40 protein-coding genes, 1 pseudogene and 1 CRISPR repeat array (2 of these 42 running past the window's edge) are annotated in these 57,671 nt (G+C 47.9%); of the genes and pseudogenes, 34 read left to right on the forward strand and 7 right to left on the reverse strand.

Going from position 1 to position 57,671, the window contains the following annotated elements:
* From DMN77_RS13230 to DMN77_RS13315, 18 genes and pseudogenes are all read left to right on the forward strand, one after another.
* On the forward strand, window positions 1-383 hold the 3' end of the coding sequence (locus tag DMN77_RS13230; RefSeq protein ID WP_179015374.1) for a DNA-binding transcriptional repressor DeoR. Its footprint begins 553 nt before the window's first position; only the last 383 of its 936 coding nucleotides appear in the window; the start codon falls outside the window, past its left edge; the stop codon is at window positions 381-383.
* Between the two features lie 239 nt (window positions 384-622).
* Entirely contained in the window at window positions 623-1,288 is a 666-nt protein-coding gene (deoC, locus tag DMN77_RS13235; protein ID WP_068782628.1) for a deoxyribose-phosphate aldolase, read from the forward strand.
* Between the two features lie 70 nt (window positions 1,289-1,358).
* Window positions 1,359-1,760, forward strand: coding sequence for a cytidine deaminase (locus DMN77_RS13240; protein ID WP_068782627.1), 402 nt, complete (start codon window positions 1,359-1,361; stop codon window positions 1,758-1,760).
* A gap of 432 nt (window positions 1,761-2,192) precedes the next feature.
* Window positions 2,193-3,371: a NupC/NupG family nucleoside CNT transporter gene (locus DMN77_RS13245; protein ID WP_068782626.1), complete on the forward strand. Its 1,179-nt coding sequence runs from the start codon at window positions 2,193-2,195 to the stop codon at window positions 3,369-3,371.
* Between the two features lie 252 nt (window positions 3,372-3,623).
* A complete protein-coding gene (deoB, locus tag DMN77_RS13250) occupies window positions 3,624-4,805 on the forward strand; it encodes a phosphopentomutase (RefSeq protein WP_179015375.1) in 1,182 nt (393 codons plus the stop codon).
* Between the two features lie 22 nt (window positions 4,806-4,827).
* The gene (gene deoD, locus DMN77_RS13255) at window positions 4,828-5,535 is read left to right on the forward strand and encodes a purine-nucleoside phosphorylase (RefSeq protein ID WP_179015377.1); all 708 of its coding nucleotides are present in this window, start codon (window positions 4,828-4,830) and stop codon (window positions 5,533-5,535) included.
* A gap of 175 nt (window positions 5,536-5,710) precedes the next feature.
* Window positions 5,711-7,012, forward strand: a complete 1,302-nt coding sequence (locus tag DMN77_RS13260; protein WP_068782623.1) for a pyrimidine-nucleoside phosphorylase — start codon at window positions 5,711-5,713, stop codon at window positions 7,010-7,012.
* Between the two features lie 908 nt (window positions 7,013-7,920).
* Window positions 7,921-10,374 carry a CRISPR-associated helicase Cas3' gene (gene cas3, locus DMN77_RS13265; RefSeq protein WP_179015378.1) on the forward strand — a complete coding sequence of 818 codons (2,454 nt, stop codon included), beginning with the start codon at window positions 7,921-7,923 and terminating at the stop codon, window positions 10,372-10,374.
* A 238-nt stretch (window positions 10,375-10,612) separates the two neighbouring features.
* On the forward strand, window positions 10,613-11,338 hold the full coding sequence (gene cas5c, locus DMN77_RS13270) for a type I-C CRISPR-associated protein Cas5c (protein WP_179015380.1): 726 nt from the start codon (window positions 10,613-10,615) through the stop codon (window positions 11,336-11,338).
* The gene (cas8c, locus tag DMN77_RS13275) at window positions 11,335-13,290 is read left to right on the forward strand and encodes a type I-C CRISPR-associated protein Cas8c/Csd1 (RefSeq protein WP_179015381.1); all 1,956 of its coding nucleotides are present in this window, start codon (window positions 11,335-11,337) and stop codon (window positions 13,288-13,290) included. The genes cas5c and cas8c overlap by 4 nt, the downstream gene beginning before the upstream one ends.
* 3 nt (window positions 13,291-13,293) lie before the next feature.
* Window positions 13,294-14,154 carry a type I-C CRISPR-associated protein Cas7/Csd2 gene (cas7c, locus tag DMN77_RS13280; protein WP_179015383.1) on the forward strand — a complete coding sequence of 287 codons (861 nt, stop codon included), beginning with the start codon at window positions 13,294-13,296 and terminating at the stop codon, window positions 14,152-14,154.
* Window positions 14,144-14,789, forward strand: a pseudogene (cas4, locus tag DMN77_RS13285) (CRISPR-associated protein Cas4). Before cas7c ends, cas4 begins: the two are co-directional and overlap by 11 nt.
* Window positions 14,786-15,817, forward strand: coding sequence for a type I-C CRISPR-associated endonuclease Cas1c (cas1c, locus tag DMN77_RS13290; protein ID WP_179015384.1), 1,032 nt, complete (start codon window positions 14,786-14,788; stop codon window positions 15,815-15,817). Before cas4 ends, cas1c begins: the two are co-directional and overlap by 4 nt.
* 9 nt (window positions 15,818-15,826) lie before the next feature.
* Window positions 15,827-16,117 (forward strand): CRISPR-associated endonuclease Cas2, encoded by a 291-nt coding sequence (gene cas2 / locus DMN77_RS13295; protein ID WP_068782616.1) that lies wholly within the window; start codon window positions 15,827-15,829, stop codon window positions 16,115-16,117.
* Between the two features lie 158 nt (window positions 16,118-16,275).
* Window positions 16,276-17,315: a CRISPR direct-repeat array (repeat unit 32 nt; unit sequence GTCGCATCCCTCGTGGATGCGTGGATTGAAAG).
* Window positions 17,316-18,413: 1,098 nt separating this feature from the next.
* The gene (locus DMN77_RS13300) at window positions 18,414-18,725 is read left to right on the forward strand and encodes a DUF1806 family protein (protein ID WP_068782615.1); all 312 of its coding nucleotides are present in this window, start codon (window positions 18,414-18,416) and stop codon (window positions 18,723-18,725) included.
* On the forward strand, window positions 18,722-19,444 hold the full coding sequence (locus DMN77_RS13305; protein ID WP_179015386.1) for a PIG-L family deacetylase: 723 nt from the start codon (window positions 18,722-18,724) through the stop codon (window positions 19,442-19,444). Before DMN77_RS13300 ends, DMN77_RS13305 begins: the two co-directional genes overlap by 4 nt.
* 168 nt (window positions 19,445-19,612) lie before the next feature.
* Complete coding sequence (locus tag DMN77_RS13310) at window positions 19,613-21,007, forward strand: MATE family efflux transporter (protein ID WP_179015388.1); 1,395 nt, start codon at window positions 19,613-19,615, stop codon at window positions 21,005-21,007.
* A 190-nt stretch (window positions 21,008-21,197) separates the two neighbouring features.
* Window positions 21,198-22,631, forward strand: a complete 1,434-nt coding sequence (locus tag DMN77_RS13315; protein ID WP_179015389.1) for an alpha/beta hydrolase family protein — start codon at window positions 21,198-21,200, stop codon at window positions 22,629-22,631.
* 47 nt (window positions 22,632-22,678) lie between these two features.
* Here DMN77_RS13315 and DMN77_RS13320 read toward each other — a convergent pair whose 3' ends face one another.
* Complete coding sequence (locus DMN77_RS13320) at window positions 22,679-23,635, reverse strand: MerR family transcriptional regulator (protein ID WP_256872378.1); 957 nt, start codon at window positions 23,633-23,635, stop codon at window positions 22,679-22,681.
* A 198-nt stretch (window positions 23,636-23,833) separates the two neighbouring features.
* Between DMN77_RS13320 and DMN77_RS13325 the strand changes: the two genes are divergently transcribed.
* On the forward strand, window positions 23,834-25,288 hold the full coding sequence (locus DMN77_RS13325; RefSeq protein WP_179015391.1) for an alpha/beta hydrolase: 1,455 nt from the start codon (window positions 23,834-23,836) through the stop codon (window positions 25,286-25,288).
* Between the two features lie 30 nt (window positions 25,289-25,318).
* On the opposite strand, the gene DMN77_RS13330 is transcribed toward DMN77_RS13325, so the two are convergent.
* Window positions 25,319-26,263, reverse strand: coding sequence for a MerR family transcriptional regulator (locus DMN77_RS13330; protein WP_229521105.1), 945 nt, complete (start codon window positions 26,261-26,263; stop codon window positions 25,319-25,321).
* Window positions 26,264-26,387: 124 nt separating this feature from the next.
* Between DMN77_RS13330 and DMN77_RS13335 the strand changes: the two genes are divergently transcribed.
* From DMN77_RS13335 to DMN77_RS13345, 3 genes are all read left to right on the forward strand, one after another.
* Window positions 26,388-28,652: a hypothetical protein gene (locus DMN77_RS13335; protein WP_179015392.1), complete on the forward strand. Its 2,265-nt coding sequence runs from the start codon at window positions 26,388-26,390 to the stop codon at window positions 28,650-28,652.
* Between the two features lie 32 nt (window positions 28,653-28,684).
* A complete protein-coding gene (locus DMN77_RS23640) occupies window positions 28,685-29,686 on the forward strand; it encodes an SMI1/KNR4 family protein (RefSeq protein ID WP_082790216.1) in 1,002 nt (333 codons plus the stop codon).
* 99 nt (window positions 29,687-29,785) lie between these two features.
* Window positions 29,786-30,556 carry a nucleotidyltransferase domain-containing protein gene (locus DMN77_RS13345; RefSeq protein ID WP_068782607.1) on the forward strand — a complete coding sequence of 257 codons (771 nt, stop codon included), beginning with the start codon at window positions 29,786-29,788 and terminating at the stop codon, window positions 30,554-30,556.
* Window positions 30,557-30,725: 169 nt separating this feature from the next.
* Here DMN77_RS13345 and DMN77_RS13350 read toward each other — a convergent pair whose 3' ends face one another.
* Window positions 30,726-31,673, reverse strand: a complete 948-nt coding sequence (locus tag DMN77_RS13350) for a helix-turn-helix transcriptional regulator (protein ID WP_068782606.1) — start codon at window positions 31,671-31,673, stop codon at window positions 30,726-30,728.
* A 110-nt stretch (window positions 31,674-31,783) separates the two neighbouring features.
* On the opposite strand from DMN77_RS13350, the gene DMN77_RS13355 reads away from it, so the two are divergent.
* From DMN77_RS13355 to DMN77_RS13365, 3 genes are all read left to right on the forward strand, one after another.
* The gene (locus DMN77_RS13355) at window positions 31,784-34,072 is read left to right on the forward strand and encodes an ATP-binding cassette domain-containing protein (RefSeq protein WP_256872379.1); all 2,289 of its coding nucleotides are present in this window, start codon (window positions 31,784-31,786) and stop codon (window positions 34,070-34,072) included.
* A 68-nt stretch (window positions 34,073-34,140) separates the two neighbouring features.
* Entirely contained in the window at window positions 34,141-34,488 is a 348-nt protein-coding gene (locus DMN77_RS13360; protein ID WP_068782605.1) for a hypothetical protein, read from the forward strand.
* 406 nt (window positions 34,489-34,894) lie between these two features.
* The gene (locus DMN77_RS13365; protein ID WP_179015393.1) at window positions 34,895-39,757 is read left to right on the forward strand and encodes a S8 family serine peptidase; all 4,863 of its coding nucleotides are present in this window, start codon (window positions 34,895-34,897) and stop codon (window positions 39,755-39,757) included.
* Between the two features lie 62 nt (window positions 39,758-39,819).
* On the opposite strand, the gene DMN77_RS13370 is transcribed toward DMN77_RS13365, so the two are convergent.
* Together DMN77_RS13370 and DMN77_RS13375 are read right to left on the reverse strand one after the other, a co-directional pair.
* Window positions 39,820-41,034, reverse strand: coding sequence for an amidohydrolase (locus DMN77_RS13370; RefSeq protein WP_068782603.1), 1,215 nt, complete (start codon window positions 41,032-41,034; stop codon window positions 39,820-39,822).
* Window positions 41,035-41,084: 50 nt separating this feature from the next.
* A complete protein-coding gene (locus DMN77_RS13375) occupies window positions 41,085-42,308 on the reverse strand; it encodes an amidohydrolase (protein WP_179015395.1) in 1,224 nt (407 codons plus the stop codon).
* Between the two features lie 130 nt (window positions 42,309-42,438).
* Between DMN77_RS13375 and DMN77_RS13380 the strand changes: the two genes are divergently transcribed.
* Entirely contained in the window at window positions 42,439-43,320 is an 882-nt protein-coding gene (locus DMN77_RS13380) for a LysR family transcriptional regulator (RefSeq protein ID WP_179015397.1), read from the forward strand.
* A 40-nt stretch (window positions 43,321-43,360) separates the two neighbouring features.
* Here the strand turns inward: DMN77_RS13380 and DMN77_RS13385 are convergent, their stop codons facing one another.
* On the reverse strand, window positions 43,361-45,682 hold the full coding sequence (locus DMN77_RS13385; protein ID WP_179015398.1) for a helix-turn-helix domain-containing protein: 2,322 nt from the start codon (window positions 45,680-45,682) through the stop codon (window positions 43,361-43,363).
* Between the two features lie 257 nt (window positions 45,683-45,939).
* On the opposite strand from DMN77_RS13385, the gene DMN77_RS13390 reads away from it, so the two are divergent.
* The 6 genes from DMN77_RS13390 to DMN77_RS13415 all read left to right on the forward strand — a co-directional run bounded on the left by DMN77_RS13390 (window position 45,940) and on the right by DMN77_RS13415 (window position 55,160).
* Window positions 45,940-46,878, forward strand: a complete 939-nt coding sequence (locus DMN77_RS13390; protein ID WP_068782598.1) for an ABC transporter permease — start codon at window positions 45,940-45,942, stop codon at window positions 46,876-46,878.
* Window positions 46,879-46,889: 11 nt separating this feature from the next.
* Entirely contained in the window at window positions 46,890-47,768 is an 879-nt protein-coding gene (locus tag DMN77_RS13395) for a carbohydrate ABC transporter permease (protein ID WP_068782597.1), read from the forward strand.
* Window positions 47,769-47,846: 78 nt separating this feature from the next.
* Window positions 47,847-49,397, forward strand: coding sequence for a DUF3502 domain-containing protein (locus tag DMN77_RS13400; protein WP_179015400.1), 1,551 nt, complete (start codon window positions 47,847-47,849; stop codon window positions 49,395-49,397).
* A gap of 30 nt (window positions 49,398-49,427) precedes the next feature.
* Window positions 49,428-50,474, forward strand: a complete 1,047-nt coding sequence (locus DMN77_RS13405; RefSeq protein WP_068782595.1) for a glycoside hydrolase family 130 protein — start codon at window positions 49,428-49,430, stop codon at window positions 50,472-50,474.
* Window positions 50,475-50,650: 176 nt separating this feature from the next.
* Window positions 50,651-50,872 (forward strand): hypothetical protein, encoded by a 222-nt coding sequence (locus DMN77_RS13410; RefSeq protein ID WP_179015401.1) that lies wholly within the window; start codon window positions 50,651-50,653, stop codon window positions 50,870-50,872.
* 307 nt (window positions 50,873-51,179) lie between these two features.
* On the forward strand, window positions 51,180-55,160 hold the full coding sequence (locus tag DMN77_RS13415; RefSeq protein ID WP_179015403.1) for a carbohydrate-binding protein: 3,981 nt from the start codon (window positions 51,180-51,182) through the stop codon (window positions 55,158-55,160).
* Between the two features lie 167 nt (window positions 55,161-55,327).
* Here the strand turns inward: DMN77_RS13415 and DMN77_RS13420 are convergent, their stop codons facing one another.
* The gene (locus tag DMN77_RS13420; RefSeq protein ID WP_068782592.1) at window positions 55,328-56,920 is read right to left on the reverse strand and encodes a sensor domain-containing diguanylate cyclase; all 1,593 of its coding nucleotides are present in this window, start codon (window positions 56,918-56,920) and stop codon (window positions 55,328-55,330) included.
* Window positions 56,921-57,066: 146 nt separating this feature from the next.
* On the opposite strand from DMN77_RS13420, the gene DMN77_RS13425 reads away from it, so the two are divergent.
* Together DMN77_RS13425 and DMN77_RS13430 are read left to right on the forward strand one after the other, a co-directional pair.
* Window positions 57,067-57,216, forward strand: a complete 150-nt coding sequence (locus DMN77_RS13425) for a hypothetical protein (protein WP_157259364.1) — start codon at window positions 57,067-57,069, stop codon at window positions 57,214-57,216.
* Between the two features lie 138 nt (window positions 57,217-57,354).
* Window positions 57,355-57,671, forward strand: partial view of a GNAT family N-acetyltransferase gene (locus tag DMN77_RS13430; protein WP_218652962.1) — the 5' portion only. Its footprint extends 127 nt past the window's final position; only the first 317 of its 444 coding nucleotides appear in the window; the start codon lies at window positions 57,355-57,357; its stop codon lies off the right edge, out of view.

A 57,671-nucleotide genomic window follows, 5' to 3' on the forward strand; every position in this document is an offset into this window, starting at 1 on the left:
TGGTGGAGAAGGATCGCCATATTCACCGTATTATTGAGCTTGGCAAGCAGGCAAATATAGCTGTATTTACAGTCGGGACCGTGAATGATGACGCGCTTTTGTTCCAGTTGGGGTATTTCAGTGAGGAAGAGAAGCAACTGCTGCAGACCAAGGGAATTGGCGATATTTGCTCGCGCTTCTTTGATGCCGAAGGCCATCTGTGCAGCGAAGAGATTAACAATCGAACAGTAGGTATTGATTTGTCGGACTTGAAAAATAAAGAGAAATCGATCCTTGTTGCCGGGGGACAGCGCAAGATCGACGCGATTCGCGGCGCACTTGTCGGCAAATACGCCAATATTCTGGTGACGGATCAATTTACTGCCCAGGCTTTGTTACAATAGAACGATCCTCGTTGGATGAAGGAGATGGAGCTTTTTCTTTTGCTCAATACCTTGTCTAACGGGGATTTTTTGTATGGGTTTTGTACAAAATACTGGGGCAGGGCTGTGTTCACAATATTGAGATGAACATAATTTCAATAGCATATTTACATTTGTTCAAGCTGCATGTTATGATACCCATGTAGTTAATTAAGGCAATTCAGTAATACATGAATTAAGAATAGAAGGGGTGTTACAGCATGAACATAGCACGTATGATTGACCATACGCTGTTGCGTGCAGATGCGACACAAGCAGAGATTTCTAAATTGGTAGAAGAGGCGAAGCAATATCAGTTTGCGTCTGTATGTGTAAATCCGACATGGGTATCTTATTGTGCTGAGCAGCTTGCCGACACAGAAGTAAAGGTATGTACTGTTATCGGGTTCCCGCTTGGCGCAACAACCTCCGAAGTGAAAGCATTCGAGTCGAAGAATGCGATCGACAATGGTGCGAAGGAAATTGACATGGTCATTAATATCGGCCAACTGAAGGCTGGCAACGATGCTTTTGTACAGCAAGATATTGAATCGGTTGTGCAAGCGGCTTCGGGCAAAGCGCTAGTGAAGGTCATCATTGAAACTTGCTTGTTAACGGATGAAGAGAAAGTGCGTGCCTGTGAATTGTCCGTGAAGGCAGGCGCTGATTTCGTGAAGACTTCGACTGGTTTCTCTACAGGCGGGGCGACACCTGCGGATGTTTCATTGATGCGCAAAACAGTTGGTCAAGAAGTAGGCGTGAAGGCCTCTGGCGGTGTTCGTAATCTCGAAGATGTGAACAAGATGATCGAAGCGGGCGCATCTCGTATCGGTGCCAGCTCTGGTGTAAGTATTGTGAATGGATTAACTTCATCATCTTCTTATTAAAATAGCGGCGTGCTTCATTGGAGGCCAGAGGTATTTCGATGAAGCACCTCTCAAAGAGGAGGAATGGCTTATGAAAGATAAATTGATTCAAGAGGCATTAGAGGCGCGTAAGACGGCATATACGCCATACTCTCATTTTCAAGTCGGGGCAGCGGTATTAGCAGATGGCGTTATCTATCGCGGCTGTAATATCGAGAATGCATCCTATGGTTTGACCAACTGTGCTGAACGGACCGCCATTTTCAAGGCTGTCTCGGAAGGCAAGAAGAAGATTGAGGCTGTTGCGGTGGTTGCAGATACGGAAGGTCCGGTATCTCCATGCGGAGCCTGTCGGCAAGTACTTGCTGAATTTTGTGATAGCGATACCAAGATCTATTTGACAAATCTTAAGGGGCATACGGAGGAATGGTCGATGTCCCGCTTGCTGCCTGGAGCTTTCTCGGCTGCGGATATGGATAAGGAGAATGATTAATTCATCTCCTATATGTATTTTGTAAGCGGTAACAGAAAAATACTAATTTTACATGTTCAAAAAGGATGCTTTTCAGCATCGGGGAGGTTGAATAGAGCTGGGGAAGAAAGGAGTTCCCGCAGGCCTTATCTGCGTTACAGCTGTAGTAAATATTATGTACCACAGGCGTGGGCAAAAACTGCGTGAGCATCGGAGGGCCCGGCTGAAATTCAAGCTCCATTGTCCAATAAGCATTCGGTGTTACTTCGTGTTAAATATAGAATTTATGGTTGTCAGCCAGGCTGATGAAATTCTATATCGCAAGAAAACCTGCCTTTGAATCGCGGTCGCTGATCCTTGAATGACTTCGATTGGTTTCTTATCAAAAGTAGACTTTTTGACCAACTATCTAATATACAACTAAATAACATGCTCAAGCGTAGGGGGAACATCATGAAATATGTTATTGCGATTATCGGTCTGCTTGCAGTCTTTGGACTCACTTACATCACGAGTAAAGATCGGCGTAACATACGCTATCGACCGCTTGTGCAAATGATCGTTCTACAGGTCATTCTTGCATTTTTGTTGCTTAATACCAGTATCGGCGAGTTTCTGATCAGAGGTTTTGCCTCGATCTTTGAATCTTTGCTGGCCTATGCGGCGGAAGGGATCAACTTTGTATTTGGCGGTATTGCTAATGAAGGACAAGCACCGTTCTTCCTGACTGTATTGCTGCCCATCGTGGTGATCTCCGCTTTAATCGGTATTTTGCAATATACGAAAATATTGCCTTTCGTGATTAAGTACATTGGTCTGGTGTTAAGCAAAGTTAACGGTATGGGTAAATTGGAGTCCTACAACGCGGTTGCCTCCGCGATTCTGGGCCAATCCGAGGTATTTATATCGGTGAAGAAGCAAATTGGCTTGCTGCCGGAACGGCGCTTGTATACATTGTGCGCCTCCGCGATGTCAACGGTATCCATGTCTATTGTCGGCGCATATATGACAATGATTGAGCCGAGATATGTGGTGACAGCGCTTGTCCTGAATCTGTTTGGCGGATTTATCATCGCATCGATTCTGAATCCGTACAGAGTGTCCAAGGAAGAGGACATCCTTGAAGTGCAGGAAGAAGGCAAGCAATCGTTCTTCGAAATGCTCGGCGAGTATATTATGGACGGATTCAAAGTGGCGATTGTTGTTGCCGCCATGCTGATCGGCTTTGTGGCCCTGATTGCCCTCGTAAACGGCATTTTCGGCAGCGTGTTCGGGATTACGTTCCAGGAGCTGCTTGGATACGTGTTTGCACCGTTTGCCTTCCTGATGGGAGTGCCTTGGAAAGAAACAGTCGATGCCGGAAGCATTATGGCGACGAAGATGGTAGCTAACGAATTCGTAGCGATGCTGGACTTAAGCAATATGACGACGCTGTCTCCGAAGACGGTCGGGATCGTCTCGATCTTCCTTGTCTCCTTCGCGAACTTTTCATCGATTGGTATCATCGCCGGCGCTGTCAAAGGGCTGCATGAGAAGCAGGGGAATGTGGTGGCCCGGTTCGGCCTGCGTCTATTATATGGCGCAACGATGGTAAGCGTTTTGTCTGCGATCGTGGCGGGCATCTTCCTGTAAGCAACAGTCCAGAAGGTTTGTATTCAAGAGCGAATTAGTTTACCTTTTAATTGTAAAGAGCGTTCCCGGAAGTCCGTATCAAACAGATGTGGACGCCTGCGAATTGCTTATATTTAAGTGCGAGTTCAAGGAGATCGATGTGTAAGCAGCGAAAACCCGCTGAACAACCCTACAGGGATGTTTCCTGATATGTAATCAGCAGCGGGCAGAATTCTTGAACGACCTCTTTAAAAAAGGGAAGGGGAATACCACATGAAATCTTTCAAACGAATTCACCTGATTGTGATGGACTCGGTAGGTATAGGAGAAGCGCCGGATGCAGCGCAATTCGATGACGTAGGCGCGGATACATTCGGACACATCGCGGAGCAATGCGGTGGACTGAACATGCCTAATATGGCGAAGCTTGGATTGTCTAATATTCGCCAGATACCAGGGGTAAAAGCAGCGGACAAGCCTATGGCTTATTACTGTAAAATGCAGGAGACATCCCGCGGGAAGGACACGATGACAGGCCACTGGGAGATCATGGGTCTATACATCGATACTCCGTTCCGCGTGTTCTCGGATGGATTTCCCGATGAACTGATCCAGCGGATTGAAGAGAAGACAGGCCGCAAGGTGATTGGCAACAAGCCAGCCAGCGGTACAGAGATTATTAAAGAGCTAGGGGAAGAGCATGTGAAGACCGGGGCGTTGATCGTATACACTTCCGCTGATTCAGTGCTGCAAATTGCGGCGCATGAAGAGGTTGTTCCGCTTAAGGAACTGTATGAGATTTGCGAGTTCTGTCGGGAAATCACGAGAGATGATCCTTACATGCTGGGAAGAATTATCGCTCGTCCGTTCGTGGGTGAGCCCGGCAACTTCACACGTACGGCGAACCGCCATGATTATGCGCTCAAGCCTTTTGGCCGCACGACGATGAACGAATTGAAGGATCAGGGTTATGACGTGATTTCTTTGGGCAAGATCTCCGATATCTATGATGGCGAAGGCATTACGAAGGCGATCAGAACCAAGTCCAATATGGACGGTATGGATAAATTTATCGCCACTCTAGATGAATCATTCACAGGCCTTAGTTTCATTAATCTGGTTGACTTTGATGCCCTGTTTGGCCATCGCCGCGATCCGCAAGGATACGGTCAAGCGTTGGAGGAGTACGATGCTCGCCTGCCTGAGGTATTCGCTAAGCTCGGTGAGGACGACTTGCTGCTGATTACAGCCGACCACGGCAATGATCCAACTTACAAGGGAACCGACCATACGCGTGAATATGTGCCGCTCTTGGCTTACTCGCCACGCTTTACCAATGGCGGACGCGAGCTTCCGCTGCGTCGTACATTCGCCGATATTGGCGCTACTGTTGCCGATAATTTCGGCGTGACGCTTCCCAAGTATGGCGAGAGCTTCTTGGCTGATTTGAAATAATTGATCATTGGAGGAACGAGAAATGAGTGTACACATTGGTGCGAAGCAAGGCGAGATAGCAGAGACAATATTGCTGCCGGGGGACCCGCTCCGGGCGAAGTTTATCGCGGAGACGTATTTCGAGGACATTTCCTGCTATAACGAGGTACGTGGAATGTTGGGATTTACCGGAACCTATAAAGGCAAACGCATCTCGGTGCAGGGCACAGGCATGGGAATTCCGACTACAAGCATTTATGTGAATGAGCTTATCAGTGAATATGGCGTAAAAAATTTGTTCCGGGTAGGCACCTGCGGCGCAATGCAGGAGCATGTGCATGTGCGTGATGTTGTGCTTGCGCAGGCATCTTGCACGGACTCCAGCATGAACCGTCATGTGTTTGGGGGATATGACTTCTCCCCAATCGCCAGCTTCCCATTGCTGAAGGCTGCTTATGACAACGGTGTTGCTAAAGGCTTGACCCTGCATGTCGGCAACATCTTCAGCTCGGATATGTTCTATCGCGATGACAAATCCATTGTGCAGAAGCTGATGGACTATGGCGTACTTGCGGTAGAGATGGAGACAACGGCTCTGTATTCTCTGGCTGCCAAATTCGGGGTTAGGGCGTTAACAATTCTGACCGTCAGCGACCATCTGCTGACAGGGGAAGAGACAACGTCACAAGAGCGTCAGACGACTTTCCACGATATGATGGAGGTTGCGCTGGAAACAGCTATTTCTCTGTAAGAGGTTGGTTGAGCAAGTTCGATTTTGATTTTGAGGTAGCTTCCCCCCATCTTCTTCCCGGTGCTGAAAACTGCGCTTTGTGAATACGCACTGCAAGATCGTCTTTACAACAGTAAGAGCTTGGGACATACATCAGGGCATACAACAATACTCTTGGAGAGCGAGGAAATCGATAATGAGAATGGTTGATTTGATTGCGAAGAAACGGGACGGCAAAGAGCTGACGACAGAGGAGATCAACTTTGTTATTGAAGGTTACACGAACGGAGACATTCCGGACTATCAAATGAGCGCCTTTGCTATGGCGATATATTTCCGCGACATGACAGAACGGGAGCGGGCCGATCTGACTATGGCAATGGTGAATTCCGGAGATACCATCGATTTGTCGGCGATTGAAGGTGTTAAGGTAGATAAGCACTCCACCGGCGGCGTAGGTGATACGACCACCCTTGTTCTGGCACCTCTTGTAGCTGCGCTGGATATTCCGGTTGCGAAGATGTCCGGTCGCGGACTTGGACATACAGGGGGCACCATCGACAAGCTGGAATCGATCGAAGGATTCCATGTGGAGATCAGCAAGGACGAATTCGTAAGTCTGGTTAACAATCACAAGATTGCGGTTATCGGTCAGACCGGTAACCTTACTCCGGCAGATAAGAAGCTATATGCGCTGCGTGACGTTACGGCAACTGTTAATTCCATTCCATTGATTGCCAGCTCGATTATGAGTAAGAAGATCGCTGCCGGTTCAGATGCGATTGTCCTGGACGTGAAAACCGGCGCCGGCGCCTTTATGAAGACACCGGAGGATGCGAAGGAGTTGGCTCATGCCATGGTTAGCATCGGCAACAATGTCGGGCGCAAGACGATGGCTGTAATCTCCGATATGAGCCAGCCGCTCGGTCGCGCGATCGGCAACTCGTTAGAGGTACAGGAAGCGATTGATACGCTTCGCGGACATGGGCCGGAGGATCTTGAGGAATTGTGCCTCGCCCTCGGTAGACAAATGGTATACCTTGCCGGCAAAGCCTCTTCGTTAGAGGATGCAGAGGAGCAGCTGAAGGAAGTTATTCGCAACGGCAAAGCGTTGGATAAATTCAAGGAATTTATCGCGAACCAAGGCGGGAATTCGGAGGTTGTAGATCATCCGGAGAAATTGCCACAAGCCGCATACCGGATCGAAGTTCCGGCCCGGGAAGACGGTGTCGTAGCGGAGATTGTGGCCGATGAGATCGGAACGGCAGCTATGCTGCTTGGCGCAGGCCGCGCAACCAAAGAATCCGAGATCGACCTTGCTGTAGGTCTGATGCTGAACAAGAAGATCGGCGACGCCGTGAAGGCGGGCGAATCCCTGGTAACGATTCATGCGAATCGCGAGAAGGTGGACGATGTGATCGAAAAAATCTACGCCAATATCCGCATCGCTAATCATGCCGAAGCTCCGGTGCTGGTGCACGAAATCGTGACGGAGTAAATGATTGGCGGGAAGCTGGTAATTAGTAACCTGGGAACATAATGACGCGCGAGCGCCAATCACGCGAGCAGAATCCGGGCAGATGCCTGGGATTCTGCTCGTTTTTTGTGCGCCAGCTCGCGGCGCTTGATGTTTGGCCGCATGAAGCCGTCGGCCTACTATTGGCTTGTCAGCTGGCCCTGGGGTTGCCCTGTCGCTAAAAGAACTATTGATGCACCACCGCAGCTGCTCCATCCCAGCTGCTCCTATCGCTAACGGAACTATGGCTGTCTGACTCGCCAACTAACCGCCTCATCCGCAGCGGCCCCGGTCGCTAATTGGAGCTATCGCTATCTGTCCCGTCAACTAACTGCCCTATCGCAGCAGCCCCCATCGCAAACGGAGCTATCGCAGTCTGACCTCCCCAAACTAACCACCCTATCGCAGCAACTCCCCACGCAAACGGAGCTATCGCAGTCTGTCCCGCCAACTAACCGCCTTATCCGCAGCGGCCCCGGTCGCTAATTGGAGCTATCGCTATCTGTCCCGTCAACTAACCACCCTATCGCAGCAGCCCCCATCGCAAACGGAGCTGTCGCTATCTGTCCCGCGAACTAACCGCCTCATCCGCAACGGCCCCGGTCGCTAACGAAACTACGACACGCTATTGCCGCGAAATCGGGGCAGTTTCAAATCTAACGAAACATCATATCGTTATTTGCCTCCAAAACAGGCCAAAACCCGGCAAATTCACGAAATAACGTTACCCTGTTTCGTTAGAATTTTTAAGTGGCCAATTTTGCCCGAATAGCGATTGCCAGTTTCGTTAGAATGGCAGGGGTTCCTCATAGAATGTCGAATCATCCTTATATAAGGGGAATATTGTATTTTTTGGGTTAGCATACTTCTGTTGTCGGGAGGAATAGTTAGTGCAGTTTATAGCCCATATTCGCGAAAGCGATGGTCACATTCAAACGGTCGAGGAGCATTTACTTGAGGTCATGAAATTGGCGGAGAGTTATGGAGTGAAAATGCAAATTAAGCATATCACCGGACTGGCAGGTTTGCTGCATGATTTAGGTAAGTACACCCATCGGTTTGTGGAATACATACTAGCTGCGACCGATCTTAACTCTACGGATAAGCCGAGAAGAGGCGAGGTCGATCATTCAACAGCCGGAGGTAAGCTGTTATTCGATTTTTTCCACAATAAGAATCACGATTCTTATAAGATCATTCTTGCAGAGATCGTTGGCAATGCAATCATCTCGCATCACTCCTATTTGAAGGATTTCTGTGGTCCAGACTGGGAGTCGGAATATTTGAAGCGGGTTAAGGAAAAAGTGGCAGGGTTAGAGGAATACGAGCTAAGTAAAGAGATTTTTTTCGAAAATGTGATGAGCGAGCGCGAGTTTAATGATTATGTAGATCGTGCGGCGGCTGAGCTTGAACAATTCCTTCAACAGAATAATCCCCAGAACTTTGAATTAAATTGCATGTTTCTAACTAAGTTTATATTCAGTATTCTGATCGATGCAGATCGCACGAATACGAGGTTATTTGAAGCGAATCAGCCCGATGAAGAAGAACTGGACACTAATAAGCTTTTTACCCTTTATTACACCAGATTGATGAATCACATATCCGAATTGAAAGATCGGGAGGACGCAGATTCAAACATTAATCAGTTAAGAAGCAGAATGTCTGATCTATGTGAGCGTTTTGCCTTGAATCCATCGGGGATATACACATTGTCCATTCCTACCGGAGGAGGGAAGACGCTGGCTAGTTTGCGTTACGCACTAAGACATACCCAGGAGTTCGAAAAGCGAAGAATCATTTATGTGTTGCCATACACAACGATTATTGAACAAAATGCTGAAGAAATCCGCAGGATTCTGGATGATCGGGACCATATTCTGGAGCATCATTCAAATGTGGTAGAAGATGATATTCAAGATGAGGACGATGAGTTGCAGGATGGTTACGTAACAGCCGGGCAACGGTTGAAACTGGCTAAAGACAACTGGGATGCACCTATTATTTTTACGACGATGGTACAATTTCTAAATGTGTTTTATTCAAAGGGCAGCCGCAATATCCGCAGACTTCATAATCTATCTAACGCTGTTATTATTTTCGATGAGGTTCAGAAAGTGCCTACGAAATGTGTCTCCCTCTTTAATTTGGCGCTTAATTTTTTAAAAGAGTCTGCTGGGTCAAGTATTGTGCTCTGTACGGCAACCCAGCCTGCACTCCATTATGTAGAGAAGGAACTACACCTGAATCAAGAACCTGAAATGATCACCTCTATTGATGATGTAATCGAGGCTTTCAGGCGTGTGGAAATTGTGGATCGTACGACGGAGCCTTTTAATACGGAACAACTAGCCGAACTTGTCCTTGAACGCATTGATGACCCGAATGACATCAATAATGTATTGATCATTTTAAATACGAAGACGGTTGTTAAGAAGCTGTATAACCGAATGAAAAAATGGGGGACTTCGATCCCGATCTATCATCTTAGCACATCCATGTGCTCGAAGCATCGGAGCGATATATTAGACAAGGTTAAGGAGCATTTAGCAAAGGAAGAGAAGGTCATTTGTGTCAGTACGCAGTTAATTGAGGCCGGGGTGGATATCAGCTTCGACTGTGTTATTCGTTCTTTGGCTGGTTTGGATTCCATTGCGCAAGCAGCGGGAAGATGCAACCGTCATGGAAAAGATCCATTGCGTCAGGTGTATGTCATCGATCATATAGAGGAGAATCTAAGTAAACTGCCCGAGATTGAGGCCGGGAAGCGTATTGCTCGGAACCTGCTTATAGATTTAAGACGCGATTCAAGTGCCTACGGGGGGCATTTTCTGTCCCGATCGGCAATGGAACTGTATTTTGAAAGTTTCTATATGGAACAGGCGGCAGATCTTGATTATGACATAAAAGAATTAAATAGAAGGAAGATGACGGAACTGCTATTTGGTCCCAAAGGCGACTCTGACTCTTATTACTCGGCTTATAGACGCAATAAAGGTATAAATCTGCCCCTAATGCTGGCCAATAGCTACGGAACTGCTGCTAAGTATTTCGAAGTCATTAAGCAAGCAACAACATCGGTGATTGTCCCTTATGGTGAGGGGGAACAGGTCATCGCTGATTTGAACGGAACTCCTTCTGTTGAGGATCTAACCACAATATTACGTTCTGCGCAACAGTTTACAGTTAATTTGTACTGTCACGAGTTTGAACAGTTGAATGAGAATGATGGAATCGATAGCTACTTTGAAGGGCAAGTGTTGGTTTTGCGTGAGCGGGCCTATAGCAAAGAATTTGGCTGTGACCTTGAAAATGATAGCTCCATGGCCTTCCTAGGCTATTAATCTGGGAAAAACCTATCTTCGCTGTTAAATGGCAAGATAGGTTCCCTAATAAAATGCTATATCTTTCAATCCGCGCTAATCGCTAGCGACGCTTTATTATAACATAAAATTGGTAGGCATAAAATTGAATCTAATATACATAATTATTTCATATAACATTTTATTAGATTTATATTGACTCTAATATTTGGAGGGGATACAATAAACATGTGAGGAAAATATAGGAAGGGGGTAAAACGTGTTTAGAAATAGTGTGGAGTTCGAAGTGTATGGGGAATATGCTCTATTTACCGACCCTTTAACAAAAATGGGTGGAGAGAAGCTAAGCTATCAAATTCCAACTTACCAAGCTATTAAAGGAATTGTTGAAAGCGTTTACTGGAAGCCGACCATCATGTATGTCATTGATGAGATTCGTGTGATGAACCCGATCCGTATGGAATCCAAGGGAATTAGACCGATTGACTATAGCGGAGGCAATACGCTTGCAAATTATACTTACTTGCGGGATGTTCGTTATCAATGCCGTGCTCACTTTGTGTTTAATCTGAACCGGCCTGATATGGAGTTCGATCGTAACGAGCATAAGCATCACAATATCTTAAAGCGATCGATCAAAGCTGGGGGAAGAAGGGATATTTTCCTCGGAGCCCGGGAATGTCAAGCTTATGTTGAACCATGTGTATTTGGTGAGGGAGAAGGATTCTACGACAACTACGAGGGCGAGATTCATTTCGGAACGATGATCCACGGGATTAACTATCCGGATGAGACGGGGCGAAATGAAATGGAGACTAGGCTCTGGAAACCCAAAATGGTAAAAGGATATATCAAATTTGATCCACCCGAGGATTGCAACCAGGTGCGCAAAATTTCGGATATGCAGCCGAAGATTTTCAATACATCCAATGTAGAATCTGTCCATGATGTGTTGGCGCAGATGGAAGAGGGTGAGCGCCTGTGAGCTGGCTCCTGGATTTATATGAGACCTATAAAGCTAATTTGGGTAGGGTTGGCGTTAAGGAGAAGCGATTTATAGACAGGGAGCAGCAGAAGTTCATTGAATACACCTTGCTGCCTATCTCACATACGACGCAGACTGCGCATATTGAGGTAAGAGTTACAGAGAGCGGGGACTTCCATTCCGCGGAGATCATCGACAAGAATGATGCCAATACGCTTATTCCTTGTACGGAAGATTCTGCGAGCCGGGCAGGCTCCAAGGTAGCCCCCTACCCACTACATGACAAGCTTAGCTATGTAGCAGGGGATTATACCGGCTATGGTGGTGAAGTCAAGAAGGAAGACCCCTTCAGAGCTTATATTGAGCAGCTGGCAGATTGGGCGGGCTCTCCGTATGCACACGAGAATGTGAAGAGCATCTATACTTATTTGAAAAAAGGAAGGTTAATCGAGGACCTGGTTGCGGATCGGAAGCTGGCTGTGGATGAACAGGGACATTTGATCGGCAAATGGGATAAGAAATATACACTCCTATATGAAGAGAAACCAGCGATTTTCTCTTCTCTGGCTGGAGAGCAGTCAGACTCCTTTATTCGATTTACTGTACATTCCACTCGACGGGCTATGAAGAAGACCTGGGACGACCCGGAAATGTACGAGTCCTTTGTGCAGTATTATAACCATAAATTGGGCGGTGAGAAGCTCTGCTATGTGACTGGTGAGATCATGCCCGGTACAAGCAAGCATGCTAATAAAATCAGAAATCCGGCGGATAAGGCAAAATTAATCTCAGCGAATGACAAGACCGGATTTACTTTTCGGGGACGTTACAGTGATAGTGAAGAAGTGGCTAGTATCAGTTATGAGGTGTCACAGAAGGCGCATAATGCACTCAAATGGCTAATTCATCGGCAAGGAAAGATCATTGATCAGCGGGTGTTCCTGGTCTGGTCCAATGGTGACGATTTAGATGTCGTTCCGCCAGAAAACGATACATATACCTTTAATCCAGGAGTGGCAACTACGTTAGCTCAAGGGAAATCCTTCACGAATGATCTGTTAGCTGAGGAGTTATCGAAGGCATTGGATGGATATAAGAACAAATATGCTGATTCTAAGGCGAAGGTCAGTCTACTGATGTTGGATTCAGCAACAACGGGACGAATGGCTGTATTGTACTATCGACATATGGCCCAGCAGGATTATTTTGAGCGCTTGGTAGAATGGCATTCAACTTGTGTATGGCTGCACCGTTATCAGAAGAATCATCAGGGGGAGTATGTGATCTTCTACGGAGCACCAGCGACGCGGGATATCGCCTTCGCGGCATACGGATCTAAAGCGGGTGACAAAGTCATAAAGGGCTTAATGGAACGAATGCTTCCTACCATAATCGATGGGCGGCATATACCGATAGATATTGTCAGAAGTGCATTCCAGCGAGCTTCCAATCCTGTATCGATGGAGAAATGGGAGTGGGAGAAGACGCTTAGCATAACATGTGCCTTAATAAACTATGGATTGATTCAGAAGAAGGAGGGATACGAGGTGGCGCTAGATAAAGAGAACCAGGACCGGGATTATCTGTTTGGACGGCTGCTGGCGGTTGCGGATGTGCTGGAGAGGCGAGCTCTTGGCAATGAGGAGAATCGGGCTAGTAATGCTATTCGATATATGAATTCTTTTGCCCAGCATCCGGCCCGGACGTGGACAACCATTCAAGCGAGTTTACAACCGTACCAATCACGTTTGGGTGCGAAGGGTTATTATTTGTCAGGTCTGATCGATGAGATCGCTTCTAAGTTCAAGTTTGAGGATTTTAATAATAAGCCATTATCTGGAAAATATCTTTTGGGTTTCTATAGTCAAAGACATGATCTATTCCAGAAGAAAGAGAAAAGTGACCTGATAGGTATAGATACCGTTGAACAATCCAATAAAGAGGAGATGTAATAAATGTCAATTCTGAATTATAAAATTGATTTTGCTGTGATTTTCTCGGTAACAAAGGCCAATCCCAACGGAGATCCGCTGAATGGAAACAGACCGCGGCAGAACTATGACGGATACGGTGAGGTTTCGGACGTAGCGCTGAAACGCAAAATTAGAAATCGTCTTCAGGATATGGGGGCATCTATTTTTGTACAATCAAATGATAGAACGACAGATTCTCTTAAAAGTCTGAGAGAACGTGCAGACGCGAATGAAGCTTTAACCAAAATTATGAAGTCCAAATCTGTCTCCAGCGAAGAGTTCGCCAGTGTTGCCTGTCAAGAATGGGTCGATGTACGTAGTTTTGGACAAGTGTTTGCCTTTAAAGGCGGTGGGGAAAAAGGGGTATCTGTAGGCGTAAGAGGTCCAGTCTCTATTCATACTGCGACTAGCGTAAGCCCGATTGATATTACGAGTATGCAAATTACAAAAAGTGTGAACTCGGAGCCAGGGGAGAAGAAAGGTTCGGATACGATGGGCATGAAGCATAGAGTAGACTTCGGTGTATATGTTTTCAAAGGTAGTATCAATACCCAATTAGCTGAGAAGACCGGCTTCACGAACGAGGATGCGGAGAAGATCAAGGAAGCGCTTGTCAGTCTGTTCGAGAATGATTCCTCTTCAGCTAGACCGGAAGGTAGTATGGAAGTTCATCAGGTTTATTGGTGGGAGCATTCCTCTAAGCTAGGTCAGTATTCCTCGGCTAAGGTACATCGCTCATTGTCTGTTAAACCACGTAAGGACGAGCCTAAATCTTTTGAGGACTATGCTGTTGAATTAACCGAATTGGACGGACTCCAGGCTGAGATCATAGATGGCCGTTAATCCTGAAGATGATTATCTTATGTTGTCGGGGATACAGCATTTTCAATTTTGTCGAAGACAGTGGGCATTAATCCACATTGAGCAGCAATGGGAGGAAAATATAAGAACTGTTCAGGGACAGTATATCCACCGCAAGGCGGACCAGCCATTTGGGAGATAAGCTTGTCGTACGCGCGATGCCTGTGAAATCCGATGACTTGAGAATGACGGGAATTTGCGATGTAGTCGAATTCATCAAGGATGATCGGGGCGTTGAGATTAGCGGAGCAGAAGGCAAATATATGGCTTATCCAGTGGAATATAAACGGGGAAAGCCAAAGAGGGATGATGCGGACATTCTACAGTTAACCGCACAGGCGCTGTGTCTGGAAGAAATGCTTCTCTGTGAGATCGACAAGGGTTATATGTTTTATAACGAAATTAAACGCCGTGTTGAAGTGGTTTTAACTCCAGAGATGAAGAGCAGAGTAAGATCCGTCGTTGGTGAAATGCAGGATTATTACCGGCGGAGGTTCACACCTAAGGTCAAGCCTGGAACTTATTGTAAAAGTTGCTCCCTTCGATCAATTTGTCTGCCAGAACTAATGACTAAGCGCAGCGTGAAAAGTTATATCGAAGGGAGGATCCGAGAATGAGGAAGCTGCTGAATACGCTATTTGTCACACAACCGGAGGTATATTTATCTCTGGATGGCGATAATATCGTACTGCTCAAGGATCAGGAGAAGTTAGGCAGAGTACCACTTCATAATCTAGAATCTATAGTTACCTTTGGTTATACTGGGGCTAGTCCTGCCTTAATGGGGTATTGTGCGGAACGAAATATTTCTATTGCTTTTTTAAAAATGAATGGTGAATTTCTGGCCAGAGTTATTGGAGCGAGCAAAGGGAATGTTGTGCTAAGGAAGAGACAAAGTCTTCTCTCGTACAACGAAAGGGAATCTGCGGTGATCGCCCGTAATTTCATCATTGGAAAAATCTACAACCATAAATGGATGATTGAGAGAATGACCCGGGATTATCCACTGCGGATTGATGTTGCAGAATTTAAGAATGCGTCAGATCATATGTCCTCTATAATGACGGCGATAAGAGAGTGCGAGGATCTAGAGCAGTTACGGGGCTTGGAAGGGCAAGCTGCGCTTAGTTACAATAAGCTGTTTGACCATATGATCTTGCAGCAGAAGGAGGAATTTTCCTTCCGGACTCGCTCGCGCAGACCTCCTCTGGACCCCGTAAATGCGATGTTATCGTTAGCTTATACCTTGTTGGCTCATGATATGACCTCAGCTCTCGAAGCCGTTGGGTTGGACGCGTATGTTGGTTTCCTGCACCGCGATCGTCCTGGACGAGCCTCTTTGGCACTCGATATGATGGAAGAATTGCGCGGGATTTATGCTGATCGGTTCGTACTGTCCTTAATCAATAAAAGAGTGATCAGTTCGGAGGATTTTGTCCGTAAAGAGAATGGGGCCGTGTTGATGACCGATGAAGCTAGAAAAAAATTCTTAACTGCCTGGCAGAGTAAGAAACAGGAGAACATTGTGCATCCTTTTCTGGGTGAGAAAATTTCCTGGGGGCTGGTTCCCCATGCTCAAGCTCTACTGCTAGCCCGATATCTGCGCGGCGATCTGGATGAATATCCGCCCTTTCTATGGAAGTAGGTGTAGACGATGCTAGTATTGGTCACATATGATGTAGGTACGACGCATAGCACTGGACAGAGAAGGCTGCGGCAAGTGTCCAAGTTATGCCAGAATTATGGACAACGTGTGCAGAACTCCGTCTTTGAGTGTGTAGTAGATGCCACCGAGTTTGAAGTCCTGAAAATGAAGCTGATCGATATCATCGACGAAGAGCAGGACAGCCTACGCTTCTATCAGCTTGGAAACAACTATAAGAATAAGGTCGAACATATTGGGATTAAGGAGTCCCTCGATCTTGAGGGCCCCTTAATCCTGTAGTGCGAACCCCAAGTGAACATGATTTCCCTGGGGGATTCGCACCATGAAAATCTTTGGATTTATCCATTAAAGTAATAAAATGTAATTTTATCGCCCCTGTGAAGTTAGTTTTTGTATAGAAAATGCGATTTTCGAGCTCTTTTTACTCGAAAATCGGAGTCGCATCCCTCGTGGATGCGTGGATTGAAAGCCCCAAAGGCACCTACTGAGCCGTCCGGTATTATGGTCGCATCCCTCGTGGATGCGTGGATTGAAAGTCCGGTTTCCCAGTCCACTTCGTGAACATGCTCTCGTCGCATCCCTCGTGGATGCGTGGATTGAAAGAAGATGTCATCAGGTGGAGGAGTGGCTTTTTCCCAGTCGCATCCCTCGTGGATGCGTGGATTGAAAGTTATTGTCAAGAGCAACTGCGAGTAATAGTGATATACGTCGCATCCCTCGTGGATGCGTGGATTGAAAGGCAAAAATTGATCAAACTTCGCTAGATACAACGCTCAAGTCGCATCCCTCGTGGATGCGTGGATTGAAAGTTCATTGAATGCGCGATTCGTCTCGGCAAATCACAAGTCGCATCCCTCGTGGATGCGTGGATTGAAAGTATACAAAATCTGGACAATAGTTGCGAGGATTATAGTCGCATCCCTCGTGGATGCGTGGATTGAAAGTATGAAATCAACATGATATCGTCCGGCGCTCGCGTCGCATCCCTCGTGGATGCGTGGATTGAAAGATGGTGCATGGTCTGCGGTGGATCGCGCGCTGTGTCGCATCCCTCGTGGATGCGTGGATTGAAAGCTGATATCCAAATGTTTAGTTACATCGGTCAAATAGTCGCATCCCTCGTGGATGCGTGGATTGAAAGTCAAGTTGTCATCATGCAAAGGCCTTGTATTATCCGTCGCCTCCCTCGTGGATGCGTGGATTGAAAGTTAATCTCGCTGAATCTTGACTTCATTTCTGTTGTCGCATCCCTCGTGGATGCGTGGATTGAAAGCGGAACGGACATATGGGAGAATATCGTAGCCTTGGTGTCGCATCCCTCGTGGATGCGTGGATTGAAAGACTCAAAGTGTTCAGATTAACGATCGTCTGAAATGTCGCATCCCTCGTGGATGCGTGGATTGAAAGGATGCTGGGATGACGAAACATGAGTAATACAGTAGTTGTCGCATCCCTCGTGGATGCGTGGATTGAAAAGGATCTGCAGGTGGTCAACACACCAGCTTCTCTTAGTATGGAAGAGCTTGCTCTATAGAAGGTACGAGCTCTTCGCAGGTAAATAATTTGCGGTGATTACTACCCACTGAACTATTCGCTGCTGAATTTCCATAGAAACCAACTAAAACCAGACAGTCTTTAATTAAGAGTCAAACATTGAGTTGGCTAGTGGCATTATTCATTATGGTAGAATAGAGAAGAATGATAGAAAGTTGAATATAGCTCTAGGCATTTCAATGATTTTCGCATAACAATATGGTGCGAACCCTAAGCGAACATGAAATCCTTGGGGAATTCGCACCAAATATTTTTTTGTACCCATCCATTGGAATTAAAATCAATTTTCAAACGCTGTAAAGTTTTTAATCAATAAGAAAACACCGAATTTGTATCAAAATCGGAGTCACATCCTACACGGATGTGTGGATTGAAAGTACATACTCCTGCCCGTTTTGCTTCACCAGGAATGGTCACATCCTACACGGATGTGTGGATTGAAAGGATTACGAGTACATACTGATTGACTGTCCGCCAAGTCACATCCTACACGGATGTGTGGATTGAAAGTTTAAGGTGTTTTATCATTTGATCCATCTCTTCAGTCACATCCTACACGGATGTGTGGATTGAAAGTCCGGACATAAGGAAATGATCGAACAATTGAAGTTGTCACATCCTACACGGATGTGTGGGTTGAAAGAATCCTAGCCCTTCCTTGGACATATGTTCAAAATCGTCACATCCTACACGGATGTGTGGGTTGAAAGAATCCTAGCCCTTCCTTGGACATATGTTCAAAATCGTCACATCCTACACGGATGTGTGGATTGAAAGGATACCTAAGCTGAGATCCTCAATCGCTTTCTTGTCACATCCTACACGGATGTGTGGATTGACAGTCTGTGAGGGAGAAAACGAGAAGCGGGCACTTCTCGTCAGACCTGACACATATATTGATGGATCTATAGTTTCAAATATGTTTTGACCGTTTTTGTCACATCCCCCAGTAGCTGCGCCCATTCAAACCCTGCTATAATATATAAAGTTACTAGTAAATATATAAAGAAGGTCGTTCAGCATGAAGAAAATTGAGAGATCAGCGGTTGAGCAGGAGCTTCGCAGATTTGTTGGGGCGAACGTTTATGTGCATAGTGAGGCGACGTCGTATGTGTTTGTCCGTAATTTTACGGTGCAGTTAACGGAGGCTCATATTGCCGGGGAGGGGCCGTATCGTGTGGCGCTTCGCTTCAACGGTGACGGTTGGCTTCGGATGGAGGCGCTGACGGATTATGAGGTAGATGATCAAGGGCGCCTGCTATTGGCTGGGTTTGATAACAAGGGGCGAATGGATGTCGCTCTTCATTTGGGAAAGGAGGCTTTCCCGGAATGAACAACCCTCTAAACCCAAACATATCCTCACGTAAGCTGCTGCTTGTGCTTGCGCACCCGGATGATGAGAGTTTCATCTGTGGAGGTACTCTTGCTAAATACGCCAGTGAAGGAGTTCAGATCACACTCGTCAGTGCTACAAGAGGCGAGATGGGACGCCGTATGGGGAATCCGCCTTATCTGAATCGGGAGACGATTGCCGCAGCCCGCGAGCGGGAACTGCGCAATGCCTGCGAATGTCTGGGCGTTCAGCAGCTGCAATTTCTGGACATTCGCGACAAAACAGTGGAATTCATCGATGAGGAGTCATTGATATCCCGGGTTGAAGGGATTATACAAAAGACCGCTCCCGACGTCGTGCTTACCTTTCATGAGACGCTTGGAGGTCATCCCGACCATTGCGCTATTGGCAAAGTGACCACAGCGGCATGCCGCCGAGCCGGCAAGCAGGATTCCTTATACTATATTTCGTTCGGCAATATGATGGAGCAGCCGGAGCGCTACGGATATACCCGAGGCGATATTGTAAAAATCGATGTATCCGCTCATTTGGAAGCGAAGCTGGCTGCATTTCGGGCGCATCGCTGTCAATCGGAGATCGACGAATGGGTATGGCGTCCCGACCATGAAGCATTGGCTCGATTTGGCGCGTACGAGTACTTTATCCACGCGGAGCCGACAGCCCCGGATCGGCATAATCACTATGACTTATTTCACTAAAGAGAGGCCTTTTCGGCCTCCTTTTTGCGTAAAAGTGTTCATTTTTTGCTAGTTATTGTATATCACTTCATTCTTTCAACAAGAGTGGTATAATAGGACGGCATAACCTTTTTTCAAAAAAGAAATGAAGCCATAAGACAGAAATAATGCCAAAGAAGTGATGATGCGATGAGTACTGCCATGTCTAGCTTCAAGCAGAAATCGGTGTTTCTGCTCAATAAGTATTTTACGGGGGAAGTCCTCGATTATAAACAAATTATAGCGATTATTATTCCAATCCTGGTTGACCAGGCTTTTATTATTTTAATGAGCTTATTAAATACGGCGATGATCAGTTCCTCCGGGGTCGCTGCGGTGAGTGCCGTGAGTATGGTCGATTCGCTGAATATTTTTCTTATTAACGTATTCGTTGCTGTAGCTACCGGTGGTACTGTTATCGTGGCGCAATATAAGGGCAGCGGGAACGATAAAATGGTCTCGAAGTCCGCCGCTCAGGCGATATCCGCTGTTGCAATTATATCTGTATTCATCAGTGTGTTTGTCATCATTTTTCATATGCCGACTTTGAATTTATTGTTCGGGCGGGCAGAGGGAGACGTGCTTCAGAACGCAAAAATATACCTGATCGGCAGCTGCATCTCCTATCCGTTCATTGCTATATTCCAAGCGGTTAACGGAGCGCTTCGCGGCGTGGCCGAGACCAAAGCCTGCCTAGGGCTGTCGCTGATCATGAACGTCACCTTCTTATGTTTGAACATTCTTTTTATCACAGTACTGGACTTTGGAGTTATGGGTCTAATTGTATCCATGCTGACGGCGCGGATATTAGGTATGGTCACTTCGTTGATCTATTTGCTGAAGTATAACCAGACCTTGCGTTTCAAAATTAAAAATGCCCTGCGGCTCAACTTCTCCATCCTGAGGAAGATTATGTTCATTGGCATTCCGTTCGCTGCGGAGCAGATGTTCTTCAATGGCGGCAAGCTGTTGACGCAGACATTTATCGTACAGCTGGGGACGCTGGCTATCACTGTGAATGCAATTGGCGGCTCCATTTCGTTGCTGTTCCAAATTGGAGCCAACGCTTTGAGTATCGCCATCGTAACCGTAGTTGGCCAGTGTATCGGGCGCAGAAATATCGCTGACGCCAGGAAGTACGTCAAGTCATTCCTCGGGCTGTCTACCGTGTTCTTCATTATAGGGGATATCATTTTGCTGCCGTTGTTCCCGTTCATTGTCAGACTGTTCTCGCCACCTGCGGAGATCATACCGACGATCTTCCAATTAACCGTGCTGATTGCGATCGCACAGCCATTGTTCTGGTCGTTCAGCTTCATAACACCATCGGCCCTGCGCGCTGCCGGAGATTCCAATTTTACCTCGATCTCCTCGCTGCTCTCGATGTGGCTGCTTCGTGTCATACTAGGGTATTTGCTCGGAATTACTTTAGGCTTCGGCATCATGGGCGTATGGATCGCTATGGTAACTGAATGGGTCATCCGGGGCTCGATATTTATGTGGAGGTTCAAAGGCGAGAAATGGTACAGCCGCAAGCTGATTTGACCGGAACATCTAATATGGTTCGGAGTCATCCGGAATATTCGATTTATTCATAAATTGTAAAATCGCTGGTGCTGGGATTAAGAGCATCGGCGATTTTTTTGCTTTCCAGGGGTTGAAGCTCCAGCTACTGGAGGTTGTATGCTTGGTTGGAGCAAACAGCAAGAACAGTATACAAGGAGGTTTTAGGTTTATGAGATCTATTGAAATGGCATCAACGATTTTAAATGTTTTATTGCTCGGTTGGATCCTATTTGCGAGAAACAAGACACAGCGGGGATTGCTCATAGGATTTGGCGCTTCCGCTATTGTCGTACTGGCGCATGCGTTCATTGAAGGGATGCGTTGGCAGATGATTCCGGTCTATGCCCTGACTTTGCTCCCGATTCTGGTGTTGGCAGGCAGGCGGTTATTCAAACCGCGGAAAGAGAAGGATGGCTATAAGAAAAGACCCCTTATTCGATGGATATCTACGATAGTTCTGGCCACTCTGTATTCAGCTATTGCCATCGCGCTGCCAATCCTGTTGCCGATCTTTACCTTCGAGCAGCCGACAGGGCCGTACAAGGTTGGTACGGTGACTTATGATTGGAAGGATGAACAACGGGAAGAGACTTTTACCTCGGAGCCCGGTGATCCACGTGAGTTGATGGTGCAGATCTGGTACCCTGCCGATTCACAGGCAAAAGGCCACACTGCTTCTTACATTACGAATGCTGATGTTTTCGCCGAAGGATACAGCACGATTCTGAATTTGCCAAAGGTTTTGTTCACAACGTTTGGCTATGTGAAGACACATGCGATCGAGTCTGCTGAGCTGTCTCAGGTGGAATCGACCTATCCAGTGCTTTTGTTCTCCCATGGATTTAGCGGACACAAGAATCAGAACACTTTCCAGGTCGAGGAGTTAGCCAGCCATGGTTATATCGTGGTTGGGATCGACCATACCTACAGCAGCACGGCATCTGTCTTTGCAGATGGGCGAGTGGCTCCTTATGTGCAGCAGGATTTGAACTCGCCTTCGTATCTGGATCAAGCCAATGCCGGATGGGTGGAAGATGCAAAATTTGTGCTCGACCAAGTGGAGAGGTTGGCGAACGATGATCCTGACAACCGTTTTACAGGACGACTGGATCTGCAGAACGTGGGGATGTTTGGTCATTCCTTTGGCGGAGCGACAAGCACGCAGATGCTTATGGAGGATGAGAGGATCAAAGCAGCCATGAATCTGGATGGCGTCTTGTATGGCAAGCAGCGGATTCCGGCCGGAGGATTGGCGAAGCCGTTCCTTATGATGAGTGCGGATGGATCGCTTAATAGCGTACAGCAAATACAGGAACCCGAACTCAGACAGATGATGGAAGGACTGCTTGCGCGGTATGAGCATGTAGCCGAAGGCGGCAACTATTGGATGAAGGTCAATCATATGACGCATATGGGCTTCACAGATTTGTACCTGCTCTCGCCGCTGTTTGAGCGGATGGAGGGCGTGGATGTACGGCAGGCCCACCGCCTTATTAATGCGTACTCCCTGGATTTCTTCAACCATTATTTGAAGCGCCAGCCACTTCAGCTGTTAGAGCAGAACATCGGTGAATATCCGGATTTCACGCTGCAAAAAGATTAGGTGATATTGGACATTGGAATCGTTGAGGGCGATGGGCCCTCGATGATTCACATGAAGCGTTTATTTTGCCCAAGCCGCCATTGGATGCCTTGATATAAAAGGAGATTTCCTTTATACAATTGGTGGTATTGCGGGCTGATGATGGCACATAATGTGTTGCATCGTTCCAGAGGTTTGGTCTGGGTGCTCTCGAAATATTCGACATAATGTTGGATAAAGTCTTCATTAGGGTTAAGCTGATCTGAATTCGTATACAGCAGGGCCATATCTTCGACAATGGACTGCACCGTCTTGCTGTCCGCAGCGCATTTATTCCTCCATGCAGAATCCAACCGCTCCTGAATATGCTTCAGCTTGTTTCCCCAGGTGGCGGCGTTATAGCGGGGCCGTTGTACAATTCGTAAGAAGAGCAGCTCGACCCGCTTGAGATCAGCGATAAATTCAGGATCGTTCAGAAGCTCCTGCAGCTCCTTCCAGGCGGCGGCCTGCTTGGCCGATGTCTTGGGGTGATCGACGACGAACTTGTTGAAATAGTATAAAAGAGGGTCCCGCCACTCGCTGAGGATGCCCTCGAATAAATGGGCCTCTTCCACTTTATCCGTGATGAACTGTCTGCGATTCTCGGCATTAACGGTTCGAGCGTTCACCAGATCGTGGATGTATCGCAGTGAATCTTCCCCGTGCGCCTCTGCCTGACGCAAGATAGCTATCATATTTACCAGCGTGTTCGCCTGGATTTCCAGGGACTCGATCTGCCATGCCAGCGCTTTCTCGACAGTCAACTCGCCTGCCATCAACTGATGAATTTCATCGATGCCAAAATCCAAATAACGCAAGGTGGCAATAAGCTCTAACCGCCAGATATCATCTGATGAATACAACCGGTGCCCGCCTTCCGTATACGCGGTAGGTTTAAGCAGTCCGATTTCGTCATAATAGCGAATCGTTTTGACGGTAGACCCAGTCAGTTTGGCGACCTCGCCGATAGGATACTTCTTGTCCAAAAAATACAGCTCCTTGTTTGATGAGATGATGTACGTCGGTCCAATGACCTCTAGTCTTTTACGGTAAGCTCCTTAATTCGTTCCATATACACGGATCTTTGCTGTGCGAAAAATGAGTGTTGAATGTCCCCTTAGGGGAGGTTTTATGCTTGGATTCAGCAAGTAGAGGGAACAGAAAAAGAGGAGGTTTTATTCGTTATGAGGACTTTAGAAATGTTGTCCGCAATCTTGAATATTTTATTGCTGGGGTGGTTTATATTTACCAGGAATCGGTCACAGCGAGGATTAATCCTGGGCGCGGGCATTTCAGCACTATTCGTGCTGCTGCACGGGATGATCGAAGGCATGCGTTGGCAAATGATTCCGGTCTATCTGATCACGCTTATCCCGATCGTAGTCCTGGCTGTAAGATATTTCTCCAAATCAAAGAAAGCAGAAAAGAAAACATCCCGGATCCGGTTGACTCTAATTACGGCATTGGCTGTACTTTATTCCTTCATTGCTGTGGCTTTGCCACTCTTGCTTCCGGTATTTTCCTTCGAGAAACCGACAGGTCCATACAAAATCGGAACCGTATCCTATGCTTGGAAAGATGATAAACGGGAGGAACTCCATACACCCGAGCCAGGTGATAAACGAGAGCTGATGATACAAATTTGGTATCCAGCAAGTGAAGGTGCGAAGGGAAAAAAAGCACCTTATGTTTCTCACCCGGATATTTTTGCAGAGGGATACGGCGCAGCTTTGCATATGCCAAAACTACTGTTTACGAGCATTGGCTATGCCAAAACGCATGCAATCGAAGCGGCAAAATTATCTGATCAGGAACCAGACTATCCAGTGCTCATTTTTTCGCATTCGTTGAATGGGACAAAGAACCAAAACACATTCGAGATTGAACAATTAGTTAGCCATGGTTATATTGTGGTGGGCATTGATCATACGTACCGCAGTACAATATCGGTGTTCCCTGATGGCCGTGTTGTACCATTTGTTCCCCAAGAGAGCAATACCATTGACTATCTCGATGAAATCAACGAGGAATGGGTGGACGATGCCAAGTTTGTGCTCGATCAAGTTGAGAAACTCGCCAAGAGTGATCCAGACCATCGTTTTACGGATCGGATGGATTTGGAGCGCATCGGCATGTTTGGTCATTCCTTCGGCGGGGCAACAACCACGCAAATGCTCATGACGGATTCACGAATCAAAGCAGCGATCAATATGGACGGCGGACTCTACGGCAAGCTTCGAATTCCGGACGATGGATTGAAGAAGCCATTCCTGATGATGAGTGCGGACGGTACTCTGGCTGGCACTACGCATATGAGCGACGAGGAAATCGCTTCTCAAGGCACAACACGGAAGGAACTGGACAAGTTTTTTGCAGATACATTTGCTCGGCAAGCGTCCGTATCCAAAGGCGGCAACTATTGGATGACCATCAAAAACATGAAGCATATGGGGTTTTCAGATATGTATTTGATTTCACCCTTATTTGAGAAGATGGAGGGTGTCGATGTAACAAGCGTACATCAGCTGATTAACGATTACACGCTGGATTTCTTTGACCATTATTTGAAGCAACAGCCGCTAAAATTATTGGATCAGAATATCGGCGACCATCCGGAGTTTTCATTGCAGAAAGGCTGAGGGCAATTTGCCCTCAGCTTTCTTTGTTGATTACAGCTGCTTGAGTTTCCATTGTATGCCTTGCAGCAATAACTCATTTCCTTTAGCGAACAAGCGGTATTTGGGGCTCAAAGTAGAACATAGCGTGTTGAACCGTTCGATTCGTTCTGTTCTCGGATGCTGCGAATATTCGGCAAAGTAGCGAAAAAAATCCTCCTGGCTCACGGATTGTCCAGAGCTCGCATACAGCATGGCCGTGTCCTCGACAATCTTTTGAACGTAAGGACTTTCGGCAGATTGCTTTTGCATCAAAGCCGTATTTAACCGGTTGTGAATTTCCTCAAGTTTTTTGACCCATCTTGCTGCATCATAATGAGGCCGATGGACCATGTTGAAGAATAGAAATTCATCGTTTTTAAGGTCGGCTATAAACTGAGGATCGTTCAGGAGCTCCTGCAATTCATGCCAAGCAATCGTTTGTTTGGCCGATATTTTCGTTTGATTGATAATGTGTTTGTTAAAGTTATACAGAAATGAGTCTCTCCATTCCGCCGGAATGCCCTCTAAAAATTGGGACTCTTCTACTTTTTCAAGGATAAATTGCTGGCGTTTCTCTGTGTTGACGGCTCGCGTGGTCACCAGATCATAAATATATTGCAAGGAAGCCTCTTCCTGCTCCTTCGCCTGTCGCAGAATGGATAACATATTTGAAAGTGTACTCATTTGTGTCTCTATAGATTCAATCTGCCAGTCGAGTGCTTTGTCCAGCGGTATTTCGCCAGAAAGCATCTCTTTAATCTCATCGATCCCGAAATCCAGGTAGCGCAGGGTTGTAATTAGCTCCAACCGCCATAGATCGGAAGACGTGTACAACCGATGTCCGCCCTCCGTATATTCTGTGGGTCTAAGCAGTCCGACCTTGTCATAGTAACGGACGGTTTTGATAGTGGTTCCGGTCATTTTTGCGGCTTCCCCGATGGAATATGTCTTATCCAATTGATCCCCCCCTGTTAGCATTTTACTACCTGCGCCCCATAACAGGGGTGAGGTTATTCTGCTATGATATAATAAATATGCCTATAAAAGGAAGGTTTCTATATAGAGAGATAGGAGGGATTGAATGAAGAGAAGAATTTCGCTGTTGTTTAATCTGGTGTTTTTTATTCCGGCCATTATTTTAAGTATTATGGTCTGGAGGGATTACACGGATCAACTTGAGGCTAACTTGAATAGGGAGCTAATATCCGAACGGGAGTTGTTCTTTTTAGACCGTGGCAATAAAGTTCTGGGGATTGCGCGAGATGAAGACAGCGGACTGAAAGGTGAGCTTTACGATGTGAAGACAGAGAAGCTTATTAAGGAGATGCCCCTCTATTCTAATATACATAGTCAGATCCTGTCCGCCTATCAAAATGGCCGCTTGATTCTGGTGACGAATAATCCGGAAGACCGGCTAGAAGTAAATATGATCGATTCAGAAGGCGGCGTGCAGGAACTGGCGCAAGGAACGCTGGAGTACACTGGATTTGTAAGCAATAATGTGTTCTCCTGGCGGGGCAAAGTCATAGTCCTGGGGACAGATGGGGGTAGTGCTCCCTATATTGCTGAGGTTAACCAGGGGAAGTTGCAGAAGGTTGAATTGAACAGTAACCAGCTGCTGCCCTCCAGACCTACATATATACGGCCGGTTCACGGGAGCTTCGAGAGCGGTGCCGTTATGCCAATATTCGAGGTGGATCTTCATGATGACCGGACGGCATATGTAAGCGGGGTGCTGAATGATCAGGGGCTTCCGCTTACCTATATCAGAAAGGATGAAGAGGGCTCGTTTGAAGCAGAGGACCATGCCGCTTACCAATTTGCAAAGCAGGTGAACCGGGACCAGACTAGTCTGCTTAAAGTGGATTCCGAATATCCCGAACAAGTCCGGTATTATAATGCGGCAGCAAAAAAAGAGGGCACTGTACTGCCAACTCCGATGCCGGTGTACCAGGTGAAGCTGTATCTGCTGAACGATGAGGAGACTTTGATTGCTGGCTCCAACACGAAGGATGAGGCAGAAGGGCATATGCTCGGATACTTATACAATGAAAAAACGAAGCAATTTACAGATGTATCGGCGATCGTGTCCATGCTGACTTATGACAATCTGAGCGAAACGAAGCTGCATTTCTATAAGGACGCCGGGGATGACACGCTATATTACTCCAACGCGTCGGCTTCTACCGCATGGATGAATGTGCGAGAGGGAACGTTTGGGCTTCTCTCCCAAGAGAAGGTTCAGCAATGGCAGCTTCATAAGGAAGAAAACCATAGATCCTTCCAAACCTTTATAGAGTATGTCAAGCAAGGAGACGGCCTAATTATTAATTGGATCCTCTGGATCATCATTCCGATAGTTATGTACGGGTTAATGATCATTATACCGGTGATATTTCAAGCAAAGCTGAGACGAGGGCTGGAGCAGGGGATTACCCTTACGGGAACGATTACGCAAATGGCGGAGACAGGGACATATATTAATAATCAACCACAAGTTCGCTTCATGGTACGTTTCCTGGATGAAGGCCAGACGAAGGAAATTGCGATTAAGAAGGTTATTTCACATCTGGACCGTATACAGGTTGGAGACCAGATCCTGATTAGTTATAATCGCAGCAAGAACAAGGCTATGATTGTTAATACGTCGGATGTAGCGGAACATGTGAAGCCGAAGACGATTGAAGGAGCAGTGCTGACTAAGATCGATTTTATGGGAAAAGCGCAGCGGGGAAGTGCGCTGATGCTTCATTTTGAAGCTGCAGGCCATGCCTATTCCATTCCTGTCGTACAGGCGATAGGGTTCGAATACCGGATTGGGGAGAGAGCAACGCTTGTCCAGATCGGAGGGCAGACCCGTCTGCTCGAATATGGAAGCTTATCGGCACGGGCTCAGAGCATGGCGGAGAGGCTTACACTTCAAGGAGAGATTACACGTATACAGCCATGCGGGGTTACGATCCAGGATCGGCAGCTAATGGTGCTTGAGGTGCTGATCAGTCATGGACAGGAGCGGATTCGCAAGGTGAACAGCGAGTTCGTACCTCGCGGGCTTAGTGTACAGGTTGGCTCTATCATCCAGGTATCTGCGAGAAAAGAGGAGCTTGATCGAGAAGCGCGTCTGCTTCAAGGCAGACAAGGAGGCGGGAAGGTGACCTCCGTTGAATTTGCCGGTACGACCGGAGACCGTCCTTTAGCACGCATTACGGTCCAACGAGGAGATGAGGAATATCGGATCGAACAATCGATTGAACCCGTGCATGGGGTCGAAGTTGGGGATGAGCTATGGATCGCCTATGACGAACGTTCGCGTGAAGCCGTTATTGTGAATTATGCGGGGAATTAAAGTCCTGTTGTATAAGACTGGAGGGAATAAACATGGATATCTCAAAGGCCATTCATCTGCTGAAATGCCACGCTTATGCGCATGAGGATGTGCATTTGCCGCAAGCAGAGCATGGGTTTCTGGGCAGTCTTCGACCGTTCCAGGGTGAGCTGAAGGAAGAAAATCTGCATGAAATAATGGCTGTTATTCGCGCGCTCGCCGCCAAGCTGGGGGAGCCTGCGTTGGACCGTGAGGTCGTATCATGCTTGTGGACCCTGTGCAAGCTCGGGCGCGCCTGGGCGGTAGAACCGAATGGGATGCTGCGTTCGAATGGTTTGATGACAGAAGAGCAAGTTGAACGTATGGAGAATTGGCTGGATATGATCTCCTATGCCGTTATGATTTTGCTGGATAACGGGGGCGAGGAAGAAGCGTTTTGGGGTTATCGCGAATATGTCTCAGAGCAGCTTGAACCGCTGATAGCAGAGCTGGATCATTTGCTTCAGGAGAAAGTGGCAGACGCTGAAATCCAAGAGCTGCATGGCGAGTATAAAGAGCTGGCAGGAGCCAGCGAAGAGAGTTTGGCTGCGTTCGAGAGGGAATTCAATGTGCTTCTGCCTGAGGACTTCCGCAGCTTCTATCGCCGCAAGGACGGCAGCGGATATGCCTTTCACATTTTGTATCCAGGGGATGCCGAGGCGGAAGAGTGTGTCCCCTACTACATCATGTCCCTGGCTGAAATGGAAAAGACCAAGGGCTATTTCTGCGAACGGGATGAGCTGCTCACGCAGTATTATTCCGAAGAAGAGATTCGGGAGCTGGCCCCGGAAATTAAGCCTTATTTATTTTATAGAAAATGGTTTCCGTTTGCCACGATGGCCGGCGGCTCTCTATATTTAATGCTTGACCTGGATCCTTCCGATCAAGGCACATACGGGCAGATTATCAGTTATGTGCATGACCCCGATTTTGTCTATTATGTTGCCGATTCCTTTACAGGTTTGCTGCGCGAATCAAACCGAAATTTAAGTCTGATGGATGAAATCGAGTATTAAACCGGCTCAGCTGTTGTCGATGGCAGCTAATTACTGGAGATTCATTCCCGATGAAGTTAGAAATTCCTATATTCGTAGGTGTACAGAGGAGGCGGTTGCTTGAGGCAGATCATTGTGGAAGAAATTTTGAAAATCGAGCAGGAGCACCAAGTCAAGATTTTGTTTGCCGTGGAATCGGGCAGCCGGGCTTGGGGATTTCCGTCACAGGATAGTGACTATGATGTGCGGTTCGTCTATATTCATCGGCCGGAGTGGTATTTGTCCATTGATGAGAAACGGGATGTCATTGAGCTTCCGATTAATGAGCAGCTGGACATCAATGGCTGGGACATCAGAAAAGCGTTGAAGCTGTTTCGCAAATCGAACCCGGCCCTTCTGGAATGGCTTGTATCGGATATTCAATACTATGAGGCCTATGGATTCAAAGAAGAGATGCTTGCGTTAAGAGAGCGTATCTTCTCCCCTCAGGCTTCGGTCTATCACTACTTGCATATGGCGAAGGGGAACTTCCGGGAATATTTGCAGGGAGAACAGGTGAAGATTAAGAAATATTTCTACGTGCTTAGACCGATTCTTGCTTGCCAATGGATTGAGAAATATAATACCAGTCCGCCGATCCTGTTCCAGGAGCTGATTCGAGACCTGGTGACGGAGCCGGAGCTAAGGGCAGCTATTGAGGATTTATTGAGTAGGAAACTTGCTGGAGAAGAACTCAATCTGGAGCAGCGTGTTGATGTCATCAACGAATTTGTTGCACGAGAGATTGAGCATATGTCAGAATTCGCGCAATCCGTGCAAGTTGATCACGAAGATCCAACGGAGCTTCTGGACGGGCTGTATCGGAAGTATTTGCAGAAAGTATGGAACTAGGGATTTTAGAGTTGCTCAGAGCTGTTCGAATCGTGAAGGGAATCTATATGCAGGAATCCTATGTTTTAGCATCCTATGCAAATGCCCTAAAAGCAGCAGCGAGTATTTGGGCTAAACAATCTATCGAACCGGGGATGTGCAGCACCCACCTGCGGGGCAGACCGAAACTTCATCCCTTCTGATAATGCGCCAACAGCGCCTCCGCATGGCAACGAATATGGCCGATGATTTCCTGCGGTTCGATGACCCGTGCTTCCTTCCCCAACTGGGCAAAAAATTCAGCGGTGAATGGGATTTCGTTGTGGTCGATCACCGTGTCGATCAGTCCGAGGATTCCATCCTCGCGTTCCTCTTCGAGCAAGATAGGCTCATACCAGGGTTTGCTGCGGCTTCTCCGTAGTCCCTCCCGGGTTAATTCCACCACCAGACGGACGGGGGAGGAGATGGCATAACTTTGCAGCCATTCCCTTAGTTCCGTTCCCACCTTATACTTGTCCTCCTTAACTGTTAATGACAAAATACGATCCACTCGAAACAGCTGAATTCTAGCGCTGTCCATATCATAAGCAGGCATATACCATAATCCGTCATTCGTATAAACCCCGATGGGCGCCACATTTCTCTCTTTATCGCCGCTCTTGGACTGGTACGTTATCGTGATGATCCGGTTCTCCGCAGCGGCTTCGATCAGCTCTTTTAAATAAGGGGCGGTCAGGCCTCGCTTCGGATTCCAAAAGGATAGTACCGTCTCCAGTTGGTTGATCTTCTTCCCCGTATCTTCCGGCAGCGCTGCAAGCAGCTTTCTTGAAGCCGATTCGATATCTGTGTCAAAGGGCAGCGACTCATAGAACGCCAGCGAACGGAAGGCGAAAAAGATGGACAGGGCTTCGTTCTCATCGAATAAAACCGGCGGAAGCACTCGGGTTTTAAGGGTACGATACCCTCCGTTGCGCCCTTGTTCCGTGTATATGGGTACGCCCATTTCGCTGATCTCCATTAAATAGCGATGCGCGGTACGGACGGAAACGCCAAACTCATCGGCGACCTCCTGGGCCGTAAAGCTTCGTCGGGAATTTACGTACATAATCAGGTCAAACAGCAGCTTAGTCTTAGACATGATTTCCCCCAATTAGTAATTTGCTTAAACAAGACAAGAGTTGTCATGTTAAGAGTATATGCTATTCCTTACAGACAGACAAAAAGCTTGCAAAAGGAGGGCAATACCACATGCCAAAGACAAGGATGAATGACAAGATCAAAGTTATTGGAGCACGTGAGAAAAATTTGAAGCATATCAGTGTAGACATTCCTAAGAAGCAGATCACCGTATTTGCCGGCGTCTCCGGCTCAGGGAAGTCAGCGCTCGTATTCGATACCATTGCCGCGGAATCGCAGCGTCAGCTAAATGAGACTTATTCGAGCTTTATTCGCCATCGGCTGCCTCATTACGGACAACCGAATGCAGATGCGATTGAGAACCTCCCGGTTGCCATCATCATCAACCAGAAGCGCATTGGCGGAAACTCAAGATCAACGGTAGGCACCATCACGGATATTTACTCCTTGCTTCGCCTACTATTCTCTCGGATTGGCCAGCCTTATATCGGGGAAGCTGAGGTTTTCTCCTTTAACAATCCGCGGGGGATGTGCCCGAGATGTGAGGGGCTGGGCATCGCAAAGGAAATTGATACGCAGCAGCTGATCGACCGGGAAAAATCATTAAACGAAGGAGCGATCTGTTTTCCAACCTTCCGGCCCGGTGATTTCCGCTGGAAGCGGTACGTCTGTACGGGTCTTTTCGACAATGATAAGAAGCTGAAGGATTTTACAGAAGAAGAGTGGGATACACTGCTGTATAAATCAGGCTTTAAACCTCCTCATCCGACAGAAGGCTGGCCGACAACCTCGTTGTATGAGGGAGTGATTCCCCGTATTACCCGCAGCTTTTTGAGCAAGGACTCCAGGGACTCCAAGCTGTATAAAGAAGAGATTAAGCGTGTGGAGAGACAAGCTGTATGTCCGGAATGCCAAGGAACAAGGCTGAATGCCGAGGTTCTTGCCAGCCGAATCAACGGGAAGAACATCGCCAAGTGTACGGGGATGCAGGTTAGCGAGCTGATTGAGTTTATGCCTACGATTCAAGCTCCGGCAGCGGCGACTATGGTCGAAGCCATTACACTTCGGCTGCAGCAGATGCTGTCCATCGGCCTTGGATATTTGACCTTGAACCGGGAAACCGCCACTTTATCGGGCGGCGAATCGCAGCGGATCAAAATGGTACGGCAGCTGGGGAGCAGCTTAAGCGACCTGGTGTATATTTTCGATGAGCCGAGCATCGGCTTGCATCCTCATGACATCGATCGGATCAATACGCTGCTTAAGCGATTAAGAGACAAGGGCAATACCCTTGTCATCGTCGAGCATGATCCAAATGTCATTGCAATCGCTGAGCATGTGATCGAAATGGGGCCAAAGGCGGGAGCACAAGGTGGGCAGGTGGTATATGAAGGTGATCTTCCAGGTTTGCTGAGGTCGGGCACGTTAACAGGAACTTTTTTAAATGATAGGCCTGCCTTTAAACAGATTTTAAGGAGTCCTGTCGGCTGGTTGCCCGTCCGCAATGCCAGCCTGCACAACTTGAAGAACGTGTCTGTAGATATTCCTAAGGGAGTGATGACCGTGATCACGGGAGTAGCCGGATCAGGCAAAAGCACGCTAGTGAATCAGGTGCTCAGAAGTATCGTCCCGAATGCGGTTTATATCGACCAGGAGCCCGTCCACGCTTCGAATCGTTCCAATATCGCTACTTTTACCGGCATGTTCGATCTGATTCGGAATCTATTCGCGGCTAATAATCAGGCAGAGCCGTCCATGTTCAGCTTCAATTCGCGCGGGGCGTGCCCGGAGTGCAAAGGAACGGGAAGGGTAAGCACTGATTTGGCTTTTATGGACTCTATTGAAATCGTATGTGAAGCCTGTGATGGACGTAGATTTAGCAAGGAGGTCCTATCGTTTCTTTGGCGCAATAAAAATATGAGCGATGTGCTGGAGCTATCGGTGGACGAAGCTGGCGAATTTTTTACGGAGAAGCATATTCTGCAAATACTGGCGCGCCTGCAATCGGCTGGCGTTGGTTATATGTCGCTGGGCCAGCCCTTAAGTACATTATCCGGGGGAGAACTGCAGCGGGTTAAGCTGGCCAAGGAAATGGAGCGCCGCAGTGAGGTCTATGTGCTTGACGAGCCCACGACAGGGCTTCATATGTCGGATATCCGGCAGCTGCTGGCAACGGTAGAGGGGCTGGTGGACCAAGGCAGCACCGTTATAGTGATTGAGCATAACCTGGACTGGATGACGCAGGCGGATTGGATCATTGATCTGGGTCCTGGGGCAGGGCAAGAGGGCGGAGCGATCGTCTATACAGGAGAGCCGCAGCATATCACTCATTGCGAAGCATCGCACACGGGTCAATACTTGAGGCGATATTTACGGGATTGGAAACGGGATGGGGTGTGAGCAGAGTTCACGTTTGTCCTAAATTCACGGTCTCTACATATATATGTGTGGAGGAGAGTGAGGCGAAAATGGATAAAATGGTGAAGCAATACTACCAGCTAAAACAGCAGCAGAAGGAAATTGAGCAGCAATTGTCGGAATTGCGGGGGGTGATCATTCACCACTGTAATGAGCAAGGAGCGTCTGCGCTGGAGATCGGGCATTACAAAGTGAAGCTGGTTCAGCAGGAGCGTAAAGAGTTCGACGATCAGAAGCTGTATGAGGCGCTGCCAGACCCGGAAGTATGGCGTATGCTGTCTAAAGCAGACCCGTCCAAGGTCACCAGCTTGATCAAGCTGAAGGTTATCTCCGAAGAGAGCATACGAGATACTTTTTCGCTGAAAAATATTACGTTGTTGCAAGTAGACAAGAAATAAGTAGATTTACGGTAAGAGGGGCCCAGGCTCCTTTTTTTATTTGTTGGAAGGTTTTTGGCGACTAGATAACTAGAATGGAATGGGGAAATTGATAACAAAAAATAAGAACAAAATCTACTATTAATGACACAATTGCCTACAAGTCAAGTAAGACAAGGAAGTAGATTCCTGTAATTTTACTTGACTTTTTTTGTCTAAATATAGTCCGGCAAAGCTCCCAATGGCATATTTAGACAAGAACCAATCCATTTGGCAAGGAGAAAGGAAGATAATCGTCGGATTTTAGTCTATTATCCCGATAAATATAGTTGTAATAATAGAAGGAAAATTGTAGGAAATATAGAAGTTACTATAAAATACAACCTTGCCAGCGCATACAAAAATATTTTGAAGGAGATGAGAGTGCTTGAAGAGGAGAATTGTCGGTAGTTTACTAAGCTTCTTATTAGCCTTCACGCTAATACTGCCAGCAGTAGGAGCGCAGGAAGGTATTTCGCCGGATACGGGCGGAACCCAGAAGATCATTTCGAAGCTAGATCCGAAGGCTATATCGCTTGATGTGAGCAGTCTGGATCAGAACGTAACGCTGGAGAAGCCATCTAAGACAGATGCGTTGAAGTCAGCAAAGCGGCAGGCCAATGGACTGCAAATTGAGAAGATAGACAGTCTTGACAAGGCAGCGATTCAACCCCAGAACTATGTTCCCCTCTCAGATAGTACAGCACGCATTTCCGTCATTGTGGAACTGCAATCCGAGCCGGTGAAGGTGTTTGAAGCGAGCCATAAGAATCTGCGGATCGGTGCGGCTGCTATTTCACATCAGCTGCAAGTGAAGACAGAGCAGGATACTTTCAAGAAATCAGCGACCAAACGGCTTAATGTGGATATTGATCGTGAGTATTCCGAAGTATTCAATGGATTCTCGCTTGAGATTGCCGCTGATCAAGTCGAAGATTTGCTCAATATTCCCGGTGTAAAAGCGATTTATCCAAACAACACAGTATATGCTTTGGAGGAGCCAAGTAGTGGTGCTACTTCAGCACCGGAAGGAAGCGTGCCGTTCATCGGCAGTGAAGCCTTCTGGAGCCAGGGGGTTAAAGGAGCCGGAATCAAGGTAGGGGTAATTGATACGGGGATTGCTTATGATCATCCTGATCTTGCCGGCGCAGTGGACCCTAATGATCTGGGTTATGACTTCGTGAATAATGATAACATTCCCTATGAGACCACGAGAAAGGATTATGATGATGCGCATTCGTTAGATCCAAGTTTACCTGAATTGCATCCAGTAACGGGTAAACCATACTGGACTGCGCATGGCAGTCATGTCTCCGGTGTTATTGCAGGCCGTGGCGTAGGCAAGGATGGACAACCAGGGATTACAGGCGTAGCCCCGGAAGCCGAAATCCATGCTTATAAGGTGCTGGGACCCTACGGCAGCGGTTCTACAGCAAATGTAATCGCAGGCATTGAGCGAGCAGTAAAGGAAAAAATGGATGTCATTAACCTGTCACTTGGCTCGGAGACAAATAATGAGAGATCTGCCGATTCAGTAGCTGTGAATAATGCCATGGCCGCAGGTACAATTACTGTTGTATCCAACGGTAACAGCGGCCCGGCCGACGCTACAGTAACCGATCCGGGAACGGCCGAACTGGTGATTTCCGTAGGAGCCTCCAAGCCTCCGTTAGTCACTCCGATCCTAAAGATCGTTGGCTCAGCTGAAGAATTCAAAGTGGATTCTTTTGATAAATCGGAAGGTATCGAGAATCTTACGGGTTCTTATCAGCTTGTTGATGTAGGCTTGGGCAAGCCTGAGGACTACACAGGAAAAGATTTAAGCGGAAAAATTGCATTTATCAAACGCGGGGAAATTGCATTTAGCGAAAAAGCTGCAAATGCCATTAATTCAGGGGCCGCAGCAGCGATTATCTATAACAATGCGCCAGAAGCGCTGGAGAGCGGCACCTTAGGCGATGCTACTATATCAATTCCGGTATATGCGCTTTCCGGCACGTATGGCAATCAGATAAAGGCCAAGCTTGATGCGGATCCGAGTATACAGGTTAATTTCACAACAACCATCGAAAAGGATATCGTCGCAGGCTTCAGCTCACGTGGACCAGCCAAACCTTCCTATGCGGTTAAACCGGATATTTCTGCACCGGGCATTGGCATTCGTTCCAGTGTGACCGATTATGAAGGCTGGTATAAAGCGGAGAACGGAACGAGTATGGCAGCTCCGCATATTGCCGGGGCGGCTGCATTGCTAAGAGCGAAGTATACTAATTTGGATCAGTATGATATTAAGTCCCTGTTAATGAATAATGCCGTCAAGCTTATCGATCGCGATGGCAATCGCTATACTCATATGGATCAAGGCGCGGGAAGAGTCGACCTGAATAACGTATTGAAAGCGAAGGCAGTTGCCGAGGTAGAAGCGAAGACCACTGCGATAAAAGATGGAGGAGAATATATCCATCATACAGGCAGCCTCTCCTTCGGTTACATTAATTATGGCGAGAGTGCCCAACGCAAGGTGGAAGTCAAGGATATTTCCAATGCGGATTCATCTTACTCGATCAGAACTGAGTGGTATGGATCTTCTCCAGTTACATTAACAACATCGAAAAATGCAGTTGACGTATCTGCAGGGGGCAAGGAATCCTTTACAGTTACAGCTACCGTTCCCGCTAATGCAGCGGATCAGCGTTATGAAGGTGAACTGATTCTGACAGAAGCAGGCGGCCACGTTATTCAACTGCCGATAGCGGTCTATGTTGGTGAAGCTCCAGCAGCCGAGGTTGTCACTGACTTGGAGCTGAATCCGAATATTTTCTCGCCGAATGGCGATACGCTATATGATACAAGCAATATAAAATTTACGATTACCGAGTTTATTGAATATTTCTCGTTGGATGTATTTTCGGCAGAAGGTGATTGGCTGGGTACAATCATTGAAACCGATGTGGATGGAATCGATCCTGGAACTTATAGTGTGAAAAATTGGAACGGATCCTTCTATGCACCATCGGGTCAACTTGTGAAGCCTTCGGATGATTTGTATTTACTAGTACCCTTTGCAGGCAGCTTATTGGATGATCCTGTTCCTGTTGAGTCCCAAGTTACTCCATTTATCATCGATACGGAAGCTCCTGTATCTAAGCTGGATGATCCGGGAATTGTCGCTGATACAGGAAATCAGACTGCCGTAATTTCTGGCCAGGTTACAGATGATTTGTTAATTCAACTCAAGGATACCGTTGGTCTTGAAATGAATGACGTGGTCGGGGTTGCGGCTTGGTATGATGATGGCAATAAAGGGCAAGTCGTTGATGGAGCAATCGATGATTCGGGCCACTTTACGATTCAAGTACCGATTTCTTTAGGAGACAACTCCTTTGAGGTTTACGTATATGACGCTGCAGGCAACGGGTTGATTGATCCGGCCCATATCGTTGATTATAAACTGACTAACTTTGCGGCTCCGACAATTAGTCCGGCACAAGTACAGCCGAATGAGCCCTTCTCGTTAGATGTCGTATTCGGCGTAACCGATGCTGTCTATTCGGCTAAATTTGATCTGCTGTACAGCAATGCATTTGAAAATGTGAAGGCAACACCAAGTCCGGAGCTGACAGAGCATCAGGCTCAACATAACCCGGATGCTGCGCTGACGGTTACGGATGCCGTCTACGAATATGATGCTGTTTCAAGCAGACATGAGTTCTCGATCAGTTTGCATGATGTTGATGGATATATCGGTACAGGTTCATTGGCTTCATTCGGCTTTGCTGGTGCGCCTGCTGGACAATATTCATTCAAAATAGCGAATCTGGAACTGCTGGATCGGTACGGCAATGAAATTCCGGTTGATGTGAACGAGGCGATTGAACTGACGGTTAAGTCGGTCCAACAGCCGGAGCTGTCAGTAACACCGCAATCTCTATCCATCAAGGCAGGCAGCACGGGGAATTTATCCGTCTCTTATAAAGCTTCGGACGGTTCAATAACCGATGTGACCGACAAAGCGGCATATACAGTAAATAATTCTGATATTGCCACGGTGCAACAAGGTATTGTGAAAGGCAACAAGAAAGGCAATACAGCTATTGAAGTTTCGTATGAGGGATTGAAGGCATCCGTGGATGTTACCGTCACTGAGTCGGGGTCAGGCAATGAAAATCCTGGCGGTGGAAGCAGCGGCAGCAGCGGCGGCGGTGGAACACCAACCGCTCCAACTCAACCAGCCACGCCTCCATCAACGGGAACTGTCAAAGAAGCGGTCAAGGCTGGAGAACCTACGGTTCTGAAGCTTGAAGGCGGTTTGACAGTAACGATTCCGGCGGGTGCGATCACCTCGCCAGATGCCGCCTTTGTGCAAGGAAGTGTCGCCACGAAGGAGGATACAGAGGCTTTATTGAAGGGCCTGCAACTGGGCTCGACCATGAAGGCATTTGGTGTATACTACGACTTTGCTATCCTTGATAAGGATGGAAAAGCGATCGAGAATGTCACCTTCAGCAAGCCGGCAGAGGTTTCCATACCGCTGGAGGCACTCCAGATTGGCGGCTCTAACGGTGAGAAGATCAATCTGTTCAAGATCGGCGAGAGCGGTCAACTTAGTGGACGTACAGCCCGCCTGGTTGACGGCAAGGTAATCGCCCATTTGAACAGCTTCAGCCGCTATATGTTTATGGCTAAAAATATCGCCTTCACCGATGTCAACGACACAAATTATCCGTGGGCGGTTAATGAAATTGAAGTGCTTGCTTCCAAGGACATCGTTACAGGAACGAGTGCGGATCGTTACACACCAGGCAAGCAAGTAACCCGCGCTGAATTCGTCTCCTTATTAGTAAGGACGCTGGAGCTTGGCCAGAGTGAGAGCAGCGCAACTCAGTTCAGCGATGTCCTGTCCGGAAGCTGGTATTATGACGCAGTTCAGGCCGCAGTATCTGCCGGATGGATCAATGGGTATGCGAATCATACCTTTGCTCCGGATCAGAGCATTACCCGCGCTGAAATGGCCGTCATTCTGTCCAGGGTACTGAAGTATTTGGAGGTGACTGAGGGGGCGGAATCCTCCCTTCCGGATTACGCCGACCAAGCCGAGATCCAGGATTGGGCCAAGGCTGCGGTTGCCCAGGTAGCGGCACTCGGGATTATGCAAGGTAGAGGCGAGACCCGCTTCGCTGCGCAGGAGAATACGACTCGCGCGGAAGCCGCGGTAGTAGTCTATCGTATTTTTAAAGGGTACACGAAATAAAATTGTACAACAACAAAGGAACTGCCGGGGGCGCAAACCTCCGGCAGTTCCTTTGTTGTTATTTACAGCTCGCCAGCTACAACTTCTCCCTGGTACATCGTAGCAATCCGTTTCGATCTTCTCGCTACCGCTTCGGCGGAGCAGGAAGCTTCAACTACGACGAGGTTCGCCACATCCCCAACTCGCGGCCAGATTTGTTCACCTTGATAGTTAAGCGGAGTCCGTCCGCCTGTAATATACGAGAGCGTCTTGGCCAAGGCGCGTTCATCCACCCAACCGGACACCTCAGCCAAGCGGCTGGCCCGTTCCAGCAGGTCCCCGTTACCGAAAGGCGACCAGACATCAAAGATGTTATCGCAGGCGACGGACACCGGTACGCCCTTCTGATCCAATAGGCCAACAGGCGGGAATTTCCGATCGATAGGTACACTTGTTATAATCGAGATTCCTGCGTCCGCCAGAACTTCAGCCAGCGCTTCGGCTTGAGCAAGGGGGATATCTCCAAGCGCATAAGCATGGCTTACGGAAACTTTGCCCTGCAGACCCGCTTCCTTTGTTAGCTGAGCGAGTCTCTTCATGGTGAACACGCCCAAGTGATCAGGATCATGCAGATGAAGATCAATTCCGGCATCGCCCTCAACGGCCAGTTCAACCATGAGCTGAAGTGAGGCTTCGATATCTCCGTCCACCGTTGCCGGGTCCACCCCGCCGATGAAGCCCGCCCCCTGGCGCAGCGCTTCTCTAAGCAGATCCTTAGACGCAAATAGTCCATGCTGCGGGAAGGCGACGATCTCATGCGACAGCTTGCCTTCGAAGGTATGCAGAGCTTCCTTCACCGCCTCCAGATTTGTAAGACCTATTTCCGGATAAATATCGACATGGGTGCGCACATGAGTAACCCCGGATTTCTGATAAATATCAAGCAGCTTCTCTGCGCGCTGTTTTGTAGGCGTCTCCACTGCAGGAAGGGTATTCTTTTCGATAGCAAGTCGTTCAAATATACTTCTTACCGGAGTAACGGCTCTCCACCGATCACCCAGCAGCGTTTTGTCCAAATGACAGTGCTTCTCGATAAAGGATGGCAAAATCAGCATCTGCTTGGCATCCTTTTGCGGCAGCTCGTCATAGATGATCTCGCTGGAAGGGATCATCTTCGCGATGGCTCCGTCTTGAATCAGCAAGTGGGCCAGCTCTGTTCGTGTACCGATGACAACCCCCTGCTCCACCTCAAAGCCGCTCTCCAATCGGGCATTCATCAGCCAAAATGTTGAACTCATCTTTATTCATCCTCTCTTAGTCATTCCCACTATCCGAATACGTGGATTGATTATAGTGAACCGATCACCGGATATCCCTGATGGATTACAGCTACTCTTCTCGCTCGTCGTGCAACTGCTTCTGCGGAACAGCTGGCCTCTGCCAGAACGAGATTGGCCGCGTCGCCGACTTGCGGCCAGACTTGTTGTCCCGCCTCGTTAAGTGGGGTAATGCCCCCGGTAATAAACTTCAGCGCTTGCCCCAGCGACCGTTCATCGCTCAGATTGAAGCGCTCCGCCAATATTCCGGCTTTCTCCAGCACATCGCCCCTTCCGAACGGGGACCAGTGGTCGGTAATGCTGTCGTCACCAAGCGACACCTGTACCCTCTTTTCATGTAAAAGAGGAATCGGAATCGTCCTTCCTAACGGGACTGAAGAGGTGATCGATATTCCTTGATGCGCAAGCAGTTCCGCAACTTCTGCGGCTTCTTCATACGGGATGTGGGCCAGAGCCAAAGCATGGCTGAGCGTCACTCTTCCCTGCCAACCCGCTTCTTCGGTTAGTGCGGCCAGGCGTTTATAAGTAAAGATAGCGAGATGCCCTGGATCATGCAGATGCAGATCGATGTCCACATCGGCTTCGACGGCCAATTCCATAACCGTCTGCAGCGACTTCTCTATATTCTCATCGAGAGTTGCCGGATCTACGGCGCCTACGAGAGAGGCTCCATGGCGCAGCGCTTCCCTTACGAGCGGTACCGAGCCGCTGCGCAGCAAGCCATGCTGTGGAAATGCGACAAATTTGATGGATGCTTTATCTTTGTAAGCCTCGGCTACTCTAAGCATGGCCTCCAGATTTTTTAGGCCGATGACCGGATCTATATTGCAATGGGAACGAATATGCGTTGTACCCGCTTGAAGCAGCAAGTCAAGCAGCTTGCCGGCTCGCTCCTCTGTCACCGGCAGCAAACGCGGGAGCAGCTCCTGCTCTTCCTCCAGCCTGGTCAGGATCCCTTTGGCAGGCATCGTCGGCGCTTTCCACGGTCCGCCATAGTACGTCTTATCCAGGTGGATATGCATATCCCTAAACGCGGGGAGCAGCAGATGCTGATGGGCCTCCCGCATAGGCAAGTGAGTTTCCAGCGGAGTATTGGCCGGCACCATTGCCGATATGATTCCATCGCAAATTTGAATATGAAAAATATCGGTCTCTGTGCCTGTCACTGTGCCGCCTTCGTAACGATAACCCGTTTCCAGGCGCACGTTCCTCAGCCAGTAGGCTTGATCGGTCATTCTTATCGGCCTCCTCTGGTTTTTGTATACCCATATGCTAACATAGAGATAACTATATGGATAATATTAATAAAATTAGTTTTCTGAAGGTTTATCATATACTCAAATTGGTTTAAGGGAGGTAAAAAGAATGGATATCCGGCAGCTTCGTTACTTTATAGCGATCGTAGAAGAGGGGAAAATCTCCGCCGCAGCGAACCGGCTTCATATGTCTCAACCGCCGTTAAGTCAGCAGCTGAGAGCGATGGAGGAGGAGCTTGGCTCGCGGTTAGTGGAGAGAGGCGGTAAGGTCCTGGAGATGACGGAGGCGGGCAAGGCGCTATACAAATATGCGCTGCAAATGACCCAGCTGATGGAAGAGGCCAAGCTGGAGGTGAAGGAGGTAGGCAATGGCGTAAACGGAAGGCTGACGATCGGCATCAACACCTTCTCGGTCGATAACTTGCCTGATATTTTGCATCGTTTTAAAGAGCTATATCCCAGGGTCACCTATAAAATCCAGCAAAATGAGTCGTCTCATCTATGCAAATTAGTGGAGGAGCGCATCGTTGAGCTGGCGATTATCCGTTTACCGCTGGAGCTGGAGCATTTCTCCGTGCTGCATCTTCATACCGAACCGTTCTATTACATAACCTCTGCGCAGCGGCCTCCCTATGAACAGGAAGTGGTCTCGCTCGCAGATATTCAGGCCAGCCCGCTTGTTCTTCCCAGCACTGAAGGCCTGGGTGTGCATTATTCCATTCTGGAGTCCTTCTCCCGGCATCAGCTGCAGCCGAATCTCATTGGGGAATGTTCGGATATCCCCTTGCTGCTCGATCTGGTAACCTCTGAGTTCGCGGATTCGATCGTTCCCGAAACGGTGTTGCGGCGTCATCCCGGTTATCCGATACATGCCTATGAGATCACGGGCAATGGCTTGTCCACTTCTGTCGGGTTGATCTGGAACAAACATCATTATTTGTCCAAGGCGGCACAGAATTTTATTGACTTATTGAAAGAAAGAAATTGTTAAGAAGTTGATCCTGCAAGATATGTAATCAGTCAATATTGCATTAGTTCCTCTCTTTCTTGTTAGCTTTTCTGTATTGAGCCGGTGTGATTCCGTATGTTTTTTTAAAGACAGAGTAAAAGGTATTCACGGAGGAAAAACCGTAATTTTGGATGATAGGCTCGATTGGCGAATCGGTAGCTAGCAGTTCCCGGCAAACGAGTTCCAGACGCTTCTCCGAAATCGTATCCGTAATTGAGCGGTTCGTTTCTGCTTTGTATAGGCTGCGCAGATAGTTCACAGATAACCCCAGATTATCCGCCAGCATTTTAGTGGAGAGGTTGGGATCGCTGAGCCGCTCTTCGATCAGATACTCTACCTGCTCGATTAGCTTCGCATTTCTGGACAGGCCGCGCGCAGTGATGATATCACTCAGCGTCTTGTCCACCAGCATTTCCATCCAATGCACCACACTTGCAAGCGTCTCCTGCTGAATGATTTGATTTTCAAGCGAAGTAAGACCCCATGGGCTGGGAAGCGGCGGACTGAACTGGTCCTGCATGAGCCGGCGAAAATCGCTGAACAAAGTAATCAGGGACATTTTACACTCGAAATAGGGTAATTCCTTCAGCATCTCCACGGAAAAAGTCATGATCCCCAGCACAGTATCCCGGTTCCCTTTTTGAATCGCTTGAGCAAGCTGACGTTCCTTCTCCAACGAAAGGTGGAACAGCGTACCGGGAGCGCTGGACTCCTCCTTCAAAATAATCGCCCCGTGTCCAAAGCGAAATCGCTCCTGTGTCAATTCATACGTCTCCATGTATGTTTCATGCATATCCGTCAGACTCTGCGCTTCTCTCCCCCAAGCTACGGTCGTTTCAATGGATAAGTACTGTCTTAGCAGCTTTTGCGAATCTCGCAGCTTTGCCGCGATATCGTCGGTAGAGGCATGGACACACAGAACAACGGCGACATGATCGTTCCCCATATCAACCGTTTGCACCCGGCAATTTGCCCCTTGCAGCGATTCCTGAATAATGTTTGCCATAGCAAAGCGAAGCAGACGGCGGTCCTTCTCCGAATATATCTTCGTAAATTCCGGAAAGTGGTCAATCCGAAAGATCGCTACAGATAAGTTCTCTTCCGGAAGATCGATCTCGCATTCTTTAAACTGGTGGCGTATTTCATCCGATGAATGGGCTTCAGCACCCAGAAATTCACGAAGAAATCGCTCTTTGCTGAGAATCTTGCTATGGCGCCACTGTTCAGTCAATTCATCGATCTGTTCTTTTTGGGCGGCAAATACATTGGATAAATAATCAAGTTCATTCCTTGACTTGTGCTCCCCAAGCTGCTCTGAATGATACTGCCGCATGACGCTGCTGACTAATTCCTGAATGGGGGAATACACCCGTTTGGAGATCAGCACGATTACAGTTAGCGAGGCCAGAAATAGGCCTAAGAACAAGAACAGGCTTATGTTCCGGAGCATGGAGATTCTGCCAAGAATGACTGACTTCGGAATGCTCTCAATAAATGTCCAGTCCTGGATCCCCTTTATTGATGTGGTTGAGTAAACCATTAGCTGCTCTTCCTGTCCATGGGGCTTGAATAGCTCCCAGCCGCTATTTTTTTGTTCTCCTTGACGACCAAGCTCTAGGATTTGATTCCCGCTAAGCAGGGCAGTACTGAACACCTGTTCATTCCGATCATTTAGTACGGTCACTTGGCGATTGGGATAATTGGAATTGTCCTGAAGCAGATTCATTAGCTTATCTGTGTCGATATTCATGATGAATGCTGAAATCGAACTGTCCTTTTCATATAGTCTGACAATGGTGATGACATCCTTGGTAGCTCCCTTGTTCAGGGGGAGCGTCAGAGTTCTCGGTATAGGGACGGTTCGCTCCGCAAAATTCGGATCGTGCAGCCGGTTCATAATATCTTGATCATAAAAAGAGGCAGCGTCATTGATGCCAAGCCGGGAATCCACTACCGTACCCGTGTAGTCGTTGATCAGGTAAACCGAATCAATCGCAGGATTCGCATTTTTGATCTCCCCAAGCCGGCTCCATACGTTATAGGTCTCAAAGTCCGTGTAATGATCGGAAAGCGCGTATACTTTCAGCTTGCTGTCATTGCTTGAAGCGTAGGTGTATTCCAGCGACCACTCCATCAGCCCGGCTGTATTTCGGGCGCTGCCCAGCAGAAGCGATTCGGAATGATCTCCGATTTCCTTCAGCAGCGTTTTTGAGGACTGCCAGTATAGAAGCAGAAAGGAGAGAGCCAATACAAGTACGTTTGCGCTGACAAAATAAAAAATGATCTTCATATAAGTCGGATGCTTCTTGAATGAGGAATGAAGCGGAAAGCTGAATTTCTTCATACCGGAACCCCCGTTATATAGGTCTCTCTTTGATAAATGCAGATTTATTGTAGCATAATGCAGGTTTCCGTCAGCAGAATCGTTCATTTCTGGAAAAGTGATGTTTTTGGGAAGATGCGAAATCTATGCATGCGGTAAAAATCCGAGCTTGTCGGAATTGCCTCGCCACAATGGGCCTGATATGGTGACGACATCGGGTTGCGGATGTCCGCATCACGCCAAACGGACTTTTTTGACATAAGGGGGTACACGAAACTATGCAGTTCAAACGAGACAAGGGGAGAGGCTCCAAGCTGAAGCATATTGCTAAGAATCCCTTCCTATACGTTATGGCCGTGCCGGGCCTGCTGTTTTTCCTCGTATTCAGTTATTTTCCTATTTACGGGATCATGATTGCATTCAAGGATTATGACTTCTCCAAAGGGATCACGGGCAGCAAATGGGTCGGCTTTAAAAATTTCGATTATTTCTTTACCTCGGACGACTTTTGGACCGTCCTGCGCAACACGCTCGTACTGAACACGTTATTTATTTTGTTTACGACCATGGCTGCCGTTCTTATTGCACTTATGTTTAATGAAATTCGCAACAAATATTTTAAAAGAATCTCGCAATCGCTCATTTTTCTACCTTATTTCATGTCCTGGATCGTGGTTGGGATGATCGTCCAGTCGATGTTTGGCGGGGAGGAACCTATGATTAATGCCTGGCTTCAAGGACTCGACCTGGAGCCTATCAACTGGATGTTCGAGGCCAAGCTTTGGCCCTTTATTCTTACTTTGATCCGTGTATGGCAGGGAGCGGGGTATCTTTCGATTATTTTCCTCGCGGCAATTACCGGCATTTCTGAGGATTTGTACGAAGCTGCGCGGATCGATGGCGCCTCCAAGCCGCAAATTATGCTCCGCATTACTCTACCGCTGCTGGTTCCAACGATTATGATTATGACGCTGCTTGCCGTAGGACGAATTTTTAACGGGGACTTCGCTATGATCTATGCAATTATCGGAGATAACTCGCTGCTGTATCCTACAACCGATGTCATTGATACCTTCGTTTTCCGCTCGATGAGACAACTGCACGACTTTGGCATGTCATCGGCGGTCGGGCTGTTCCAATCGGTTATGGGCTTGATTTTCGTAGTCATCGCTAATGGGATTACCCGCAAGGTGTCTAAAGAATCCGCATTATTTTAGGAGGTAGCACGATGAGACAGAGTGTTTCGGACCGGGTGTTTACAGCGTCCGCTTACATTATCATTTTACTGTTTACCCTATTTTGTCTGTTCCCTTTCCTGCTGATGGTCATCGGTTCCTTCACCGATGAAGGAGAACTGATCGCACACGGGTATACGTTATTTCCGCAAAAATTTTCCTTATCGGCCTACAAAGCGGTGCTCCAGTCGGATGTACTGTTCAGCGGTTATAAAGTAACGATTCTGGTCACTGCCGCCGGGGCGTTAAGTGCTCTTTGTATCTCCGCCATGCTGGCCTATTCTCTAGCGAACAAGCGAAATGTACTGCAGACGCCTTTCCTGTTGTTTTGCTACCTGCCCATGCTGTTTTCAGGAGGCATCATTCCGTTCTACATCGTAGTCAGCCAGTGGCTGCATTTACAGAATACCGTTTGGGTGCTTATTCTAACATTACTATGCCAACCCTTTCTTGTCTTTCTGCTGGTTAGCTTTTTCCGGACTGTTCCTGAGGAATTGGAGGAGGCCGCTCGAATGGACGGAGCCAACGAAGTCAGAATTTTCTTTCAAATCATTCTGCCGATTTCCAAGCCGATTCTGGCTTCCGTCGGTTTGTTCTACGCTTTGAACTATTGGAACGACTGGTTTATGGGACTTATGTTCGTGGACAATGAAAAACTGTTCCCTCTGCAGCTAATCCTGCGACGGATGGTGTCTAATATGGAGGCGGCCAAAAACCTGATCCCTTCCAGCGCGGCGATCGCAGTTACTCCGCCGACTTATGGTGTGCGGATGGCGACGACCGTACTTACGATCGGTCCGATCATCCTATTATATCCGATGCTGCAGAAATATTTTGTCAAAGGCCTTACAGTAGGGGCTGTCAAAGGATAGCCGAAGATTCCGGCATTAACCGGAATCTTCCGGTTAAGCATAGATGCAAGTTTAATCAATACAAGGGAGGTTGAGTAAATGAAGATCAAAAAAATGTTTGGCACGGCGATGGCCGTGGTTCTGGCATCGTCATTGCTGCTGGTCGGCTGCGGTGGCGGTAGTAATAGCAGAGGTGGGAATATCGAGCCGGGAGGCGCCAATCCAGGGAATGCTGCGGGTAATTCTACGGCAAGCAATCCTAAGGAAATCGTAGAATTAAAGGCTTATTTGCCTGGGGATAAGCCGGTAGGGTTCGATGAGGTGATGAAGGCCGTCAATGAGAAACTCAAAACGGACCAAATTGGTGCCTCGCTGAACATCAACTTCCTCCCATGGTCGGATTACGGGAACACGGTTGCGGTCAAAATGTCCGCCGGCGAAGACTTCGACATGTATCTGGATGCGCCTTGGCTGTCCATGAACCAGATGATCGCCAGCAAATCGCTGAAGCAGTTGGACGATATGGTAGCGGAACGATCAGAATTGAAGGCTTCTATCCCCGATGAAATGTGGGCATACAACAAATTCGACGGCAAAATAATGGGGATTCCGCTGGGTACGACGCAAGGACCCGTTTACGGTCTCCTGATTCGCAAGGATTTGCGTGAGAAATACGGATTGCCTGAGCTGAAAACGATCGATGATTTGGAGAAATTTTTGTATACGGTTAAAGAAAAGGAGCAAGACATCAAACCGTTAGTTTTCAACGGGCTCAAAGCGGATAAACTGCCGTTTATACTGAGTAATTCCGCTAATTTGGCCCAGGACGAAGTACTCGAAATCGGCGTCAATATGTTTGCTTATTCAACCAAGGACAAGAAAGTGGTCGGTCAATGGGAAAGTCTGATGATTGCCGATGCTTTCGACCGGGTTACCAAGTATTATAATGACGGCATCTTGTCTAAAAACATCGCCCAGGAGCAAAATGCCGAAACACTGTTCAAACAAGGCAAGTATGCAGCAACCTATTACGCGGCTGATGGCGTGGAAGGACTCAAATATGCAGAAATGTTGAAAGACGGCAGCGACAAATTGGAGGTCTTCATGCCTAACGGAGATACAGCCAAGCCGTATACGGCATTTCAGCAATGGAACTTCCTCTGCATTCCGGCTTCTTCCACACATGCGGATCTGACAATGGACGTGGTCAACTGGCTTTCGGTCAAGGAAAATCATGATTTGATGGAATACGGGATTCCCGGCAAGGACTGGGAGCCGGTTGGCGACACGAGCTATAAGGCTCTGTCCGATTACTCATTCCCGGGCTACGCGCTAACCTGGCGCCCGGCACTGAACCGCACCCCGGATACGATGATGCCTGACGATAAGCACTGGTTCGATTTTGCCGCCGACCCGGCTAACTTTACATTGAGCCCAACGGCAGGCTTTGCCTTTAACGCCGAGAATGTCAAAACCGAATACGCCAAAATGACACCTTTCCACGATTCTGTATTCCTGCCGCTTTGCCAGGGCGTGCTGCCGGCGGACAAAGGCAAGGAGATGCTGGAAGATAAAATCATGGGGGTAGGCGGTCAAAAGGTCATCGATGAAATTCAAAGCCAAATTGATGCTGTTATATCTGCCAAATAACAAATCAGAGCAGAAAGAGGTATATAACTTATGCACGTTAAGCGCTGTGTACACAACCCTGTAATCCGAACCAAGGACGTTAAGCCCTCACGTCCCGATTTTAAAGTGCTGGGTGTTTTTAATGCGGGTGTTGCCACATATGAGGGAGAGACAATTTTATTGCTCCGCGTTGCAGAGGCGCCGATTTCAGACCGGATGGACGAAGTTCTCGTCCCACGTTTAAATGCAGCAGGAACTGAATTACTCGTGGAACGTTATGACAAATTAGATACGCGATACGATTTCTCGGATTCACGTGTTGTGGTCAAGGGCGGGAAGACGGTTATGCTGACCTCGCTATCTCATCTTCGTGTAGCGCGAAGCCAAGACGGGATTCATTTCGATATTGAGGAGCAGCCTGCTATGTTTCCCGAGAACTCTCTCGAAGCCTGGGGAATCGAGGATCCGCGGATTACCCGGATCGGGGATACGTACTACATTACCTACAGCTCCGTTTCAATTCGGGGTGTTGGCGCGGGTCTGGCAGAAACGAAGGATTTCCGCACATTCAGACGTCTCGGACTTATGCTGGCTCCCGAGAATAAGGACGTCATGCTATTTCCGGAGAAAATAAATGGACGTTACTACACTCTGCATCGTCCGGTACCGAATTCATTCGGCGAGCCCGAGATATGGATTGCCGAGTCGCCTGATCTAGAACACTGGGGCAACCATCGGTTTCTGATGGGCCTTAGTGAGCAAGGCTGGGATTCAGCCAGAATGGGAGGAGGCGCGGTTCCGATCCGAACGGAGCGCGGCTGGGTCATGCTGTATCACGGGGCGGATTCCAAGCATCGTTATTGCATGGGCGCCGTGTTGCTTGATCTTGAAGACCCTGCCAAAGTCGTTGCCCGGTCAACTCGCCCGATTCTGGAGCCGGAAGCAGAATATGAAGTGAATGGGTTTTTCGGCGGCGTAGTTTTCTCCTGCGGTGCACTCCTGATCGGGGATACCGTTCGTATATATTATGGTGCTGCCGATGAAGTAATGGCTTTTGCAGATATTCCATTGGACTTTATTTATAGCACATTACAATAATTTCACATCGTTGATTGAAGCCTCGCTGGATGCATAATGCGGGGCTTCATTTCTGAATGAAGCGATAGAGCAAGGTGAATGGAAGTATCCTATGATCTGGATCAATTTCCGAATATCACCATGGGGTATCCAGACGCCAGCTTCAGCCGAATAATACGGTCACCCGGGCCGAATTTGTGGTATTGCTGGCGAATGTGCTGAAGCTGGAGAGAAGCGGACTTCACAAGGCTTTACCGATGGAGGCGAAGATCGCCGGATGGGCGAGGGCAGCGGCGGAAGTGCTCCGCAAGCTTGGCATCATTAACGGACGGGATGCCGGCCAATTCGTTCCATATGGCACTGCGACCCCGGGTAGAAGGTGTAGTCATGCTGGTTCGGGTGATGGGGCTCAACGGTAGATAACAAGCGATAAACAATAGCGTCGATGCAAATTTGAATTGGCATCGACGCTATTGTTTATTAAGTTCTATTTTTCGCTTCTTTTATTAAGCATTCCATAGAATCAGACATAACAAGTGTTGAATCAGACCTTAAAATTTCCAAAATGTAGAATTAAAATAAAATTGCGCCAATTATTCTTACGGAATGTGAAGGGGTGATACAGTAATAAATAATAATTTGGAAAGCGCTATCATTTTGTCGGATTTATCGTAGTTTCCGGAGTGAGTGATTTGCAATATGACTCGGTTAGGAGGAAGGAACAAGATGCGAAATAGGTTTGTCGCTTGGTCGTTGATAGCGTCTATTATTTTCTCGGCCTTCTTTTCCAGTATCGGACTTCATATCGAAGCTTCTGCTGCAACAGGTCCGAACCTTGCGGCGGGCAAAAGCGTAACCTCCAGTGGTTATGCAGATGTATACGTGGCCAGTAACGCTGTGGATGAGAATCAAGGAACCTACTGGGAGAGTACGAATCATGCATTTCCGCAATGGATTCAGATTCCTCTTGGTGGTTCAGTGGATGTTGAAGAGGTCGTGCTTAAGCTTCCGGCTGGCTGGGAGACAAGAACACAAACCTTATCCATTCAAGGCAGCGCGAACGGGACGGATTTCTTCAATATCGTCAATTCAGCAGACTACACATTTAATCCCGCTACAGGCAATACGGTCACGATTGATTTTCCTTCAACAAATACGCAGTATGTGAGAGTTCATTTTACGGCAAATACAGGCTGGTCAGCGGCTCAATTGTCAGAGGTCGAGGTGTATGGTGCTTCTGCACCGACGGCCAAACCGATCCCGGGCAAGATTGAAGCCGAAGCCTGGGATGCCATGTCTGGCGTACAAACGGAGTCCACCTCCGATACTGGCGGCGGCTTGAATGTTGGCTGGATCAATACCGGAGATTGGATGGATTATTTCGTTAATGTGGCGGAGTCGGGAACCTATACGGTTGAGTATCGTATTGCCAGCAATACGAATGCGGGAGAAATTCAGCTGCGCTCCGGGCAGACGACACTGGCTACGACCTCGGTTCCGAATACGGGGGGTTGGCAAAATTGGCAGACCGTCACGGCAACGGTGCCCCTAACCCAAGGCTTGCAGACGCTGCGCGTATATGCCGGCGGACCTGATTTCAATTTGAACTGGATTAATTTCAAGCTAGGCGATACGGTCACGCAACCGTTAACGGCACCTGGCAATTTAGCCTATTCACAACCTGCGCCCGGAACGATATTGTTAACCTGGAATGCCACTACAGGAAGTACAGGTGTCCAGAGCTATGAAATATACGCAAACGATCAGCTTAGAGGTACAGTGAACGGTTCAACCCTTGCTTATACTGACAACCAGCCTTCCGGTGCCACTGTCACATATTATGTCATCGCTAAGGATGCTGCGGGCAATTCCTCACCGCGGAGCAATACCGTTACACGTGTCGGTGAAGGGGTTTCCGGCAGCAATCTGGCTCTGAATAAACCGATCACCGCCTCTTCAACAGTTCATACATTTATTGCGACCAATGCGAATGACGGGGACACGGATACCTATTGGGAAGGAGCGCCGAACTCTTATCCGAACCAATTAACCGCCAGTCTGGGCGCGAATGCCAATATTACCTCAATTGTACTGAAGCTGAATCCGTCCTCGGCATGGGGAACCCGGACACAGACGATCCAAGTGCTCGGGCGGGAGCAGAATGCTTCCGGCTTCGTCAACCTGGTCTCCGCAGCACCGTACACATTTAACCCGGCTACAGGCAATACGGTAACGATTCCGGTCACAGCAACCGCCGCAGATGTACGTCTTGTCTTCACAAGCAATACAGGCTCTTCGGCCGGGCAAGTAGCAGAATTGCAGATCCTGGGTACCCCGGCTCCAAGTCCGGATCTTACGGTCTCCAGTGTATCATGGAGCCCAGCTACCCCGAATGAGACCGCACCGATTACTTTAACAGCGCTCATCAAGAATATCGGGACAGCATCCTCTCCGGCAACTACGGTGAAGTTTTATCTTAATAACAATTTGGCCGGAACCGCTGCCGTCGGTGCCTTGGCGCAAGGGGCTTCCCAAAACGTATCTGTGAATATAGGTGCCAAGACTGCTGCTTCCTATACGGTTAGCGCCGTTGTTGATGAGAGCAACACGATTGTGGAGTGGGACAAGACGAACAACAGCTTGGTGAGCCCAACGCCTCTGGTTGTAAGCGAGGTTCCAAGCTCCGACCTTATTGCGACAGCGCTCTGGTCGCCGGGTAATCCCAGCGCCGGAGATACGGTAACCTTCTCTGTGAATTTGAAGAATCAGGGCAATATCGCCAGCTCTGGCGGTGCGCATGCCGTTACCCTTGTGCTGAAGGACAGCTCAGGGAATACCGTACGCTCTTTAAACGGGACATATAATGGCAGCCTATCCGCAGGAGGATCGGCTAATGTATCGCTGGGTACTTGGACCGCTGCCAACGGCAATTATGCTGTGACCGCTACGGTTGCCGCAGATGCCAATGAGATTCCGGCAAAGCAGGATAATAATTCCAGTTCCAGCGGGATGTATATTGGACGCGGCGCGAATATGCCGTTTACCATCATCGAGGCGGAATCGCCTGCGAACAAGACGAACGGGACGATTCTCGCTCCAAACTTCAAGCCTGGCGATTATGCAGGTGAAGCTTCAGGACGTTCGGCGGTCTACCTCGATAATACGGGGAAATATGTAGAGTTCACATTAACCTCATCGGCTAACGCATTTGTGCTTCGGAGTTCCGTGGCCGAAAATACGACAGGAACCGTTAGTATTTATGCGAATGACGTGAAGAAAGGCACCTTTACGGTAACTTCCAAGTACTCTCATGTGTATGCGACTCCAAGCACGCTGGGGCAATTGGGATATGACAATCAACCAGGGTCAGGGCTGACAGCCTACTGGCTCTATGAGGATTCCCAGCTGCTGCTGAATGAAGTGTTCCCGGCCGGAACGAAGATCAAGATCCAGAAGGATAGCGGGGACGTACCATGGATTTATGTCGATCTATTGGAGACGGAAAATGTCGCACCGCCGGCTTCCAATCCTGATCCTGGCAAATATGTCGAAGTGTCTGCCAGCAAGTCCATTGAGCAGGCTTTGAATGAATTCAGACAGGATCAGACGAAGAAGGGAATCTTCATTCCTGCAGGCGAATGGACAATTAATAGCAAGATATTCCTGTATGGAAGAGCGACGGAGATTATTGGCGCAGGTCCTTGGCATACGAAGCTGGTAGCTCCGAAAAATCAGACCAATACCGATGTCGGCTTTAATATTAGCTCTACGGCGGACGGATCTACGATCCGCGATTTATCCGCCTGGGGGAACTACGTCTACAGAGTGGACGGCCCCGGCAAATTTATAGACGGCAACGGAATGAAGAATGTGACCCTTCAGAATCTTTGGGTTGAGCACTTTATCTGTCTGTATTGGGGAGTTAACTCTTCCAACAACACCTTTAAGGACAATCGGATCAAAAATATGTTCGCAGACGGGATCAACATGACGAACGGTTCCTCCTATAATGTGATCGACAACAACTATGCCCGGGGAACTGGCGACGATTCCTTCGCCTTATTCAGTGCGATTGATGCGGGAGGTTCTTATAATGTCGGCAACAAGTATACCAACCTGACGGCAACCTGCGTCCGGCGCGCAGCGGCATTTGCGGTATACGGCGGTTCCGATAACCTGTTCCAGAACCTCTATGGCGCGGATACGCTGACTTACCCGGGAATTACGATCAGCAGCTTGAGCTTTGGGTACAACACCTTAGGCTTTGGGGACAAGGATACGGTGATTGACGGAGTAACCTTGGATAGAACAGGCGGAGATTTCTGGACCAGTGCAGGTGCAGACGACAAGATTAACGAATACCAGAACTTCGGGGCGATTTGGTTGTTTGGAGCAGACAGAGCCTTCAAGAACATTCTGGTTAAGAACGTTGATATTAATAACCCGGTATACTTCGGGCTGATGTTCCAGACGAAATCGCCGGAGAATCTGGCGATGCAAAATGTCCGCATTGAGAATGTCAATATCAACAATCCGAGCCGTTACGGTATCAAGCTTGTGGTTAGTGCGGAGCAAGGGCAAGGTCCGGTCGTTGGCCAAGCCAGCTTCACGAATGTGAAAGTAAATAACCCGGGCGTTCGCGCGATTTATGGCGAAGACAAGAGTCCGAACTTTACGGTGAACAGAGTATCAGGCAATAATTGGTGATTGTTGCCGCACGGCTAATATCCGGGGGGAGGAGCCGGGAGCGGTTCAGTAGCGGTTTGGTTCGGGTGGAGGTAATTACATTAAAGGATGACCTCATAGAAAACCAGGTGCAGCGCCAATTTTGGCGCTGCACCTGGTTTTTAGGCTTAATAGATTGATATATCATGCTAGCGGTCCAATTTTTGCAATTCCTTGACCATAAATACAGTAGTCTTGTTCCTGCCGTTCTCTTTGGAATCATATAGTGCTTCATCCGCCCGCATCACCAGCTCTTCGGCGGTTTGGCCGTGGGCCGGAAACGATGAGATGCCTGCAGAGACCGTAATCGGTTGGCCGGTCGGACTGATCGTTGAGGCAAGCTGCGCGCGCAGCCGATCTGCCAGGGCTTTGGCTCTGTCCAGCTCTCCATGCCTGACTAAAATGCCAAACTCCTCGCCGCCATAACGGAAAGCTATATCTTCGTTGGAGAGAAGCTGTTGCATCAGCTGCGCCAAATAGCGAAGCACAGCATCGCCGACGACATGCCCGTAGGTATCATTCACCTGTTTGAAATGGTCGATATCGAACAGAATCAGAATAAAAGAAGGCTTGCTCTCGATCCATTCAGCGATCAGGCTGTCGAAACCTCTGCGGTTGACAAGACCGGTCAACCCGTCGATGTTCACTTTATGTCTTAAATTTGTCAGATCCCGATTCATGCTCTGCAATGCAATTTTGACGCTTCGCGACAATAAACTAACCTCATAGTAGTAAGAGTGAATGTCCGGCACGTTTGGGGCAGACACGGGGTTCAGCATAGCTTCGTCCGAGAATTGTGCCAATGTATTGAGCGGCTTGGCGATCCGGCTTGCGATCCACCAGGCCAGAACCAGAATCAACAACAGGAACGGCATGGCATGTAACAGCATTCTCTGAACCAGCTGCCGCAGCGGTTGATTGATCACCTCGTAAGGAGTCTGCGATACGATTCCCCAGGAACTTTTGGGCTCGTATGCATAGCCTACTAAGAAGATTTTGCCTGGAGTATTGGTGATCTTCCGGGAACCGCTTTGCCCCGAGATAACCGTCTCTACGGCTTCATTCTTAATATGCTGTCCTACCCGCGCTTGCTCCGAATGAAAGATCAGATCTCCATTTTTATCTACAACATACACATAAGAGCCGTCGCCGAAAAAATGCTTCCTGAGCATCGTACTCAGCACATTATCTTCCTCCAGATAAATCGTTCCCCCGACAAACCCTTTATAGTTTCCTTCATGATCTACGATGGGTGCTGATACCAGGATGATTAGCCGATCTGTATTCGTCGTACGGTAGGGCTCGGAGATGAAGGAGTTTTTCAAAATTACTGCTTCTTTACTCTGCTTGGAGTTCAGCTTATCTCCAATAGATATTCCAATATCCTGAGGGCTATAAGCCTGCACGACCCGATCAGCATCCGCAATGACGATAGAGTTGAAATATTCGCGGTTCGCTTGATAGAGATCATCAATCATTTGAGGATTGAGTTCATTCCCCCGTACGGATATGGAGGCGATCGCTGCAATATTCTCTTGCATTGTTGTTAATAGCTCATTTGTGTTAAAAGCCAGCTTTTTGGAATAGGATTCATTCTTATTCAAATAATTGTCGATCAAGGAGGTACGGTTAACCTGTAAAGCAGATGTAATGCTAGTCAGCATCGTGAGCAAAATAGCCGCAATAACCAGTAGTGAAATGGTGAACCGAAGGGTAATTCCTCTTTTGATAATGGATTTCAATGCCTCATCCCGCCTGCTTAAATTATGATGTAATGGACAATCCTGCCCTGAGTTATAACACATTATATAACAGAGCGTATGCCAGGAATATAGCTAAGGCAGATTCATGTTAATATGGAAGCAGATTCCGAAATGAAGGAGGACCTATGCATGAGAAAGTGGTTCGTCAAAAAGGAGGACAAGCTAGTCCAGAAATGTTCCCGATGCAAGCAGGAGAAAAAGCTGATATTTTATGCAAACAACTTTGGGGTGGTCAGAGGCTTGTGCCAATCATGCAGAAAAGAGGTCGGCGATAAGGAAGAGTTATTTCCAATATAAGGAGACATTCGTTTCCTGCGTTAAAACGGAGAAGCATCCATTTGATTCCAGTAAATCGGTAGAATATAATAGATGAACGGGCAGATGTCCGTCAAATACTAACGAAGAGGTACAGAATGATGATTAGAAAAATGGAACAAAAAGACAGGGAAGCTTTTGTGGAAATGTCCAATGAGTTCTATCACTCAGATGCGGTTCTACACAGCATTCCCGAGAGCTTCATTCGAAAGACCTTCGATGAGTTAATGGCCGGCAGTCCTTATATCGACGGCTATATCTTTGAATGCGATGACGAGGCGGCGGGATATTCCCTGCTCTCGATAACTTATTCGAACGAAGCCGGGGGCCTGGTGGTTTGGGTAGAGGAAATTTATATTCTTCCGAAATTCCAGGGCAGAGGCATCGGTAAGGAATATATGGACTTTATCGAAGA

Origin of the sequence: Paenibacillus sp. 79R4 (genome assembly GCF_013393165.1) — a bacterium.
Taxonomy (GTDB): Bacteria; Bacillota; Bacilli; order Paenibacillales; family Paenibacillaceae; genus Fontibacillus.

Bases quoted from the DNA above. Each gene is read 5' to 3' on its own strand.
- deoC (WP_068782628.1), top strand. From the start codon at position 623: ATGAACATAGCACGTATGATTGACCATACGCTGTTGCGTGCAGATGCG.
- DMN77_RS13240 (WP_068782627.1), top strand. From the start codon at position 1,359: ATGAAAGATAAATTGATTCAAGAGGCATTAGAGGCGCGTAAGACGGCA.
- DMN77_RS13245 (WP_068782626.1), top strand. From the start codon at position 2,193: ATGAAATATGTTATTGCGATTATCGGTCTGCTTGCAGTCTTTGGACTC.
- deoB (WP_179015375.1), top strand. From the start codon at position 3,624: ATGAAATCTTTCAAACGAATTCACCTGATTGTGATGGACTCGGTAGGT.
- deoD (WP_179015377.1), top strand. From the start codon at position 4,828: ATGAGTGTACACATTGGTGCGAAGCAAGGCGAGATAGCAGAGACAATA.
- DMN77_RS13260 (WP_068782623.1), top strand. From the start codon at position 5,711: ATGAGAATGGTTGATTTGATTGCGAAGAAACGGGACGGCAAAGAGCTG.
- cas7c (WP_179015383.1), top strand. From the start codon at position 13,294: ATGTCAATTCTGAATTATAAAATTGATTTTGCTGTGATTTTCTCGGTA.
- cas1c (WP_179015384.1), top strand. From the start codon at position 14,786: ATGAGGAAGCTGCTGAATACGCTATTTGTCACACAACCGGAGGTATAT.
- cas2 (WP_068782616.1), top strand. From the start codon at position 15,827: ATGCTAGTATTGGTCACATATGATGTAGGTACGACGCATAGCACTGGA.
- DMN77_RS13300 (WP_068782615.1), top strand. From the start codon at position 18,414: ATGAAGAAAATTGAGAGATCAGCGGTTGAGCAGGAGCTTCGCAGATTT.
- DMN77_RS13305 (WP_179015386.1), top strand. From the start codon at position 18,722: ATGAACAACCCTCTAAACCCAAACATATCCTCACGTAAGCTGCTGCTT.
- DMN77_RS13310 (WP_179015388.1), top strand. From the start codon at position 19,613: ATGAGTACTGCCATGTCTAGCTTCAAGCAGAAATCGGTGTTTCTGCTC.
- DMN77_RS13315 (WP_179015389.1), top strand. From the start codon at position 21,198: ATGAGATCTATTGAAATGGCATCAACGATTTTAAATGTTTTATTGCTC.
- DMN77_RS13325 (WP_179015391.1), top strand. From the start codon at position 23,834: ATGAGGACTTTAGAAATGTTGTCCGCAATCTTGAATATTTTATTGCTG.
- DMN77_RS13335 (WP_179015392.1), top strand. From the start codon at position 26,388: ATGAAGAGAAGAATTTCGCTGTTGTTTAATCTGGTGTTTTTTATTCCG.
- DMN77_RS23640 (WP_082790216.1), top strand. From the start codon at position 28,685: ATGGATATCTCAAAGGCCATTCATCTGCTGAAATGCCACGCTTATGCG.
- DMN77_RS13350 (WP_068782606.1), bottom strand. From the start codon at position 31,673: ATGTCTAAGACTAAGCTGCTGTTTGACCTGATTATGTACGTAAATTCC.
- DMN77_RS13355 (WP_256872379.1), top strand. From the start codon at position 31,784: ATGCCAAAGACAAGGATGAATGACAAGATCAAAGTTATTGGAGCACGT.
- DMN77_RS13360 (WP_068782605.1), top strand. From the start codon at position 34,141: ATGGATAAAATGGTGAAGCAATACTACCAGCTAAAACAGCAGCAGAAG.
- DMN77_RS13370 (WP_068782603.1), bottom strand. From the start codon at position 41,034: ATGAGTTCAACATTTTGGCTGATGAATGCCCGATTGGAGAGCGGCTTT.
- DMN77_RS13375 (WP_179015395.1), bottom strand. From the start codon at position 42,308: ATGACCGATCAAGCCTACTGGCTGAGGAACGTGCGCCTGGAAACGGGT.
- DMN77_RS13380 (WP_179015397.1), top strand. From the start codon at position 42,439: ATGGATATCCGGCAGCTTCGTTACTTTATAGCGATCGTAGAAGAGGGG.
- DMN77_RS13385 (WP_179015398.1), bottom strand. From the start codon at position 45,682: ATGAAGAAATTCAGCTTTCCGCTTCATTCCTCATTCAAGAAGCATCCG.
- DMN77_RS13390 (WP_068782598.1), top strand. From the start codon at position 45,940: ATGCAGTTCAAACGAGACAAGGGGAGAGGCTCCAAGCTGAAGCATATT.
- DMN77_RS13395 (WP_068782597.1), top strand. From the start codon at position 46,890: ATGAGACAGAGTGTTTCGGACCGGGTGTTTACAGCGTCCGCTTACATT.
- DMN77_RS13400 (WP_179015400.1), top strand. From the start codon at position 47,847: ATGAAGATCAAAAAAATGTTTGGCACGGCGATGGCCGTGGTTCTGGCA.
- DMN77_RS13405 (WP_068782595.1), top strand. From the start codon at position 49,428: ATGCACGTTAAGCGCTGTGTACACAACCCTGTAATCCGAACCAAGGAC.
- DMN77_RS13415 (WP_179015403.1), top strand. From the start codon at position 51,180: ATGCGAAATAGGTTTGTCGCTTGGTCGTTGATAGCGTCTATTATTTTC.
- DMN77_RS13425 (WP_157259364.1), top strand. From the start codon at position 57,067: ATGCATGAGAAAGTGGTTCGTCAAAAAGGAGGACAAGCTAGTCCAGAA.